The sequence below is a fragment of the Enterobacter quasihormaechei genome, from assembly GCF_004331385.1.
In the GTDB taxonomy this organism is placed as follows: domain Bacteria; phylum Pseudomonadota; class Gammaproteobacteria; order Enterobacterales; family Enterobacteriaceae; genus Enterobacter; species Enterobacter quasihormaechei.
Map to the genome: position 1 here is coordinate 57423 of NZ_SJON01000015.1, position 45012 is coordinate 102434.

Here is a 45012-nt window from a genome sequence, read left to right on the forward strand (position 1 = left end):
GTCGCAAGATTATAGAGAAGTTGAGGTCAAAGATCGACCCTTAAATGTGATTTGGAATGGGTTTTTCGAGACGGTGGAAAATGCCGGGTGGCGGCTGCGCCTAACCCGGCTTACATGGTTCCCGTCTCAAGGAGAGGGTAGCATTTATAGCATATGCTCACGCTTGAGGTACTCTTCGCTCTGCATCTCTTGCAGGCGCGACAGGCAGCGCTGGAACTCAAACTTCAGGCGCTCGCCCTGATAAATCTCATATAAAGGTACTTCGGCGCTGACCACCAGCTTAACGTGGCGCTCGTAAAACTCATCTACCAGCGCAATGAAGCGGCGCGCTTCGCTCTCCATGAGCGGGGTCATGACGGGCACATCCCACAACATAACGGTATGGAACAAACGCGACAGCGCAATGTAGTCATGCTGGCTGCGGGCATCCACGCAGAGCGTTGCAAACGAGACGGCCAGCGTCTGGTTCTCAACGCCCAGCGTCGGCAACGGACGATGGTTAATCTCCAGCGCTGGGGCGTTATCTCGCGGCGCCCCTGCCAGCGCCAGCCACAGTTTATCCATCTCGCGGGAGGTGTCGGCGTTCAGCGGCGAAAGCCACAGGTGCGCCTGCGTCAGCGTGCGCAGACGATAATCAACACCGGCATCGACATTCATGATGTCGCAATGCTGTTTGATAGCATCAATGGCCGGCAGGAAACGCGCCCGCTGGAGACCATTGCGATAAAGCTCATCCGGTGGGATATTTGAGGTTGCCACCAGGGTGATCCCACGCGCAAACAGCGCTTTCATCAGCCCCCCCAGCAGCATGGCGTCCGTAATATCGGAAACAAAGAATTCGTCGAAGCAGAGCACGTCCGTTTCCGCCTTGAAGCGATCGGCCACGATCTCCAGCGGGTCGGTTTCGCCCTGGAGCGCCGTCAGCTCTTCATGAACCCGCAGCATGAAACGGTGAAAGTGCAGACGCTGCTTACGTGTGCCGGGCAGGCTCTGGTAAAACATATCCATCAGCCAGGTTTTACCCCGTCCAACGCCGCCCCACATATATAAGCCGCGAACCGGTGCGTTTACCGGCGGCTCTTTTTTACCCAGCAAACGGCCAAATGCCGCCTTCAGCCCGCTGCTCTGCGCCGCATCGGCGGGTTTCGCCAGAAGTTCCTGATAAATCGTGTTCAGGCGGTTAACCGCTTCACGCTGGACATCATCCGGCTGGTGGGTGCCCTCACTCAGGGCCAGTTGGTAACGCGATGAAGGGGACAGGTTTTGCATGATGTTGTTGTTATTCCTTTAGTTAAACCTCACCAGCGCGCGCGGCTGATGAAAAAAAGGCCGTTCTACACTACGCGATGATACGTCAGGATTCCACTTCTGCGGAAATAGCGGTTATAGTGGCATAATCAGGCACAGGCAGGAGCCGAGCCAACACCCTACGGAACAACAAGACAACGGGAGAAGTTCATGACCTGGGAATATGCGCTAATCGGTTTAGTCGTCGGCATCATCATCGGTGCTGTGGCCATGCGTTTCGGTAACCGCAAATTGCGTCAGCAGCAGTCACTGCAATACGAACTGGAAAAGAACAAAGCCGAGCTGGAAGAATATCGTGAAGAGCTGGTCAGCCACTTTGCCCGTAGCGCCGAGCTGCTGGACAACATGGCGACAGATTATCGCCAGCTCTATCAGCACATGGCGAAAAGCTCCAGCAGCCTGCTGCCGGAAATGACCGCAGAGACCAACCCCTTCCGCAATCGTCTGGCGGACTCTGAAGCCGGTAACGATCAGGCACCGGTTCAGATGCCACGCGACTATTCAGACGGCGCGTCCGGCCTGCTGCGCGGTGGTGTAAAACGCGATTAATCGCAAAACCTGAATAAATTTTACGGGCGCACCTCATGCGCCCGTCCTTTCTTCCCGTCCCCAGCTATTATTTACTCAATCACCTCATTGTTCAGCGGTTGAAAATTCAATAACATCAAGATGTTTTTGGGGCCGTTCTTTTTCATTCCAGGATACGAGAGTCAGCATCGATGAAGAAAAAAAACCAGCTGTTGAGCGCCTTAGCGTTAAGTGTCGGGTTATCTCTCTCGGCCTCCTTCCCTGCCAGTGCGGCTCTGCCTTCGCAGGTGCCCGGACAAGAAGCCATTCCCAGCCTCGCGCCGATGCTTGAAAAAGTCCTGCCGGCGGTGGTCAGCGTGCAGGTGGAAGGGACCGCACGACAAAGCCAGCGCATCCCCGAAGAGCTGAAGAAATATTTTGGCGAAGAGGCGCCGGATCAGCAGGCTCAGCCGTTTGAAGGCCTGGGTTCGGGCGTGATTATCGACGCGGCTATGGGCTATATCCTGACCAATAACCACGTGATCAGCCAGGCCGATAAGATCAGCGTTCAGCTGAACGATGGCCGTGAGTTCGACGCAAAACTGATCGGCGGTGACGATCAAAGTGATATCGCCCTGCTTCAGGTGCAAAACCCCAGCAACCTGACCCAGATCGCCATCGCCGATTCCGATAAGCTGCGCGTCGGTGATTTTGCCGTCGCGGTCGGTAACCCGTTCGGCTTAGGCCAGACCGCCACCTCCGGGATTGTCTCCGCCCTGGGGCGCAGCGGCCTGAATCTCGAAGGACTGGAAAACTTTATCCAGACCGACGCCTCCATCAACCGGGGCAACTCCGGCGGTGCGCTGCTTAACCTGAACGGTGAGTTGATCGGCATCAACACCGCGATACTCGCGCCAGGCGGCGGCAGCATCGGGATTGGTTTTGCCATTCCGAGTAACATGGCCAAAACCCTGTCTCAACAGCTGATTCAGTTTGGCGAGGTTAAGCGCGGGCTGCTGGGCATTAAAGGCATGGAGATGAGCGCCGATATCGCCAAAGCCTTTAAGCTCAACGTCCAGCGCGGGGCGTTTGTCAGCGAAGTGCTGCCCAACTCCGGCTCTGCAAAGGCGGGCGTGAAATCCGGCGACGTTATTGTCAGCCTGAACGATAAACCGCTGAGCAGCTTCGCTGAATTACGTTCACGTATTGCCACCACGGAGCCTGGCGCTAAAGTGAAGCTGGGCCTGATCCGCGAGGGCAAACCGCTGACCGTGGAAGTGACGCTGGACAAGAGCACCTCCTCTTCCGCCAGCGCAGAACAGATCTCCCCGGCGCTCCAGGGCGCTACGCTGAGCGACGGTCAGCTTAAAAACGGCACGAAAGGCATTTCTGTCACTAACGTTGAGAAGAGTAGCCCGGCCGCACAGGCAGGTTTACATCAGGACGACGTGATTATTGGCGTGAACCGCACTCGCGTGCAGTCTATTGCGGAAATGCGTAAGGTGCTGGAGAGTAAACCGGCGGTCATTGCCCTGCAAATTATCCGTGGCAACGACACTCTGTACATTTTACTGCGTTAACCATTTGCGACTCCGGGCATCGCCGCTGCGTGTGATGTCCGGATAACTCATGTTATGCTGCAAACCGTCCCTTTTTTAACGACACACGCATCATGCTTTTAAAGCTCTTTCGTTCAATTGTCATTGGTTTGATCGTTGCCGGTCTGCTGCTGGTGGCTATGCCATCTTTACGCCAGTTCAACAAACTGTCGGCTCCCCAGTTCGACAGCACGGATGAAACGCCTGCGACGTACAATCAGGCGGTACGCCGTGCCGCCCCCGCCGTGGTTAACGTTTATAACCGCGGGCTTAACAGCTCCGCGCATAACCAGCTGGAGATCCGCACGCTCGGTTCCGGCGTGATCATGGATGACCGGGGTTATATCATCACCAATAAACACGTCATTAACGATGCCGACCAGATTATCGTCGCCTTGCAGGATGGCCGCGTGTTTGAAGCCCTGCTGGTGGGGTCGGACAGCCTGACCGATCTGGCGGTCCTGAAGATCAACGCCACGGGCGGTCTGCCGACTATCCCGATAAACCGCAAACGAACGCCGCACATCGGCGATGTGGTGCTGGCGATCGGTAATCCGTACAACCTGGGCCAGACCATCACGCAGGGGATCATCAGCGCGACCGGTCGAATTGGCCTGAACCCGTCAGGACGACAGAACTTCCTGCAAACCGATGCCTCGATCAACCACGGTAACTCCGGCGGCGCGCTGGTGAACTCCCTGGGTGAACTGATGGGCATTAACACCCTCTCCTTCGACAAGAGCAATGACGGCGAAACACCGGAAGGAATTGGCTTTGCCATTCCGTTCCAGCTGGCGACCAAAATCATGGACAAGCTGATCCGCGATGGCCGCGTGATCCGCGGTTACATTGGTATCGGCGGGCGTGAAATCGCGCCGATGCATACGCAGGGTGGGGGTATCGATCAGATCCAGGGGATTGTGGTCAACGAAGTGGCGCCCGGCGGCCCGGCGGCCAATGCGGGCATCCAGGTGAACGACGTTATCCTCTCCGTCAACGGCACGCCGGCGGTCTCTGCGCTTGAAACCATGGACCAGGTGGCCGAGATTCGACCGGGCTCCATTATTCCTGTTGAAGTCATGCGAAACGATAAGAAGCTGACGATTCAGGTCACCATTCAGGAATATCCGGCCACTAACTGACGTCCACAAAAAACCGAAGCCTGTGCTTCGGTTTTTTTTGCCGGGTGGCGCTTACGCTTACCCGGCCTGCTATGGGAGAGGACGTTTTACTTGTTAACGAACTCTTCGCCCAGCGTGATATCTTTCTTCAGCGTATCCAGCATGCCTTCCATCGCGTTTTGCTCAAACGCGCTCAGCGTGCCGATAGACTTACGCTCTTCAACACCGTTTTTACCCAGCAGCAGCGGCTGAGAGAAGAAACGCGCGTGTTCACCGTCGCCTTCAACATAGGCGCATTCAACAACGTCTTTTTCGCCCTGCAACGCGCGCACCAGAGACAGGCCGAAACGTGCCGCCGCCTGGCCCATAGACAGGGTTGCAGACCCGCCACCCGCCTTCGCTTCCACCACTTCGGTGCCCGCGTTCTGAATACGTTTAGTCAGGTCAGCCACTTCCTGCTCGGTGAAGCTCACGCCCGGGATCTGCGACAGCAGAGGCAGGATGGTCACGCCAGAGTGACCGCCGATAACCGGCACTTCCACTTCCGTTGGCTGCTTGCCTTTCAGCTCAGCCACGAAGGTATTGGAGCGGATGATATCCAGCGTCGTCACGCCGAACAGTTTGTTCTTGTCGTATACGCCCGCTTTCTTCAGCACTTCTGCTGCGATAGCAACGGTGGTGTTCACCGGGTTAGTGATGATACCGATGCACGCTTTCGGGCAGGTTTCAGCGATCTGCTGAACCAGGTTTTTCACGATGCCCGCGTTGACGTTGAACAGGTCTGAACGATCCATACCCGGCTTACGTGCAACACCCGCGGAGATCAGCACCACGTCGGCACCCTGCAACGCAGGACGCGCATCTTCACCGGAGAAGCCTTTAATTTTCACAGCTGTCGGGATGTGGCTCAGGTCAACCGCCACGCCTGGGGTTACCGGAGCAATATCGTACAGGGAGAGTTCTGAGCCTGAAGGCAGTTGGGTTTTCAGTAGTAGGGCAAGCGCCTGGCCGATACCACCAGCAGCGCCGAGGACTGCGACTTTCATCCTAAACTCCTTATTATGGTTAACTTAAGTATCTGTAAATCCGTTGCGGCGACCATAATTCAGCACGTCATTAATTACAATTTTCATCGCTAAAGAATTTGAGGTCGCACGTCTTTCGCCTTCACCTGAATGCTATCAGGCTGTGGGCAACAACGTATTAAGAGGGGGTTACAATACACCCTGCCACGCCACCAAAACAACATCATTTTGATAACATTTAATTTACTTTTAAGCTTATTTGCGCGGCGTGACCCAGGCATGTTTTCCGATAACGAAATCTGATAAAATCACTCCCTTTCATAACATTATTTCAGCCTGGCGCCAGGTAGATAATTTGCATAAAAATTCATCCACATGCATAATAATGTTGTTTCTTTCGTCATATTCCGGGTGACTTATGCGAAGCTCGTCTAAGCAAGAAGAATTAGTAAAGGCGTTTAAAGCGCTACTCAAAGAAGAGAAATTCAGTTCTCAGGGAGAAATTGTTCAGGCGTTGCAGGAACAAGGCTTCGATAACATCAACCAGTCGAAGGTCTCCCGCATGTTAACCAAGTTTGGTGCGGTGCGTACGCGCAACGCCAAAATGGAAATGGTTTATTGCCTGCCTGCTGAACTTGGCGTCCCGACAACCTCCAGCCCGCTGAAGAACCTGGTTCTGGACATCGACTATAACGATGCCGTGGTTGTGATCCACACCAGCCCAGGTGCCGCACAGCTGATTGCTCGCCTGCTGGACTCGCTGGGTAAAGCTGAGGGGATCCTCGGCACTATCGCCGGTGATGACACCATCTTTACCACCCCGGCAAATGGTTTCTCGGTGAAAGACCTCTACGAAGCGATTCTGGTCCTGTTCGAACAGGAGCTGTAATTGCCTGCCCCGTAGCGCACGGCTACGGGGATCATTCTGCTGTTGCCTCGTTTTTCCCTGCTTTCCACTGCCTGCTGCTTTTGCAAATAGTGCTTTTTACCGCCTGTTAACATTCAGCCAGTGGATGATTTGCTGCAAAATCGCACTAAAAATCAAATTCATCTATCAATATGATTTTAAATACAAAAATGGACAAATATCGCCTTGCCATACCCTTTTTTATGCACTCACGTTATAAAAATCGATTTTTTTAATACGTGATAACAAGTGAAACCATTAGTCTGGTATTAATTTTTTGAGTGATTAGTGTATACTTGATTTTGTGATGAGGGTCACAGAACAAAGACCCCAGTAGAATAATTGACGAGGTAACCGATCATGAAAATTAAAAACACTGTTGCTGCCCTGAGCGTACTCTCTGTCCTGTCATTCGGTGCGTTTGCGGCCGACGCCATCAATGCCGAACAGGCACAATCCCGTCAGGCTATCGGGACGGTTTCTGTTGGTGCCATCGGCGCATCTCCGATGGACATGCACGACATGCTGAACAAAAAAGCGGAAGAACAGGGTGCATCATCCTATCGCGTAATTGAAGCACGCAGCGGCGACCACTGGCACGCTACGGCTGAACTGTACAAATAAACCCTCGTCGTATCTCATCATACGACTTGCCCCTGACCTCCCGGTCAGGGGCTTTTTTATGACTGACGCACATTGAAACGCAGTTGCCCTTCCAGCTCCTCCTCCGCTTCATCAAACAATAAAATCAGTGCGCCAAAGCGTCTGCGCAGCTTTTCAGGCAGATGGGTAAACTCGATTTCCAGCGGTAACGGCAGCCTGTCGCCGGTCACCACATCCCACAGCATATCAAGGTTGCTTACGCTGTCCCGCTCCAGGTCGAACGCCCGAATAAACTCGCGGTAGAAGTCTTCCTGACTATCAATTTCGTCAAAATCAAAGGTATAAATTTTCATTGCCAGCCACCCGGTACAGGCGGGCGGCAGATGCCGCCCTGTCTATTATAATCCCCCGATATGCAGGGTTTTAACTTCCAGAAACTCCTCAAGCCCCAGCACGGACCCCTCGCGTCCCAGCCCGGACTCTTTTACTCCCCCAAACGGGCCCAGTTCGGTCGATACCGCACATTCATTAATCCCGATCATGCCGCTCTCAATGGCCTGTGAGACGCGGAACACCCGCGACAGATTCTGGGTATAGAAGTAGGCTGCCAGCCCGTAAGGCGTATTGTTCGCACGCATCACGACTTCGTCTTCCGACGTGAAGCGGAAGCAGGCGGCAACGGGTCCGAAGGTCTCCTCTTCCGCCAGCTTCATGCCTTCATGGCAGTCACCGAGGACGGTGGGCATCCAGTAGTTACCGCCAAGCTCATGCGGTTTACCGCCGGCCAGCACCGTGGCGCCCTTCGCTACCGCATCTTCGACGTGCTCACGGACTTTATCAACAGCCGAAGGCTCAATCAGCGGGCCGACAACGACGCCCTCGTCCAGGCCATTACCCACCTTCAGCGCCTTCACCGCATCAGCAAGTTGATTAACAAACTTGTCGTAGACCGTCTCCTGAATATAGAAACGGTTTACGCTGACGCAGACCTGCCCGGCGTTACGGAACTTATTGGCGATGGCGCCTTTAACGGCGGCCTCAATGTCCGCGTCCTCAAAAACGATATACGGCGCATTACCGCCCAGCTCCATCGACACCTTTTTCATGGTGTCTGCGGAATTGCGGACCAGCGTTTTCCCGACGGCAGTTGAACCGGTAAACGAGATTTTGCGCACGTCATGGCTGGCCATAATGGCGTCGCTAATTTCAGAGGTGCTCCCCGCGACCGCATTCAGCACACCATCCGGCACGCCGGCCTGCTTCGCCAGCGTCAGCAGCGCAAAGGCGCTCAGCGGCGTGTTGTTTGCAGGTTTGATCACGCCGGTACACCCCGCTGCCAGCGCCGGGCCGAGCTTACGGGTGAGCATGGCCATCGGGAAGTTCCATGGTGTGATAGCGGCAACCACCCCGACAGGCTCCCGGGTGGCCAGGATACGGGAGCCGGGTTTAACCGGAGGGATAATTTCGCCGTTGGCACGCTTGGCCTGCTCGGCAAACCACTGAATGAAGCTGGCGGCATACTCTACTTCGCCCTCAGCTTCTTTCAGCGGCTTGCCCTGCTCGGTGGTCATCAGCCTTCCGAGCCAGCTTTTATTCTCAATAATTAGTTCGTACCAGCGATAGAGGATCGCAGAACGCTCTTTTGCCGTTTTTGCGCGCCATGCGGGAAAGGCTTTCGTCGCGGCCGCAATAGCCTCTTCGGTTTCGGCTTTACCTGCTTTCGCTACTTTTGCAATGACCTCGCCCGTGGCCGGGTTTAGCACATCAAACGTGGTGTCGAGTGTTTTCCAGATACCGTTAACCAGATACCCGGTCTGAAAAAGCGTACTGTCCTGAAGAGCCTGGGTTGTCATGTGTCCTCCCTTCCTGAATGTTTGAACCTACAGGAATAAGTATAGCCACAAAAAAACCGACGCTTTTGGCGTCGGTTTTCTCTTCGTTAGCTGTCCGTCAGCGCGTTCTGGTAGCGGTGCAGCATAAATACCAGCCGCTCAACCGGCTCGGTAACCTGCGGCGGCGCTTCCCAGATCCGCAGTTTTTCCTGGTAGATATCCAGCTCTTCCAGCAGTTGCTTAAAGTAGCGGCGACGTTTGTCATCGCTGGATGCCGATATCACGTGGTCCGCCGTGCGCCGTAGCTGGCGGTGGAAGGCGGACAAATCGTCGTTAATCGGCACCGGCGCGTTCCGCAGACGCTGGTGCGCGATAATCATGGTCAATGCCAGGCGGAAACGGGCGACATCGCCCGGGAATTTGTTCAGCAACAGGAACAGCTGCTGGTAAAGAGCCGGCAGGTGGTTCTCCTTGCGTCGTGCGGTATTGGTAGTCAGGGACGAAACGGCGGCCGACACAAACTGATTCAGCAGCACACGCCCTGTTCGCGCCCGGGAGTTATCCCGCACCAGCAGGATGACCATCATCGCCAGGAAACAGCCCACCAGCTGGCCTAATGCGCTGTCCAGGAACTGGCTGAAATGGAAGGTCATCGGGTTATCCAGCACAATGATGTTAATCGTACTCGCCAGAGCGCCTAACGATCCCAGTCGGCGTTTTTGTACCTCTATCCCGATAAAGAACGCCATTACCGCCAGGCTGATGCAGAGCAGAAGCATGCTTTGCTGTGTCGAGGGGATAATCACCAGGAAATAGAGCGCGCCAATCGGTAACGCCGCAATGGTACCGTACAGGAAATCGATAGCGACCATGCGCGGGTTGGGCAGACGCATTGCCAGCGCGGTCACGACGGCAATCATCACCATCGCGCCGCTACCGGACGTCCAGCCGGTCCACAGCCAGAACAGCGTGCCGAGTATACAGGCCAGCGTGGTACGCCAGAAGTTGACCATCGCATGATGACGCTCGGCGGATTCCGGTTTAATGACCACTTCGCCCTGTAACACCTCTTCTTCCGCCGCACTGATTTTGGTGTTGCCAATCACGCCGCGTTTCAGAAGCAGGTAGCGCGTTGCGGCGCCAACCCAGGTATAAATGGTGACTGGCGTGTCACGCTCTCCCGTCCAGGCAATCACGCGGCGCATGCGTTTAAGCTGTCGATGCACGTCCTGCACTGTCTCCACAGGCTCATCAAACAGTTCGCGGAAGGTATCCGTTACCGCTTCGGGGCGAGTGTTCTGAATCAGGTAGGTTTCACACGCCTGGGTGATCAGCGTTAACGAGACGGTATTGATCGCTTTCAGGCGCCGATTGGCGCGCTCCCAGCGGGAAGACTCCATGTTGAGGTTACTGCGCATCCCTTCCAGCGCCTGCGTGCGGCGCACCAGCCCGCTCCAGGCCTTGTCGACCTCTTCGCTGTCACCGTGCTTAATGCACAGCTGCATGAGCTGGTACTGGGCAACGATCAGCGCGTCCAGCTCACGATCCACTTCCTGCTTAATAGAACGCGGAGAGAAAAGCAGATCGGCGACAATCGCGCAGACGATACCAATCACAATCTCGCTGCAACGTTCCACGGCGAACTGCGGGGCGAGCAGCGGATCGGTCTGGATGGTGATGATAATAATCAGCGCGGTATATCCCGCCAGGCCCCAGGCGTACGAGTTCTCAACCTTCACAAGGGAGGAGACCCAGGTACAAAAACCCGCCCAGATACAGCACACGATCAGCATCAGCAGCGGCGTGCGGATCATCAGAATGATAATGGTCAGGGCGGCGATACAGCCGATAAAGGTCCCGATAATACGCAGCATCCCGCGATAGCGGATGGCCCCGGAATAGGGTTCGCCACCCGCCGCGAAGGCGGGACCGGCGGCAACAATCGCGGCGGTCAGAACGGCCCAGCGCGGCGTTTCAAGCTGGAAATGGAAGCCAATAAACAGCGCCAGCACAATGGCGCATGCCAGCTTCACGGCGAAGCGGATGTGCTGGCTGGCGATGGAAAAAATGCCCATAGCGATCAACCAAACTCGCGCAGGCGATGGGCGATTTGACGGAAGATGGAGTCCTGGCTGGCATCACGGTCTTTTTCACCGGTGATCACCACCGTCGCCGTGGTGCCTGCGGGCCAGAGGTTGCTCTGCTGCTCGTCCAGACGAATGCGCACCGGTACGCGCTGCGCCAGGCGAACCCACTCAAGGTTGGAATCGACGGTCGCCATCCCTTTGTTATCTACCGTACTGCTGGAGTTGGTCACCCCCGCGGCAACGCTGTCCACGGTCCCTTTCAGGACACGGTTGCTGCCGAGCGGCGTGATTTCAGCGCGATAGCCCGGACGCACGCCTTCCAGCTTGGTCTCTTCCATATAGGCGAGGACGTAGAAGGAGTTTTGTTTCACCAGCGCCACGGCGGTTGAGCCGCGCGTGATAAACTCACCGGCATAGACGTTAAGGTTAGTCACCCAGCCATCGGACGGGGCGCGGATCACGGTACGTTCCAGATCGAGCTTCGCCAGATCGCGCGTCGCCTGAGCTTTTGCCAGCTGGTGCAGCACGGTTTGCAGCACGTTATTGGACTGGTCAATCTCTTCCCTGGACATGGCCTGGATGCCCAGCTTGTTACGGCGTCCTGCTTCACGGCGTTTTTCAGAGGCCAGCGCGTTGTAATACGCTACGTCGGCTTCTGCTTCTTCAAGGGCTTTTTGATAGCGCGGCTGGTCGATGGTGAACAGCACCTGATCTTTCTTCACCAGCTGGTTATCGTGAACGTTGACCGCCGTAATAAGACCGGCAACATCGGGCGCTATTGCAACCACCTCCGCGCTGAAACGCGCATCGCGCGTCCACGGCGATTCGGTGTAATAGACCCAGGCGCGAAAAATAGCGATGAACGCCAGGATGACCAGCGCCATAGTGATGGCAGTGCGGGAGATTTTTCTTGTTAGCGTTTTCACATCAACCTCAGACAAACATGCGCGATATTAAATAGAACAGGCAGCAATACAGCGCGGTATTAAACAATGCAGGATGCCAGACGAAATCATAAATCCCGGTAGGGACCAGCACCTTGCGCACCAGCCAGAAGATCGCCAGTGATAAAAGAAGCTCGAAAAATATCGGTGGGAACGACAGACCGAACACCACGATAACGGGAAACAGACTCATGTTGACCTTGATTATAGAGAGTGCAGGCTACTGGATTGTTAAGCTCGCGCCGCCGCAGGAGGGCAAGAAATGCCGGGCGAGAGTGGCGCAGCCGTTATGTAATTAATAGTATATTAACGTAACTGTTATGCTGTTATCTATCATATGTGATCTAAATCACTTTTAAGCCAGAGTGAATAATGGAACGACTAAAACGCATGTCGGTGTTTGCCAAAGTTGTCGAACAAGGCTCTTTTACCGCCGCAGCACGTCAGCTACAAATGAGCGTCTCATCCATTAGCCAGACGGTGTCAAAACTGGAAGACGAGCTTCAGGTGAAGCTGCTCAACCGCAGTACCCGCAGCATCGGGCTGACGGAAGCGGGTAAAATTTACTATCAGGGCTGCCGTCGAATGCTGCATGAGGTGCAGGATGTTCACGAGCAGCTTTATGCCTTTAATAACACCCCTATCGGCACGCTGCGCATCGGGTGTTCTTCAACTATGGCACAAAATGTTCTCGCTGCCATGACGGCGGAAATGCTGAAAGAGTATCCTGGCTTAACCGTCAATCTGGTGACGGGTATTCCCGCACCGGACCTGATTGCCGATGGGTTAGACGTGGTGATCCGCGTTGGCGCCTTGCAGGACTCGAGCCTGTTCTCGCGTCGGCTGGGCAGCATGCCGATGGTGGTCTGCGCCTCAAAGAGCTACCTGGCACAGTATGGCGTGCCGGAAAAACCCGCCGACCTGAGCAACCACTCGTGGCTGGAATACAGCGTGCGCCCGGATAACGAATTTGAGCTGATCGCGCCGGAAGGGCTTTCCACCCGGCTGCTGCCTGAAGGCCGCTTCGTGACCAACGATCCGATGACCATCTCGCGCTGGCTGGTGGCCGGGGCCGGTATCGCCTACGTGCCGCTGATGTGGGTGATCAACGAGATCAACAGCGGCGAGCTGGAGATCCTGTTCCCGCGCTACCAGTCGGATCCGCGCCCGGTTTACGCGCTGTATACCGAAAAGGACAAGCTGCCGCTGAAGGTGCAGGTCTGTATTAACTATCTGACGGACTATTTTGTGGAAGTGGCGGAGCTGTTTCAGGGCATGCGGGGAAGAAGGAAAGAGTAGGCCTTCCCCCTCACCCCGGCCCTCTCCCCGTTGGGAAGAGGGTTAGGGTGAGGGGAAAATGAAAAATTACGCCGTACCGCCCACGGTCAGGTTATCAACCTTCAGCGTCGGCTGGCCGACGCCTACCGGCAGGCTCTGGCCCTCTTTGCCGCAAACGCCCACGCCGTTATCCAGCTTCAGGTCGTTACCGACCATGGAAATCTGCTGCATGGCCTCAATGCCGGAACCAATCAGGGTTGCGCCCTTCACTGCTTTAGTCACTTTGCCCTTCTCAATCAGATACGCCTCTGAAGTCGAGAAGACAAATTTGCCGGAGGTGATATCCACCTGGCCGCCACCAAAGTTCGGCGCGAAGATACCGTAATCAACGGATTCGATAATCTCCTGCGGCGTGGATTTACCCGGCAGCATGTAGGTGTTGGTCATGCGCGGCATCGGCAGGTGCGCGTAAGATTCGCGACGACCGTTGCCCGTTGGCGCAACGCCCATCAGACGCGCGTTGAGCTTGTCCTGCATGTAGCCTTTCAGGACGCCGTTTTCGATCAGCACGTTGTACTGACCCGGCGTGCCTTCATCGTCGATAGAAATCGAGCCGCGACGGTCAGGCATGGTGCCATCATCGACCACGGTACACAGCTCAGAGGAGACAAGCTGCCCCATCTGACCGCTGAATACAGACGTACCACGGCGGTTGAAATCGCCTTCCAGCCCGTGACCGACCGCTTCGTGCAGCAGCACGCCGGGCCAGCCTGCGCCCAGCACAACCGGCAGCGTACCGGCGGGTGCCGCCACGGCAGACAGATTAACCAGCGCCATGCGCACGGCTTCTTTTGCCCACGCATCCGCGCGCGCTTCGCCGTCAACGTCGCCGAGGAACCAGTCATAGCCAAAACGACCGCCGCCGCCGCTTGAGCCGCGCTCGCGCTTGCCGTCGTCTTCCACCTGCACGCTGATGGAGAGACGCACCAGCGGACGCACGTCGGCGGCCAGCGTACCGTCCGTTGCTGCCACCAGGATCAGCTCATAGACGCCGCTCAGGCTGGCGGACACTTCCTGCACGCGTTTGTCGGCGGCGCGGGCCACTTTGTCCACGCGACGCAGGATGTCCAGCTTCTCTTCGCGGCTCATGCTTTGCAGCGGGTCGATGCTGGTATAGAGCGCCGAATGCTGCACTTCGCCCAGGGTTTTTACGCGGCCGTCGCCCGCGTCGCGCACGATGGTGCGTGCGGCCTGCGCGCTCTGCTCCAGCGCGGCCAGGCTTATCTGGTCGGCATAGGCAAAACCGGTTTTCTCGCCGCTCACGGCGCGCACGCCGACGCCCTGGTCGATGTTATAGGAGCCATCTTTAATGATGCTGTCTTCTAAAACCCAGGATTCGTGATAGCTCGACTGGAAATAGAGATCGCCGTAGTCGAGACGGCGTTCGGTCAGTTGACCAAGAATGGAGAACAGGTCCTGATGGCTCAGGCCGTTCGCTGCGAGCAAATGTTCACTTACCAGGTTCAGACTCATCGTATTGCTACTCGTTCGTTGCCGCCCGTGGCGGTGTAAAAATCGTATTTATTGAGAGTGAGGCAATTACCTGCCCACGTCAAATCATTGCTGTGCTTCTTTGCGCGGCTGGCGCAGCACCTCATTAATCTGCGGTTTATCGATTGGGCCCGTAATGCGGTAGCGCAGAATCGAGACCTTACTCCAGAGCGGCCCCAGCACTTTGCTGGCGGCAAATACCGCCGCACCGACAATCGGGTTAACCACAAACGCCGTCGCCACGCCCACGGTAGCGGAAATCTCCGGGGCAACGACCGCTTCCATATCCAGTTCACGACGCACCAGATCCACCGAGCCTTTCATGGCGATATCCGCCTCCAGGCCGTCCAGCAGCGTATCGTCAGTATGCATCACGCCGTCCTTGATCCAGGCCGTTCCGCGAATGGAGTCATAATAGAAACCGTCGTTGAAGGTATCGCTGAAATCGAAGCGCAGCTTGCGCAGCAGCGCGTCAAAGCTCAGCAGGCGCAGTATTTGCCCCGCATGGCCGGTGCTGACATCGGCAATTTGTCCCTTACCAAAACGGGTTCTGAGAATGCCGTTCAGCGTGGCGACGTCCGGCTGCCACGGCGCCGCACGCCAGTGCAGATCGTAATTCACATCGAATGACGATCCCCGAAGCGGCGTACTGATGCCGAAGAAGTTAGCCGCCGCATCCAGCTTGCTGCCTTTGATATCGCCTTTCAGGGAGGTGCGCTGCGCGCCCGGCTTATTCACCCATTCCCCGGCGGCGGTCAAACGGCCAAAACCGGTATCCACCAGACCACCGGTAAGGCTCAGCGTCGTGCCCTTGATGGCGACATCTCCGTCGATACGGCCATATTTTTGCCCCCACAGCCAGCACTCCGCACAGCGCAGCTGGAGATCGGGCCAGCCGCTGAAATCAACGCGCGATGTCTTGCTGAGGGGCGAAGCGGCCGTCGGCTGTTTTTCAGCCACGGCAAAGGTCGGGTTGTAATAGAGGTAGCGGATCGCCGCCTGCCACGGCGCGTTATCGCGCATCGTCAACGTGCCGTTAATTTCACGGCCCTGAGCCTCAACCTTTGAGCCGTTAGCCGTCGGCCGGGAAACGATGCTCAGGTTGTTCCACCGCTGCCCACCCAGCGTCAGCGCAGGCGTACGTAAGGTAATGGCCTGCGGGAACTGCGCCGTTTGATCGACGTTTTGCCCGACACCTTTCTGGAACAGCGCCAGCCACTCTGCGCCATCCATCGCCGGCAGATTCAGCTCGATGCCCGCCTGCTCCGGCAGCGGTGGCGTGGTACGGCTGTCCGTCGTCCAGATCGCCCTGTCCAGCGTCAGCTTGCGGTTAAGCAGCCAGCGGCTGTTAAAGTGGTTTGTTCCGCCAGCGTTACCGGTTACGTCAAAGCCGTTGAGGTTACCGTCTACGTTAACGTTGACAGGCAGCGGCTCGCCGCTTTTCTTATTCAGAGGGGCGGGCAGCTGGCTGCTGAGATTTTTAAGATCGCCCGTGATGTCGACCTTATACCGCGCGCCGGAGTGATAAGGCAGGTCGATGGCCACCTTGCCATTCCACGACACCGCGCCATCCACCGCGTTCTCAACCGGCTTCGGCAGGACATTCATGCGTGACGGCTGCCAGTTCGCGTCCATATTTACCGCCACCTGGTAGGCTTTATCACCCTCTGTGGTGGAGAAATCGATATTGACGGGTTGATTGAACCAGGTCGCTTTCAGCGGCTCACTTTTCAGATTGCCGTTAACAAAGCTGAACTGACCGCTGAGGTTTTTCAGCGTACTGTCCAGCGGCTTGATATAGAGGCTGTTGTTATTAAGGCGAACGTCGCCTTTGGCGGTGGTCATTTCCCCGTCGAGCGGGATATCCAGATGTAAGCGAGCATTCACATCGCCATCTAGCTGCAACTGCTGAAGGGTGGCCGCCAGAGAGTCATTCAGCGGCGTATCTTCAAAATACGGACCAACCGCATTACCCGGCCCCTTAATATCCGCATCAATCAGCAATTTCTCTTTCGAGTAATCCGGGATGTTTGCGGTCAGGTTGCTCGCCGTCACGCCGCCCAGCGCCACGCTGTCCGTCTTCATCCACAAGCCGTCATTGAGGAAGTTGAGTTCGATATCGAGATTTTTCAGCGCGGGCCAGTCCGGCTGGAAGGCATAGGTGGCGTTGCGCAGCGGCACCAGAACCTGGAACTGACCTTCGTTATGCTTATACGGGAACAGGTGCGGGTTGCCGCCGTAGACCAGCGTGGCGTTATCCGCCTGACCGCCCTGAATGGCGCCGCTGAGATAGTCCACCAGCGCTTTCCCCATCAGGTTCTCCGGGAAGTAGCGCCACGCCTGCGAGCCGTCATCCGTGCTGATGCCTGCCAGGATACCCAGCCACGGCTCATCGCCTTCAGGCTGTAGGTAACGGAAATTGCCGCGGGCATGCACCGCCCTGGCTTTTACATCGATATCGCGGCCATCAAGCTGAAAACCTTTGTCGTTCTTCAGCCAGTTGAGGGTGACATTACCCTGCGCGATCTCCAGCGGCGCACGAAAGACCGTTTCGTACGGCATTTTGGCATCCTGCATTTCTGCCGTCAGCCTGCCGTTTTCCACGCTTCCTTCCAGCTTGCCGCTGAAGTGCTCAGCGCCCGGCAGCAGTTTCCACTGTTTCCAGGCGAGATTTTTCCATGCCGCCTGGAAGCGCGTTTTTTCCGTGGCCTGAAGCGGAATATCCAGCGCCAGACGGTTTATCTGCCCGCTCGGCTGCGTCGCCAGCCAGATGTCACCCAGCTCCGGGGAGAGTTTTGCGGCCATTGAACGCAGGCCCTCGATCGCCGTCAGGTCCAGGTTACTGGCGCGGATACGCAACTCGTCGCTGCGTTTACCGTTTACCCCGCCGACGTCCTGCTCCGGCATCCACGCCAGCGTCAGCGCGCCGCTTGGCCAGGGTTTGTTGTCCATAGAGATGCGCGTATCCGGAATAGCGAACTGCCAGCCGCCTTTTTCCTGGGTTACATGGGCGGTGAGGTTATCGACCGAAAGCTGATGCTGATGGTTTTCGCCCTTCCAGCTCGCGCCCCCCTGCTTGAGCCAGATATCACCGCTGGCGAACGCCCCGTTCGTCAGGGTCATCCAGCCTTCGAGACTGAAACGCGCGGTTTCCAGCTGCATGTTCTGCTGGATCCACTCGCCAAGCCACGGCTTCACGTCCACATCGTCCGCCTGCAACCACACGCGGCCATTGTTCAGCAGGCCATTGTCGTCGCGCAGATCCATCCGCACCTGCATCACGCCGTGCTGCCCGTTCAGGCTGGAGAGATTTACCTGCCCCTCGGCGCGGTGGCGATCTTTTCCGTTTAGCCAGGTCAGCTGTGGGATCGCCAGCTCGGCGCGCTGCCCGGAAAGGGTAATAAAGCTGATTTCGCTGTCGCGCAGATCGAAATGATCGAACTGACGCAGGAAGAGATCGCTGATACGGCTGGTTTCCAGCCCCCGATCGCCTTCGCCGCTTTGCAGCGGCGTATTGGTCTTTAGCTGAAGTTGCCAGAAGGTGAGATCGCGAAACTGCCAGCGCAGATGCAGCAGGCTTTGCCAGACATCCAGCGCCAGGGTAACGCGTTTGATTTTAAGGTGACCGCCATCTTTCAGGCTGGCGCTGATATCCCGCGCATCAAGCGTCGGGCCAAAGGTCTGCCAGCTTGCCTCGATATGGCTCACGTCTAACGGCAGGCCGGTGGTGGACTCGATTTTCGCCAGGATCTGCGGACGCCAGCTGTCAAGATGCGGCAAGACGAGACGCAGCCCGCTCACGAGCAACGCGACAATCACGACCAGCGTTGCCCCTGTAAGCAGTAAAATCCCCGGCAATCGCCTCACGCGTCTCTCCTTGTCAGCCTTTAATCTCGCAGCGAACTGCGTTTACATCATTACGACGTCAAACTGCTCCTGGTTATAGAGCGGCTCAATCTGCACTTTTACCTGTTTGCCGACAAAGATTTCCACTTCCGCCAGCGCGTGCGACTCTTCCCCTTTCAGGGCCTCCGCCACCGCAGGGGAAGCATAGACCAGAAAACGGTCGGAGTCGTAGGCATGATGGACGCGGACAATCTCACGCATGATCTCGTAGCAGACCGTCTCCACCGTCTTTACCGTTCCGCGTCCATGGCAGGTTGGACACTCGTTGCAGAGCACGTGTTCCACGCTTTCGCGGGTCCGTTTCCGGGTCATTTCCACCAGCCCCAGCTGGGAGAAGCCGTTGATGCTGGTTTTCACGCGATCTTTACTCAGCGCCTGCTCCAGCGAGTGCAGCACGCGACGGCGGTGATCTTCATTATTCATATCGATAAAGTCGATGATGATAATGCCGCCCAGATTGCGCAGGCGAAGCTGGCGCGCGATGGCCTGCGTCGCTTCGATGTTGGTGTTGAAGATGGTGTCATCGAGGTTGCGATGGCCGACAAACGCGCCGGTGTTGATATCCACGGTGGTCATCGCTTCGGTCTGGTCGATAATCAGATAACCGCCCGATTTCAGCTCAACCTTACGCTCCAGCGCGCGCTGGATTTCGTTTTCAACGTCATAGAGGTCAAATATCGGCTGGCGTCCGGTGTAATGCTCCAGCAGCCCCGGCATTTCCGGAATGTACTCGGCGGTAAACTCCAGCAGGGCTTCATACGTCAGGCGGGAGTCCACACGGATGCGGTCAAGCTGCGCATCGGCGAAATCACGCAGTACGCGCTGAGCAAGCGCCAGCTCGCCGTACAGACGGTAGCGGGTCTGGTTGCGTTTTTTCCGCTCCATCACCTTGGTCCAGACGCGCTTCAGGTAGGCCGCATCCGAGGCCAGATCGTCTTCGCTGATCCCTTCCGCCGCGGTACGAATAATAAAGCCGCCCTGCTCGTCGCAGTAGGCGCTCACGACTTTTTTCAGGCGCTCGCGCTCGCTTTCGCTTTCAATACGCTGTGAAACGCCAACGTGCGACGCGCCCGGCATAAACACCAGATAGCGTGAAGGCAGGGTGATGTCGGTGGTCAGACGCGCGCCTTTGGTGCCCAGCGGATCTTTCACCACCTGCACCATCAGATCCTGGCCCTGACGCACCAGCTCAGAGATGTCGCGCACGGCAAACTGCTTTTGCTCTTCGCCAGCCACGCATTCGGTGTGCGGCATGATATCGGAGGCATGTAAAAACGCCGCCTTATCGAGCCCAATATCTACAAAAGCCGCCTGCATACCCGGTAGTACACGACTGACACGACCTTTGTAGATATTGCCTACGATTCCGCGTCGCGCTTCACGCTCAATATGAATTTCCTGAAGAATGCCACCATCAATGTAGGCCACACGGGTTTCCGAGGGCGTTACGTTTACCAACAATTCAGCCGTCATAATTATCCCTTCCCTCACGCAGTGAGTTAAAATTACTCAGCAACTCATACGTTTCCACCAGCGGTAAGCCGACTACGGCGTGATAGCTGCCATTTATCTTCCTGACAAAACAGCCACCCAACCCTTGAATACCGTATGCACCTGCTTTATCCATCGGTTCACCGCTGGCGATATAGCCGGCGATCTCCTCGTCGGTGAGGACTCTGAACGTCACTTCCGTTACCACCAGGCAATCCAGAACGTACTGGCTGTCCGCCAGCGCCACCGCCGTCATCACCTGATGCGTTTGTCCGGACAGGTTGCGCAGCATCTGCGCCGCATGGTCTGCGTCACGGGGTTTCTCAAGCACTTCACCCTTGAGAATGACGATGGTGTCCGCACCCAGCACCGGTAAGTCACGCGGCACGCATGCGACGCCCGCCTGCGCTTTTTCACGCGCCAGACGAGAGACGTACTGCTGAGCGCTTTCGCCCTCAGCACGTTTTTCTTCAATGCCGGTAACGATGCGTTCGAAGGAGACACCCAGCTGCGCGAGCAGTTCCTGGCGACGCGGAGAACCGGAGGCAAGATACAGAGACGTCATAGAAACCTTTTATTGCACGGCAAACTGCTGGCGAATTTTACGCATCAGCAGGAACAGCCACGGCCAGAGCACACCGTTTACTACACTACTCCAGAACACTTCCGGTCGGAAAGAGACGTTGATCACTAAAAACTCTGCCCAGAAAACAACGATATCCGCAGCGAGCGACAACAACATCACCACCAGCGCCTGTTGCCAGAGCGCAAGGTTACGAAAGAGCTGGAATTTGAGTGCGACGAGGTACGCAATAATGCTCATGGATAAGGCGCGTACGCCAAGCGTAGAGCCGCTGATGAGATCCAGTATGGCACCCATCACAAAACCCGTGCCGACATTTACGCGGTGCGGCAGGGCAAGGATCCAGTAGAGCAAAATGAGCAAAACCCAGTTTGGCCGGAAAACAAGAATGTCGTCCGGCCAGGGCATAATTTGCAGCAACAGTGCAACGAGGAATGAGAGCCAGATTACCCAGCGTCCCTGGCTACGATAACTGGCCACTACTGCCCTCCACCCGAGACTTGCGGCGGCGGTGGCGCATCCGGTAGCGGCTGCGTTAACCCTGTCGCCGGAGCCGGTACGGGCGCAGGTGGCCCCATCGCATCCGGCGCAGGCAGCACCTGCGGCATCATCTGCATCAGGCGTTCGTTCGCGACGCGATGCACATCTTCCGGCGTCATCGGGTTCGCACCGTTACGATCGGCTCCCCACAGCAGCAGCAGGTAACGTAAACGCTGCAAGCCCGCCGTTGGACGCGCCTGGATTACGGTGTAAGCACGCTGAGTGTCGAGCTTCACGGATGAGACCACCGCAACCGGGTAGCCTTCAGGGAAACGACCGCCCAGACCGGACGTCACCAGCACGTCGCCCACGCGGATGTCCGTGTTGGCTGGCAGATGTTCAAGCTGAAGATCGTCCGTACAGCCATTGCCGGCAGCAATCACGCGAATGTCGTTACGCAGCACCTGAATCGGCAGCGCATGGGTAGCATCGCAAATCAGCAGCACGCGGCTGGTCAGTTTGGCAACCGCAACGACCTGGCCCACAACGCCTTTATCGCTGATCACAGGTTGACCTTCGTATACGCCGTTCACGCTGCCTTTATCAATCACCACCTGATCGCTGTAGGGATCGTTTACGGTGGAAATCACCTGGGTGACCATTTTCTGTTCATCCTGGCGCAGCGGCGAGCCAAGCAGTTCACGCAGGCGTGCGTTTTCCTGCTTATATTGCCCCAGCATCAGCAGCTCGCTGTTTTTCAGCAGCAGTTCCTGGCGTAACGCACGATTTTCAAGTTCGAGCTGGTCACGCGATGAAAGCGTTTGCGACACGGAGTCGAGCAGTTCACGGGGACCATTTGAAATAAAGTAGAAAGGACTGACGGCGGTATCCATGTACGTTCGGATCTGGCTGAACGTACCGAGGCGGCTATCGGCAATAATGACCCCGAGCGCCACCAGAACCGCCAGGATCAGGCGAAACTGTAGCGACGGGCCACGGCTAAAAATTGGCTTCATAGGCTATGCGTATTCTCGCGTCAGAGAGAAAGGGTAGCAAATTGCTACCCTCTCACACCCGACTACTCTTCGCTAAACAAGTCGCCGCCGTGCATGTCGATCATTTCCAGCGCCTTGCCACCACCACGGGCGACGCAAGTCAGTGGATCTTCTGCAACTACGACAGGAATACCTGTCTCTTCCATTAACAGGCGGTCGAGGTTACGCAGCAGCGCACCACCACCGGTCAGCACCATACCGCGCTCGGAGATATCGGAAGCCAGCTCAGGCGGGCACTGTTCCAGCGCAACCATCACCGCGCTCACGATGCCGGTCAACGGCTCCTGCAACGCTTCCAGGATTTCGTTAGAGTTCAGGGTGAATCCGCGCGGCACGCCTTCAGCCAGGTTACGGCCGCGAACTTCGATCTCGCGTACTTCGTCACCCGGATAAGCAGAACCGATTTCGTGCTTGATACGCTCTGCGGTTGCTTCACCGATCAGAGAACCGTAGTTACGGCGAACGTAGTTGATGATGGCTTCGTCGAAGCGGTCACCGCCGATACGTACGGAGGAGGAGTACACCACGCCGTTCAGGGAGATGACGGCCACTTCGGTAGTACCGCCACCAATATCCACCACCATAGAACCGGTTGCTTCAGAAACCGGCAGACCCGCACCAATTGCCGCAGCCATCGGCTCTTCAATCAGGAACACTTCACGCGCGCCGGCACCCTGAGCGGATTCACGGATCGCGCGGCGTTCAACCTGGGTTGCGCCAACCGGCACACACACCAGCACGCGCGGGCTTGGGCGCATGAAGCTGTTGCTGTGAACCTGCTTGATGAAGTGCTGAAGCATTTTTTCGGTCACGAAGAAGTCAGCAATAACGCCGTCTTTCATTGGGCGGATCGCGGCGATGTTGCCCGGCGTACGGCCCAGCATCTGCTTCGCATCATGACCTACTGCGGCCACGCTTTTTGGCGAGCCGGCACGATCCTGACGAATGGCCACAACGGAAGGCTCATTCAATACGATGCCTTGTCCTTTTACATAAATAAGGGTATTCGCGGTACCCAAGTCAATGGACAGGTCATTGGAAAACATGCCACGAAATTTTTTCAACATACTAAGGGATAATCCTGAAAGCTGGGGCGGAAAACAAAATCCGCTTACTTTACCAACCACACGCAGCAGCGACAAGGCGCAAAAATCGTCTGCTACGGTGAAAATTAGTGCAGCACGTTTCCTTTGTTACAAATTCATCCCCTGAATCCGTCAGGGCTGAGTAAACAGCAGCGTCCCTCACTTTCACTTGTAACCCATTAAAGGTCGTTCACTGGCTTTTATGCTCGTCTTACTCAAAGCTACAGGCGCGATATTCTACGTGAAAACAAAGTAAACGGCAGGTCAAACAGAGTATCTTTGCAAATATTTTTTCACATTGGTGTCAAGGGGCTGTGAGGCCGCAAAAAAATCCCCCTGACCGCCCGCTACACCGCGCTCTTTCAACATCTGCCATTCACTGCGTGAACGTACGCCTGTGGCAAATACCTGCGTTTGCGTTCCTTTGCACGCTTCCACCAGGCTCTGTACCAGCAGCTGGTTTTCCGTGCGTTTTTCAATCGTTCTGACCAGACCAGGATGCAGCTTCAATAATTCTACATCCAGCTCTTTGATCCAGCTGGTGCTCACCAGCGTCAGACCCGCCTGGGTGACGGCCACACGAGCCCCAAGCGCATTGATTAAACGTACCACCGGACGTAACCGGCTGATGTGTTGACCTACATCTGCCTCTGCAAGTTCAAAAATAATGCGTTTGCGTTGCGATTTTTCGCACTGCATTAACGTGTCGCGTAACCAGCGCTGGAAGCGCGGACGAATCAGCGACTCGACGGTCACCTGTAAAGCCAGATTTTCCTCAGGCCAGTACGATAAAAACGGGATGAGGCGGGTGATTTGCTGGCGGTCATACTCTTCGGATAAGCCAAATTGCAGCACCATCGGCAGATATTCCGCCGAGATAACCTCTTCGGTGCCATCAAAAATACGGCACATCAGCTCACGGTGATGAACATGGCCATTCTTCATGACCGCCGGTTTTTGATAGATACGCGGTCCACCGCGGCTCAGCATCTGTTCAATCAGGGTTCGCCAGCGCACGTTGCCGCGCCCTTTCTCCGGCAGCGTATCATCATAGACCGCCCAGCCGTTCGCGCCCTGTAATACGGCGTTACGCGTAGCCGCTTCCGCATGTTCCATCACCTGCTCCGTCGACTGGCCGCCGCGCCAGGCACAGATGCCCATATGCACCATGTCGTCTCTGTCGAGCATTTTGCTCTGCGGCAGCGCATCAACGGCTTTCAGCAGCTGGCTGGCGATACTCTCGGACTCCTTTAAGGTGCGATGCGGCAGCAAGACGGCAAAGTCACTGCGGTGGTAGCGCGCCAGCAGCGCGCCGGGGTAGCGCATAATAAAGGTGGACAGCAGGTTAATCAGGGTGAAGAGATTCTCTTCCGCCACGCGCTGTCCCCAGGTATCACGAAGCAGATCGAAGTCCGGCAGGCGAATCATCATCACCACGCCGTGCGTGCCTACCTTTTCGGGGTCATCAAGCAGCGTAGCCAGCTGATTATCAAAGAAGAGACGGTTGTTAAGGCCCGTTTTGTTATCCTGCGCGGCGTAGGAGCGGATCAGCGTGTCCATACGGCTACGCTGGTCGCTGGCAAACTGGATTTCGGAGAGCAGCACGTCCAGGGCGCTACTGGTGCGCGACGGCCATTCATACACCGATCCCCGCACCTGCGGCCCCCGCTCGCCATTGAGTATCCGCACGGAGCGTGTTTCCAGCAGTTCCTGGCCGGAAAGCTGACGACGCTGCCAGCGAACGGCGAGGAAAATGAGCAGTACGATAAAGGCAACGGCGATGGTTAAAGGTGCGGTGGTCATGAGCGAGCGTAAATAGTTGCTCATCGGATCCTGGTACATCATATGGATCGTCATACCAGGGTGTTTAAGCGAATGGACCGTTACGTCCCGATACTGTTCTACCGTGCCGGCAGGACGATAGCTGCCCTGGCGGGTATGGCTGAAAACGGTCTGCTTCCCCTGTTTAATCTCGATCCGCACAATATCCACAGGCACCATTAACTCATCCAGCTCACGCGAAAGCGCCGGGAAGGGTGTGGTGATCAGGCGGGTGTCGATAACCGATGCAACCGATTCAACACGGTTAACCAGCTTATCCTGGATGGCATTATAAAAGCTCAGCGAGCAGCCGATCAGCGTGACAATGATGGTCAGCCCCGTCAGCAAAGTGATAAAAGCTGAGAACTTCGTCGTTAATCGCATCCTTGAGATTACTCCGTGGGTTGAAGGGGTCGCAAGTGAGCGCTAACTTGCATTTCAAATGCGGCATACTACCAAACCTGGTGTATCTGGCAATTTATTGCGTTACATCGGCACGGTGTTTCACTGAGCGAGTATAGTCTTCAGAACATATTTTCCCATTACTAAACCTGGTGAGGACCCCCTATGCAGGCTTTGATTTTAGAACAGCAGGACGGCAAAACCGTTGCCTCGGTGCAAACCATTGAGGAGAGCCGCCTGCCGGAAGGCGACGTGACCGTGGATATCGACTGGTCCAGCCTGAACTATAAAGACGCACTGGCCATTACGGGGAAAGGTAAAATCATCCGAAATTTCCCGATGGTGCCCGGAATCGACTTTGCAGGCCGCGTGCATACCAGTGAAGATCCGCGCTTCCACGCCGGACAGCAGGTCCTGCTCACCGGCTGGGGGGTGGGTGAAAACCACTGGGGCGGGCTGGCAGCACAGGCGCGCGTAAAAGGTGACTGGCTGGTCCCGATGCCGAAAGGCATGGACGGCCGCAAAGCGATGATCGTCGGCACGGCGGGCTTCACCGCCATGCTGTGCGTCATGGCGCTGGAAGAGGCCGGGATCCGTCCTGACTCCGGCGAAATCGTCGTCACCGGCGCAAGCGGCGGCGTGGGCAGCACGGCCGTCACGCTGCTGCACAAGCTGGGATATCAGGTCGCCGCCGTCTCTGGCCGCGAAAGTACGCATGATTATCTGCGTCAGCTGGGCGCAAACCGTATTCTGAGCCGCGACGAGTTCGCCGAAACCCGCCCGCTGGAAAAACAGGTCTGGGCTGGCGCGGTCGATACCGTCGGCGACAAAGTGCTGGCGAAAGTGCTGGCGCAAATGAACTACGGCGGCTGCGTGGCGGCCTGTGGGCTGGCGGGTGGTTTTGCCCTGCCGACGACGGTGATGCCGTTTATTCTGCGCAACGTGCGCCTTCAGGGCGTCGATTCGGTTATGGCTCCAGCCGAGCGGCGTGCCGAGGCCTGGGAACGTCTGGTCCGCGATCTGCCGGCCTCGTTCTATGAGCAGAGCGCCACGGAGATTACCCTGAGCCAGGCGCCAGAGTTCGCGAATAAAATCATGGACAACCAGTTCCACGGTCGTGCGCTGGTCAAAATTGCCTAATCTTCAAATTTTCGTGACATATTCGCGCTAACCCGCCTCCTCCGTCATGCTTAGAAAAACGCCTGACGGAGGATGCCATGAAAACCCGAAAACTGACGGAAGCCGACGTAACGTCTGAATCTGTCTTTATGCTACAGCGCCGCCAGATCCTGAAGATGCTTGGCATCAGCGCCACCGCCTTGACGCTCACGCCTGCGGCCCACGCCGACCTGCTCGACTGGTTTAAGGGTAACGATCGTCCGAAAGCCCCCTCCGGTGCCCCCCTTAACTTCACCAAACCGGCGCAATGGCAAAATAAGCTGGCGTTGACCCCGGAAGAAAAAGTCACCGGCTATAACAACTTTTACGAGTTTGGTCTTGATAAGGCCGATCCTGCCGCCAACGCGGGCAGCATGAAAACCGATCCCTGGACCCTGAAGATTGACGGCGAAGTGGCAAAACCGCTGACGCTGGATCATCACGACCTCACCACCCGCTTCCCCCTTGAAGAACGCATTTACCGCATGCGCTGCGTGGAAGCCTGGTCGATGGTCGTGCCGTGGGTGGGCTTCCCTTTGCACAAGCTCCTGGCCCTGGCTGAGCCCACCAGCAACGCGAAGTATGTCTCTTTCCAGACGCGCTATGCGCCGGACGAGATGCCGGGCCAGAAGGATCGGTTCATCGGCGGCGGGCTGGAATATCCGTACGTTGAAGGGTTACGCCTCGACGAAGCCATGCATCCCCTTACGCTGCTGACCGTGGGCGTTTACGGCAAAGCGCTGCCGCCGCAAAACGGGGCCCCCATTCGCTTAACCGTACCGTGGAAATACGGCTTCAAAAACATTAAATCCATCGTCAGCATCAAGCTCACCCGCGAGCGCCCGCCGACCTCCTGGAACCTGGCGGCGCCCGACGAGTACGGGTTTTACGCCAACGTTAACCCACACGTTGACCATCCTCGCTGGTCCCAGGCGACGGAACGTTTTATCGGTTCCGGCGGCGCGCTGGACGTTAAACGCCAGCCAACGCTGTTGTTTAACGGCTATGCGGATGAAGTGGCATCCCTGTACCGTGGGCTGAATTTACGGGAGAACTTCTGAGTGCGTTTAACGGCAAAGCAGATAACCGGGCTGAAGGTACTCCTGCACTTAGCCGGATTACTCCCCTTTATCTGGCTCTTTTGGGCAGCCAGTCAGGGGCAGTTTAGTGCCGATCCGGCTAAAGATATTCAGCATTTTACGGGTCGGATGGCTCTGAAATTTTTGCTGGCGACCTTGCTCGTCTCACCGCTGGCGCGCTACGCTAAACAGCCCTTATTGATACGCACGCGACGGCTTTTGGGGCTATGGTGTTTTGCCTGGGCGACGCTGCATCTCACCAGCTACGCCCTGCTGGAGCTGGGCATTAACAACCTGGCACTCCTTGGCAGCGAACTGGTGACGCGCCCTTATCTGACGCTGGGTATCGTAAGCTGGCTGGTTTTACTGGCGCTGACGCTGACATCCACGCAGTACGCGCAGCGAAAACTGGGCCGACGCTGGCAACGGCTGCACAACTTCGTCTATCTTGTCGCGATCCTCGCCCCCCTTCATTACCTGTGGTCGGTGAAGATTTTATCCCCTCAGCCGGTCATCTACGCCCTGCTGGCATTGGCCCTTTTAGCATGGCGTTACAAGAAGTTCCGCCAGTGGTGGCGATAGTTAACGAAACTGTGCGTTTTCCCGCAGAATATTTATCAACCGCGAATCTTTTTCGGATAGCGGTTGATAATCTTCCCTGATAAGACCAGTATTTAGCTGCCAAATGCTACGAAATCGTTATAATGTGCGACTTCGGTTTTCCGGACAGGGGTTTTAGGCCTCTGAAAGGGTGACAATTGCGCGTTGAGGGTATATGTTGTTTTTTACCCGAAAATCGCAGGAGATAGCGGCACAATGGCTGACAAATTCCAAATTTTAGTTTTGAACGGACCGAACCTGAACATGCTCGGCACCCGTGAGCCAGAGAAGTACGGCACGCTGACATTGAGCGAAATTGTTAACCGTCTGGGTACGGAAGCAGCCTCGCTGAATGTGGATTTGGACCATTTTCAGTCAAATGCGGAGTACGCAATCATCGACCGTATTCATCAGGCTAAAGACACTGTGGACTATATCCTGATCAATCCGGCCGCGTTTACGCACACCAGTGTTGCTATACGCGACGCACTGCTCGCGGTGAGTATCCCGTTTATCGAGATCCACCTGAGTAACGTGCACGCCCGAGAGCCGTTCCGCCACCATTCCTACCTGTCGGATATCGCCGCTGGCGTGATTTGTGGGCTGGGTGCAGACGGCTATTCATACGCTTTACAGACAGCGGTAAAACGCTTGTCACAATCACACTAAACAAGAGTACGGAACCCACTCATGGATATTCGTAAGATTAAAAAACTGATCGAGCTGGTTGAAGAATCAGGCATCTCCGAACTGGAAATTTCTGAAGGCGAAGAGTCTGTACGCATCAGCCGTGCAGCCCCAGCAGCTAGCTTCCCGGTAATGCAGCAAGCTTACGCTGCGCCAGTGCAACAGCCTGCGCTCGCCGCAGCCGTTGCGCCAGCGGCAGCAGAAGCAGCACCTGCGGCTGCAACAGAAATCAGTGGTCACATCGTACGTTCCCCAATGGTTGGTACTTTCTACCGCACCCCGAGCCCGGATGCGAAAGCGTTCATCGAAGTGGGTCAGAAAGTCAACGTAGGCGATACCCTGTGCATCGTTGAAGCCATGAAAATGATGAACCAGATCGAAGCAGACAAATCAGGTACTGTGAAAGCGATTCTGGTCGAAAGTGGTCAGCCGGTAGAATTTGACGAGCCGCTGGTCGTCATCGAGTAACGAGGCGAACATGCTGGATAAAATTGTTATCGCCAACCGTGGCGAGATTGCACTGCGTATTCTTCGTGCCTGTAAAGAACTGGGCATCAAGACCGTGGCCGTGCACTCAAGCGCGGATCGCGATTTAAAACACGTATTGCTGGCGGATGAGACGGTCTGTATCGGTCCGGCTCCGTCCGTAAAAAGCTATCTGAACATTCCGGCGATCATCAGCGCCGCCGAAATCACCGGCGCGGTCGCGATCCACCCGGGCTACGGCTTCCTCTCTGAGAACGCCAACTTTGCTGAGCAGGTTGAACGCTCTGGCTTTATCTTCATCGGCCCGAAAGCCGACACCATTCGCCTGATGGGCGACAAAGTGTCTGCCATCACCGCGATGAAAAAAGCCGGTGTTCCAACCGTACCAGGCTCTGACGGCCCGTTGACCGACGACATGGATGCTAACCGTGCTCATGCTAAACGCATTGGCTACCCGGTTATCATCAAGGCGTCCGGCGGCGGCGGCGGTCGCGGTATGCGCGTTGTGCGCAGCGATGCCGAACTGGCGCAGTCCATCTCCATGACCAAAGCGGAAGCGAAAGCGGCTTTCAGCAATGACATGGTGTACATGGAAAAATACCTGGAAAACCCACGCCACATCGAAATTCAGGTGCTGGCCGACGGTCAGGGTAACGCGATCTATCTGGCAGAACGTGACTGCTCCATGCAGCGTCGTCACCAGAAAGTCGTCGAAGAAGCGCCAGCGCCGGGCATTACTCCGGAACTGCGTCGCTACATCGGCGAGCGTTGCGCTAAAGCCTGTGTTGATATCGGCTATCGCGGGGCGGGTACCTTTGAGTTCCTGTTCGAAAACGGCGAGTTCTACTTCATTGAAATGAACACCCGTATTCAGGTTGAACACCCGGTTACCGAAATGATCACCGGCGTTGACCTGATCAAAGAGCAGCTGCGTATTGCAGCCGGTCAGCCGCTGTCCATCAAGCAGGAAGAAGTTGTGGTGAAAGGCCATGCGGTAGAGTGCCGTATCAACGCCGAAGACCCGAACACCTTCCTGCCAAGCCCGGGTAAAATCACGCGTTTCCACGCGCCGGGTGGCTTTGGTGTGCGCTGGGAGTCCCATATCTACGCCGGTTACACCGTACCGCCGTACTATGACTCAATGATCGGTAAGCTGATCTGCTACGGCGAAAACCGTGACGTGGCAATTGCCCGCATGAAGAACGCCCTACAGGAGCTGATCATCGATGGGATCAAAACCAACGTTGATCTCCAGATGCGCATCATGAGCGACGAGCACTTCCAGAATGGTGGAACTAACATCCACTACCTGGAGAAAAAACTCGGTCTGAACGAGAAGTAACAGACCAGCGTTGCTAAAAGGCCGGATAATCCGGCCTTTTTTATTTCTGGGGATTGCAAAGCCCCATCATGTACAATCCCCGCTTTCTTCATCCACAAGGGACAAAAAATGGACAAGCGTTTTGTTCAGGCCCATAAAGAAGCGCGCTGGGCGCTGTGGCTGACCCTTCTCTATCTCGCTGCTTGGTTAGTAACTGCTTACTTACCTGATTCAGCTATCGGCATAACCGGCCTTCCGCACTGGTTTGAAATGGCCTGCCTGCTGCTGCCGCTGGTGTTTATTGTACTGTGCTGGGCGATGGTGAAATTCATCTATCGCGATATTTCTCTGGAGGACGATGATGCAGCTTGAAGTCATTCTGCCCCTTATCGCTTACCTGTTCCTGGTGTTTGGCCTGTCGGTTTATGCGATGCGTAAACGTTCGACCGGCACCTTTCTGAACGAGTATTTCCTCGGGAGCCGCTCAATGGGTGGCGTCGTGCTGGCGATGACGCTGACCGCCACCTACATCAGCGCCAGCTCGTTTATCGGTGGCCCCGGCGCGGCCTATAAGTACGGACTGGGCTGGGTACTGCTGGCCATGATCCAGCTTCCTGCCATCTGGCTCTCGCTTGGCATACTGGGTAAAAAATTTGCCATCCTGGCTCGCCGCTACAATGCCGTGACGCTGAACGATATGCTGTTTGCCCGCTATCAGAGCCGCCTGCTGGTATGGCTGGCAAGCCTGAGCCTGCTGGTGGCGTTCATCGGGGCGATGACCGTGCAGTTCATCGGCGGCGCGCGCCTGCTGGAAACGGCGGCCGGGATCCCCTACGAGACGGGTCTGGTCATCTTCGGCGTCAGTATTGCGCTGTATACCGCGTTTGGCGGGTTCCGCGCCAGCGTGCTGAACGACACGATGCAGGGGCTGGTCATGCTCGTAGGCACCCTCGTTCTTCTGGTCGGCATCGTGCATGCCGCGGGTGGCCTGGGCCATGCGGTTGAAACTCTGGAAGCGATCGATCCGAAGCTGGTCTCGCCGCAGGGGGCGGATGATATTCTCTCTCCAACCTTCATGACTTCGTTCTGGGTGCTGGTGTGCTTTGGGGTCATTGGCCTGCCGCATACCGCCGTGCGCTGCATCTCATATAAAGACAGCAAAGCCGTGCACCGGGGGATCATCATCGGGACGATTGTGGTGGCGATCCTGATGTTTGGCATGCACCTGGCGGGCGCGCTGGGACGCGCGGTGATCCCTGACCTTACCGTGCCGGATCTGGTCATCCCGACCCTGATGGTAAAAGTGCTGCCGCCGTTTGCCGCCGGGATTTTCCTCGCCGCGCCCATGGCGGCCATTATGTCGACCATCAACGCCCAGTTACTGCAAAGTTCCGCTACGATCATTAAAGATCTCTACCTGAACCTGCGCCCTGAACAGGTTGAAAATGAGCGTCGCCTGAAGCGTATGTCGGCCGCGATCACCCTGGTACTGGGTGCGCTGCTGCTGCTGGCCGCGTGGCGTCCACCGGAGATGATCATCTGGTTGAACCTGCTCGCCTTTGGCGGGCTTGAGGCCGTATTCCTGTGGCCGCTGGTGCTGGGCCTGTACTGGGAACGCGCTAATGCCGCGGGTGCGTTAAGCGGCATGATTGTCGGGGGCGTTCTGTATGCCGTTCTCGCAACGTTTAAAATTCAGTATCTGGGCTTTCATCCGATTGTGCCCTCGCTGCTGTTAAGTTTACTGGCGTTTGTGGTGGGTAACCGTTTCGGCCGCCCCGTACCACCCGCCACCCTGATGTCTACTGATAAATAAAGAGTTTTGCCATGCCGTGGATCCAATTAAAACTGAATACAACCGGCGCGAACGCCGAAGAACTGAGTGATGCGCTGATGGAAGCCGGTTCGGTCTCTATCACTTTCCAGGATACCCATGACACGCCGGTCTTTGAGCCGCTGCCGGGCGAAACGCGCCTGTGGGGCGATACCGACGTTATCGGCCTGTTTGATGCAGAAACCGACATGAAAGAGGTGGTGGCGATTCTGGAAAACCATCCGCTGCTGGGCGCAGGCTTCGCGCATAAAATCGAACAGCTGGAAGACAAAGACTGGGAACGCGAGTGGATGGATAACTTCCATCCGATGCAGTTTGGTCAGCGTCTGTGGATCTGCCCAAGCTGGCGCGAGGTTCCCGATGAAAACGCGGTGAACGTGATGCTCGATCCGGGTCTTGCGTTTGGAACCGGTACTCACCCGACAACTTCCCTGTGCCTGCAATGGCTGGATGGTCTGGATCTGGAAGGCAAAACCGTGATCGACTTCGGCTGCGGATCCGGAATCCTCGCTATCGCGGCGCTGAAGCTGGGCGCGGCCAAAGCCATGGGGATCGACATCGATCCGCAGGCGATTCAGGCCAGCCGTGATAACGCCGAGCGTAACGGCGTTTCCGATCGCCTTGAACTGTATCTGCCCGATGCACAGCCAGAGGCCATGAAAGCCGATGTGGTGGTCGCGAATATCCTGGCTGGCCCGTTACGCGAGCTGGCGCCGTTAATCAGCGTCCTGCCGGTTGAGGGCGGCCTGCTGGGTCTGTCCGGCATTCTGGCAAGCCAGGCAGACAGCGTCTGCGAAGCCTACGCCGATCTCTTTGCGCTTGACCCGGTCGTCGAGAAAGAAGAGTGGTGCCGCATCACCGGTCGTAAAAAATAAGCATTTGGCGTGGTCCTCTGACCACGCCTTTTCCCTTCGGTTTTCCCTCCCGCCTTCATCTTTTCTCCGATAAAATAGCCCTGCAAATCATAATGTTATTTATTGATTTGGATAATAAAATTCACAGGAAGAATACGATGAAACATATTGCAGGCAAGGCAGCGCTGCTGGCGCTGAGCATGATGTCGGCTTCGGCTTACGCATCACACTGGAGCTATCAGGGAGAAGGCGCACCGGAGCACTGGGGCGAACTGGACGAGGCGTATAAAACGTGTAAAAGCGGGATGTATCAGTCGCCGATTAACATTGATAGCACGGTCAAAGCCCATATCTCTCCGCTGGAAACGCACTACATCGACGGCCCGGTCACCCTGACAAACAACGGCCATACTATCCAGGCGAGTGAAAACGCCGATACACGCGACAGCATCACGCTTGATAAACAGACCTGGACGTTACAACAATTCCATTTCCACGCGCCATCCGAAAACACGGTGCACGGTAAAAAATACGCGATGGAAATGCATCTGGTGCACAAAAATGCTGACGGCGAACTGACGGTCGTTGCCGTTATGTTCGACCAGGGTGCGGCAAACGCTGAGCTGGATAAACTCTGGAGCGTGATGCCGGGACAGGTTGACCAGAACGTCACGATCAAGCCAACCCTCGATATCAATAAACTCCTGCCCGCGGATAAAACCTACTGGCGCTTCAGCGGCTCTCTGACCACGCCGCCGTGCTCAGAAGGGGTAACGTGGCTGGTGCTTAAGCAGCCGCTGACCGTCTCTGCTGAACAGCTGCAAAAATTCACCCACACCCTGCATCACGATAACAACCGCCCGGTCCAGCCGCTTCATGGCCGCCTGGTGGTTGAATAAGTCGATTTTTTGCGCTGATATCCTGTGCTGAAAGGCGACACAGATCGCAAGAAGCACCCTAATCTGCTGCATATCGCAGCAGATTATCCCGGACAATTGATTCATTTATTCAGAAATGATGAGAAGTTACGGGAAATTGTAAGAGCCCACAAAACGTTCATTTATTCATAACCCAATGATTTAAATAGCGAATAATCTTATCCCAAAAGTATGACTGGCGATTCATTGATCTACAGCAGTGGATTGTTCAAAGTTTGGCCTTTCATCTCGTGCAAAAAATGCGTAATATACGCCGCCTTGCAGTCACAGTATGGTCATTTCTTAACTCATGCGCATCGGACACCACCAGCTCAGAAATCGCCTGATCGCAGCACCCATGGCAGGTATTACCGACCGGCCGTTCAGGACGCTGTGCTACGAGATGGGAGCAGGACTGACCGTTTCCGAGATGATGTCGTCTAACCCGCAGGTTTGGGAAAGCGATAAGTCCCGCCTACGGATGGTGCACGTTGATGAGCCAGGTATTCGCACCGTGCAAATTGCCGGAAGCGTGCCTGAAGAAATGGCAGATGCCGCGCGTATTAACGTGGAAAGTGGCGCCCAGATTATTGATATCAATATGGGTTGCCCGGCCAAAAAGGTGAATCGCAAGCTTGCAGGTTCAGCCCTTCTGCAATACCCCGACCAGGTGAAGTCAATCCTGACGGCGGTTGTCAGCGCAGTGGACGTTCCTGTTACGTTAAAGATTCGCACGGGTTGGTCGCCGGAACACCGTAACTGCGTAGAGATTGCCCAACTGGCCGAAGACTGTGGCATTCAGGCCCTGACCATTCATGGACGCACTCGCGCCTGTTTGTTCAACGGTGAAGCTGAATACGACAGCATTCGGGCAGTTAAGCAGAAAGTTTCCATTCCGATTATCGCGAATGGCGACATTACTGACCCGCTTAAAGCCAGAGCTGTGCTCGACTATACGGGAGCTGATGCTCTGATGATAGGACGTGCCGCTCAGGGAAGACCCTGGATCTTTCGGGAAATCCAGCATTATCTGGACACTGGGGAGCTGCTTGCCCCGCTGCCTCTGGCAGAGGTTAAGCGCTTGCTTTGTTCGCATGTTCGGGAACTGCATGACCACTACGGCCAGGCAAAAGGGTACCGAATTGCGCGTAAACACGTCTCCTGGTATCTCCAGGAGCACGCTCCAAATGACCAGTTTCGGCGCACATTCAACGCCATTGAGGATGCCAGCGAACAGCTGGAGGCGTTGGAGGCATACTTCGAAAATCTTGCGTAATGAAATAAAGAGCTGACAGAACTATGTTCGAACAACGCGTAAATTCTGACGTACTGACCGTATCTACCGTTAACTCTCAGGATCAGGTGACTCAAAAGCCCCTGCGTGACTCGGTTAAACAGGCACTGAAGAACTATTTTGCTCAACTGAACGGTCAGGATGTTAATGACCTGTATGAGCTGGTACTGGCTGAAGTTGAACAGCCACTGTTGGACATGGTGATGCAATACACCCGTGGTAATCAAACCCGCGCTGCCCTGATGATGGGCATCAACCGTGGTACCCTGCGTAAGAAATTGAAAAAATACGGCATGAACTAATTTCGATTAGCTAACTGCTTGTTTAAAAAGGCGCTCTTCGGCATGGGGAAGCGCCTTTTTTATCGCCCAAATGGGCGACCGTCAACCTTTGTAAACCTTCTCGTTCCCCACTTTTCAACGCCCGCTTTTCGTGTATATTTCCAGCACCTTACAGGCTCTCTTTTCGCGGAATGACACATGATTCGTAAATACTGGTGGCTGGTCGTTTTTGCTGTCTCTGTTTTCCTTTTCGATGCGCTGCTGATGCAGTGGATTGAACTGATGAGCACTGAAACCGATAAATGTCGCAATATGAATTCCGTAAATCCGCTAAAACTGGTGAACTGTTCAGAGCTGGACTAACCGCTACCCCCTGCGCCATCCCTGCTATCACCTAATAAAAACAGGGATTTAAATCACTTTTCGTCATTTCCTGACGATGATAATGTCTGTGCCCTTTCCAACCGCTCTTGCTTAACATCCCCCAACGAGTGAACAGACCATGCTGGTTAGCCAATACAACCAAATCCTCGTCGTCATCTCCTTTGTTGTCGCCATTCTTGCCGCCTATACCGCACTGAATATGGCTGCGCGCGTTGCCGGTAGCCAGGGCGTCGCTGCGCGCGTCTGGTTGGCAGGCGGCGGGGTGTCGATGGGAATTGGCGTGTGGGCGATGCATTTCATCGGTATGCTGGCGATGGATCTTTCCATGAGCATGAGCTACAACGCGGCCCTGACCGTGCTTTCGATGGTTATCGCCATCAGCTCGTCGATGTTCGCCCTGTGGCTCGTTAGCGGTGAGCAGTTGCGTCTGCACCGGCTGCTCCCCGGCGCAGCCGTGATGGGAGCGGGCATTGTTGCCATGCACTACACCGGAATGGCTGCACTGGAAGTCACACCGGGTATTGTCTGGGATAACACGTGGGTGGCCATCTCTGTGGTCATTGCCCTGGCCGCGTCACTGGCCGCTCTTTGGCTGACGTTCCGTTTACGACAGGAAGCCGCACAAATGGCGCTGATGCGGCTGGGGGCGGCGATCACCATGGGCATCGCTATCGCTGGTATGCACTACGCCGGCATGGAAGCCGCCCAGTTTCCGGTGTCGACGATGGTCCACCATCATGGCATTAACGGTAGCTGGCTGGCGGTACTGGTAAGCGTGGTCGCGCTTGCTATTTTGGGGATCACATTACTGGTGTCGATGTTCGATGCCCGCCTTCAGGCTCGTACCTCGCTGCTGGCCTCATCGCTGGCAGAAGCTAACCGCGAGCTCGCACAGCTGGCGTTACATGACACGCTGACGCGTTTGCCCAATCGCATTCTGCTGGAGGATCGTCTCGATCAGGCTATCAGCAAGGCCGATCGCGAGGGGAACGCCTTCGCGCTGATGTTTATGGATCTCGATGGTTTTAAAACCATAAATGATGCCTACGGTCATGACGTCGGTGACAAGCTTCTGGTTGCCGTGACTCAGCGCCTGCTGTTGCAGTTGAAAGGTCAGTACACGCTGGCGCGTATCGGTGGGGATGAATTCGTCCTGCTGGCCGAAACTGACAGCCCGGATGATGCAGCCTCACTGGCCAATTCACTGGTGCGCGTTATTGATAGCCCGTTCCATCTCGATCCTTACGAGCTGATGGTCACCCTGAGCATTGGCATCGCGCTCTATCCGCACGACGGCAACACCGATCGTGAACTGATGTTTAACGCTGATGCGGCGATGTATCACACAAAACATATGGGTCGCAACGGTTATCACTTCTTCCAGCCGTCAATGAATTCGCTGGCGCAGACGCATCTTCAGTTGATGAACGATCTGTGGCAGGCCATCGACCGTAATGAGCTACGCCTGCTATATCAACCTAAATTCCACGCCCCTGCCGGGCCAGTACTCGGGTTTGAAGCGCTGTTACGCTGGCAGCATCCAAAACAGGGATTATTGTCTCCCGAGCTGTTTCTCCCGCTGGCAGAGAAAACCGGGCTGATTATTCCCATTGGAAACTGGGTCATCGACGAGGCCTGCCGTCAGCTGCGTGAATGGCATCTTCAGGGTCACACGGACTGGTCAATGGCGGTGAATCTTTCTACGTTGCAGTTCGAACAGCCGACGCTGGTTAAAACGGTTCTTGATTGTCTGACGCGCCATAGCGTACCGCCCGGTATGTTGATCCTGGAGGTGACTGAAACTACGGCGATGAGCAATCCAGACGAAAGCGTTCGCGTCCTGACAGCGCTGACGGATGCGGGCGTAAAAGCCTCGATAGACGATTTTGGTACAGGTTACTCAAGCCTGCTCTATCTTAAGCGGCTCCCCGCCTGTGAGTTAAAAATCGATCGCGCTTTCGTGAAAGAGTTAAGTGGAGAGAGCGAAGATGCAACGATTGTCTCGGCGATTGTCGCTCTGGCAAAAACGCTGAATCTGAAGGTTGTGGCGGAAGGGGTGGAAACCGCAGCGCAGCAGGCGTTTTTGACAGAACTGGGATGTAATACGCTACAGGGTTATCTGCTGGGCAAACCGATTACCGCGAAAGCGATTACGGAACAGTGCCAGCACGGGGAGATGTCGCCACCCCGGACGCCGTCATGAGGCCGTATCGTAAACCACTGGCGTCACTCGGGTGATATGCAGCGTCGCCAGAATATTATCCACCAGCGCCGGCGCCTGTTGGTACAGGTTGAAACTGTTGCTGTTCATGAGCCAGTTTTTGATGACTCCGCTAAAAAAGGCGTGGAAAACTATTACCGCAAGTTCAATATTCGTTTGTGACGAGATGACGTTACGAGCAATGCATTGCCTCAGCGTCCTGCGAAGATAATCATTGTTTAAACCGATCCGCTTTCGTATTTCACATTCTGAAATTACATCGTCATGAAATTCACACTTATGATACAAAATTTGTAGAAGAGCATACTGTCGGGGATTGCTTGCAATATATTGCAACCCGACGATAAATTGTTCACGAAGCATTAACAGTGGGTCATCTTTTTCGGAAAGCACTAACCTGTCACGAATCATCTCACGCAGCGGTAATTGCTGTTCCCAGATGGCATTAAATATTTCCGCTTTACTCGAAAAATGCCAGTAAACTGCCCCGCGAGTGAGTTGCGCAGCATCGGCGATGTCGGTGAGCGTGGTGTTAGCCACGCCCCGCGTCGCGAATAGCCCGATAGCGGCTTCAATCAACTGCTGACGGGTCTTTTGAGCCTCTTCTTTCTTTTTACGCGCCATAGCCTGCTACTCATTGCTCATACGATTAATACACTACCAAACGTAATGATGGGGTCAGATAAATAAAAGTATTCATCATAACCGATTTTCATTTTGCACAAAAAAAGTCAATTTGCTTAATTTATAATTCAGTCAAATAAATTCAATGCATTGCATTCACAAAATATATGAATAAAGCGAATCCAAAGCATTTGCGCTGGTTATCCTGACAGAAATTGCATATTGAAAGCACTGAGCCAGATTCTGATTTTTACTTTTTAATGCCTCTCCAGCACGTATAAATTAAAAAACATTACATACCCTCATTATTATACGCAGCTACATTTTTATTTTTGCCTCATACCCTCTCACCGATTCACGGCAATTATCGGTTTAGGGGTAGTTTAAGGAACAGTAATGACGACTCATTTCAGACGCTTACCCTTATCCGGTTTCATTGTCTGTGCCGCACTGCTCGCCGGGTGCGATGGGCAGGAAAATTCACAGCAGCATGCGCAAGCCCCTCAGGTGAATGTTCATATTGTCAAAAGCGCGCCGCTGGCCGTAACGACGGAATTACCAGGCAGAACAGATGCGTATCGTGTTGCGGAGGTTCGTCCCCAGGTCAGTGGTATCATTCTGCACCGCAATTTTACCGAAGGCAGCGATGTCAAAGCGGGTGAATCCCTTTATCAGATCGATCCTGCCACCTATCAGGCAGCCTACGACAATGCGAAAGGTGAACTGGTAAAAGCGCAGGCGGCGGCAAACATTGCCCATCTGACGGTGAAACGTTACGTTCCGCTGGTCGGTACGCAATATGTGAGCAAGCAGGAGTACGATCAGGCGGTGGCAACCGCTCAGCAGGCGGATGCGAGCGTCGTTGCCGCGAAGGCTGGCGTTGAAAGCGCGCGGATCAACCTCGCCTACACGAAAGTCACATCGCCAATCAGCGGGCGCATTGGTAAATCCAGCGTTACTGAAGGGGCGCTCGTCACGAATGGTCAGTCAACTGCGCTGGCAACGGTTCAGCAGCTCGATCCAATTTATGTCGACGTGACCCAGTCCAGCAGCGACTTTATGCGACTGAAGCAGACAAGCCTGCAAAAGGGCGACACCAGCAGCGTCGAGCTGCTGATGGAAAACGGCCAGCCTTATCCACTGAAAGGAACGCTACAGTTCTCTGACGTCACGGTAGATGAAAGTACCGGCTCAATCACCCTACGCGCCCTCTTCCCTAACCCTCAGCATATGCTGTTACCGGGTATGTTTGTCCGTGCACGCATCGATGAAGGTACGCAGCCGGATGCCATTCTTGTTCCCCAGCAGGGGGTAACCCGTACACCGCGCGGGGATGCCACCGTGCTTGTGGTAAACGATAAAAATCAGGTGGAATCTCGCACTGTCGTTGCACCGCAGGCGATTGGCGATCGGTGGCTGGTCACGGACGGCCTTAAAAACGGTGACCGCGTCATCACCAGCGGCCTGCAAAAAGTTCGCCCTGGTGCCACCGTCGTGGCTATTCCTGATACCGCCGCTACTCCAGCCAGTTAAGGGATATCGACATGGCTAATTTCTTTATTCAACGGCCTGTTTTCGCCTGGGTACTCGCCATCATTCTGATGATTGCGGGCGGGCTGGCCATTTTAAAACTGCCGGTCGCGCAATATCCGACCATTGCGCCACCCGCGGTTGCGGTGACAGCAACCTACCCTGGCGCGGATGCCCAGACGGTACAGGACACGGTGACGCAGGTTATCGAACAGAACATGAACGGAATCGACAATCTGATGTACATGTCGTCCACCAGTGATTCTGCCGGTAACGTCACCATCACCCTGACGTTCGAGTCGGGTACGGATCCTGATATCGCGCAGGTTCAGGTTCAGAACAAGCTTCAGCTCGCCATGCCGCTGCTGCCGCAGGAAGTGCAGCAACAGGGGATCGGCGTGGAAAAATCCAGCAGCAGCTTCCTGCTGGTTGCGGGCTTCGTGTCGGATAATAAAAACCTTACCCAGGATGATATCTCCGACTATGTTGCTTCTAACGTAAAAGATGCGATCAGCCGTACTTCCGGGGTCGGTGACGTGCAGCTGTTCGGTGCGCAGTATGCCATGCGCATCTGGCTGGACAGCAACGCAATGAATAAGTACCAGCTCACGCCGCTGGACGTCATTAACCAGCTGAAAACCCAGAACGACCAGATTGCGGCGGGCCAGTTGGGGGGGACGCCGTCTGTACCGGGTCAGCAGCTGAACGCCTCTATTATTGCTCAAACGCGCCTGAAATCGCCGGAGGAGTTTGGCCGTGTGACGCTGAAGGTGAACCAGGACGGTTCAATGGTCCACCTGAAGGACGTGGCCCGCATTGAGCTGGGTGGCGAAAACTACAACATGGTCACCAAAATCAACGGGCAGGCTGCTACGGGGCTCGGGATCAAGCTGGCGACTGGCGCAAACGCTCTGGATACCGCTGCCGCCATCAAGAGCAAACTGGCGCAGTTGCAGCCCTTCTTCCCGCAGGGCCTGAGAGTTGTCTATCCATACGACACCACACCTTTCGTGAAGATCTCAATACATGAAGTGGTGAAGACGCTGTTTGAAGCGATCGTTCTCGTGTTCCTGGTGATGTACCTGTTCCTGCAAAACCTGCGGGCAACCCTTATACCGACTATCGCGGTGCCCGTGGTGTTGCTGGGTACTTTTGCGGTACTGGCTGCGTTCGGTTTCTCCATTAACACTCTGACGATGTTCGGGATGGTATTGGCGATAGGCTTGCTCGTCGATGATGCCATCGTGGTGGTCGAGAACGTAGAACGCGTGATGGTGGAGGACAAGCTGCCGCCAAAAGAGGCGACGCAGAAGTCAATGGAACAAATCCAGGGCGCTCTGGTGGGCATTGCCATGGTGCTTTCGGCGGTGTTTATACCGATGGCATTTTTTGGAGGCTCTACCGGGGCTATCTATCGTCAGTTCTCGCTAACCATCGTCTCCGCGATGGCCCTGTCGGTGCTGGTCGCGCTGATATTAACGCCAGCGCTTTGTGCAACCCTGCTCAAACCCGTTGCCAGCGAGCATCATGAAAAGAAAGGTGGCTTCTTTGGCTGGTTTAACGCGCTTTTTGATAAGAGCGTGGAGCACTACAGCAACAGCGTGAGCGGTATTTTACGTAAGACCGGGCGCTATCTGCTGGTATACGTCATCATCGTCGGCGGCATGGCAGTCTTGTTCCTGCGCCTGCCTTCCTCCTTCCTGCCGGAAGAGGATCAGGGGGTGTTTATGACGATGGTTCAGCTGCCGGCAGGGGCGACGCAGATGCGCACCCAGCAGGTGCTCGATCAGGTTCAGGATTATTATCTGACGAAAGAGAAAGCGAACGTTGAATCGGTCTTCACCGTAAACGGCTTTAGCTTTAGCGGCCAGGGCCAAAACGCCGGTATCGCGTTCGTCAGCCTGAAGCCCTGGGAAGAACGTCCGGGCGATGAAAACGGCGTTAGCGCCATTGTCAGCCGTGCGACGAAAGCGTTCAGCCAGATCAAAGATGGCCTTGTATTTCCGTTTAACCTGCCCGCGATTATTGAGCTGGGCACGGCGACAGGCTTCGACTTCGAACTGATTGACCAGGCAAACCTGGGGCATACGCAGCTAACGCAGGCACGTAACCAGCTGCTTGGCATGGTGAGAGAACATCCACATTTACTGGTCCGCGTGCGTCCTAACGGCCTGGAGGATACGCCTCAGTTCAAGCTGGATGTCGATCAGGAGAAAGCACAGGCGTTAGGTGTGAGCGTATCTGATGTTAATCAGACCATCTCAACAGCACTGGGTGGCACCTATGTGAATGACTTTATCGATCATGGACGCGTGAAAAAAGTTTACGTACAGGCTGATGCTCGCTTCCGTATGCTGCCAGGAGACATTAACGGCCTGTATGTGCGTAGCGCTAACGGCGAAATGGTGCCTTTCTCTGCCTTTAGCAGCTCTCACTGGGTATACGGTTCACCCCGTCTGGAACGTTACAATGGGATGCCGTCAATGGAGATCCTCGGTGAGTCTGCGCCAGGCAAAAGTACCGGTGAGGCAATGGCGTTGATGGAAAGCCTTGCGTCGAAACTGCCTTCCGGCATCGGCTACGACTGGACGGGGATGTCTTACCAGGAACGTCTTTCCGGTAATCAGGCTCCAGCGCTGTACGCCATTTCGCTGATAGTGGTGTTCCTGTGTCTGGCTGCCCTCTATGAAAGCTGGTCAATTCCATTCTCGGTCATGCTGGTTGTGCCCCTGGGGGTGATCGGCGCGCTTCTGGCTGCATCGGTGCGCGGGCTGAACAATGACGTTTACTTCCAGGTGGGACTGCTTACGACAATTGGTTTATCCGCCAAGAACGCCATACTGATCGTTGAGTTCGCCAAGGATCTCATGGATAAAGAAGGCAAAGGGATTATCGAAGCCACGCTGGAAGCCTCACGTATGCGTCTGCGTCCTATCCTGATGACTTCCCTGGCATTCATCCTTGGCGTTATGCCTCTGGTAATCAGTAGTGGTGCAGGAAGTGGGGCACAAAACGCTGTTGGTACGGGCGTGATGGGCGGGATGCTGTCAGCTACGCTGCTGGCCATTTTCTTCGTTCCTGTTTTCTTTGTGGTTGTCCGAAGACGGTTTACAAAGCACAAGGATTAATGAATAATTAAAAGGCACCTCGGGTGCCTTTTTTATTTACGGAAAACAACAGAATAAATATATCGGTCCTTCACATTTTCTCCATTAATTATCTCCACCCGCTCCTTTTCTCCATGATTTTTACAATCCACACAAATTGAGATTATTCACCGTTCTGCATGGTATTAGCACGGTGGTAAAATAATCATCAATTCGTTAATTGCCGCATCGGCTCTGTAGCGAATAAGCGATTATTTTGAGGTAACATCATGAAAAGATTCCTTTCCGTTGCACTCCTCGCTGCGCTGCTTGCTGGCTGTGCGCACGACTCTCCATGTGTACCGGTATACGACGATCAGGGCCGACTGGTTCACACCAATACCTGCATGAAGGGCACCACCCAGGATAACTGGGAAACAGCAGGTGCGATAGCCGGTGGCGCCGCGGCAATAGCGGGCCTGACGCTGGGTATTGTTGCCCTGACTAAATAAGGCTTTCAAAAGCGCGGCGATGTCCGCGCTTTTATTTTGTTGTGATGTAAGCGCTTATATTTTCCATCCTGGCTTTACCCGCTATTAACTCTATTTAATACCCTACTATGCTTCCTGCTTTACACAGTTAACCCTGCCAGTAACCTCACTCCTGCTGCGTTTCGATTACTTTATGTATACGCACTATTTTGCCAGTTAAACGCATAGGTATACGCCGATATGTACGAATTTCGCGAGAGGGATTAACGACGTGAGGGATTTAACAGTACGCATAACGCAAAAAGGCCATCCTTTCGGATGGCCTTTCTACTTGTTTGATGTCTGGCAGTTCCCTACTCTCACATGGGGAGACCCCACACTACCATCGGCGCTACGGCGTTTCACTTCTGAGTTCGGCATGGGGTCAGGTGGGACCACCGCGCTAAAGCCGCCAGACAAATTCTTTTACTTCTTGCCGAACTTTAACCTAAGTATAAAGTGGTGCTGATACCCAGAGTCGAACTGGGGACCTCACCCTTACCAAGGGTGCGCTCTACCAACTGAGCCATATCAGCACGCTAAAT

Annotated in this window: 39 protein-coding genes, 1 tRNA gene and 1 rRNA gene; 23 read left to right on the plus strand and 18 right to left on the minus strand. The window is 55.3% G+C overall.

Going from position 1 to position 45012, the window contains the following annotated elements:
- Positions 1 to 144 precede the first annotated feature (144 nt).
- Positions 145 to 1269, minus strand: coding sequence for a cell division protein ZapE (gene zapE / locus E0L16_RS17290; RefSeq protein WP_131637532.1), 1125 nt, complete (start codon positions 1267 to 1269; stop codon positions 145 to 147).
- A gap of 189 nt (positions 1270 to 1458) precedes the next feature.
- Here zapE and zapG point away from each other — a divergent pair, with 189 nt between their 5' ends.
- From zapG to degS, 3 genes are all read left to right on the plus strand, one after another.
- A complete protein-coding gene (gene zapG, locus E0L16_RS17295; RefSeq protein ID WP_003860432.1) occupies positions 1459 to 1857 on the plus strand; it encodes a Z-ring associated protein ZapG in 399 nt (132 codons plus the stop codon).
- Positions 1858 to 2027: 170 nt separating this feature from the next.
- Entirely contained in the window at positions 2028 to 3395 is a 1368-nt protein-coding gene (gene degQ, locus E0L16_RS17300; RefSeq protein WP_131637534.1) for a serine endoprotease DegQ, read from the plus strand.
- A gap of 92 nt (positions 3396 to 3487) precedes the next feature.
- The gene (gene degS / locus E0L16_RS17305) at positions 3488 to 4555 is read left to right on the plus strand and encodes an outer membrane-stress sensor serine endopeptidase DegS (protein ID WP_003860430.1); all 1068 of its coding nucleotides are present in this window, start codon (positions 3488 to 3490) and stop codon (positions 4553 to 4555) included.
- Between the two features lie 86 nt (positions 4556 to 4641).
- Here degS and mdh read toward each other — a convergent pair whose 3' ends face one another.
- Complete coding sequence (gene mdh / locus E0L16_RS17310; RefSeq protein WP_006812159.1) at positions 4642 to 5580, minus strand: malate dehydrogenase; 939 nt, start codon at positions 5578 to 5580, stop codon at positions 4642 to 4644.
- 397 nt (positions 5581 to 5977) lie between these two features.
- Between mdh and argR the strand changes: the two genes are divergently transcribed.
- Positions 5978 to 6448, plus strand: coding sequence for a transcriptional regulator ArgR (argR, locus tag E0L16_RS17315; RefSeq protein ID WP_003860428.1), 471 nt, complete (start codon positions 5978 to 5980; stop codon positions 6446 to 6448).
- A gap of 378 nt (positions 6449 to 6826) precedes the next feature.
- The gene (yhcN, locus tag E0L16_RS17320) at positions 6827 to 7090 is read left to right on the plus strand and encodes a peroxide/acid stress response protein YhcN (RefSeq protein ID WP_063451005.1); all 264 of its coding nucleotides are present in this window, start codon (positions 6827 to 6829) and stop codon (positions 7088 to 7090) included.
- 56 nt (positions 7091 to 7146) lie between these two features.
- Here the strand turns inward: yhcN and E0L16_RS17325 are convergent, their stop codons facing one another.
- The 5 genes from E0L16_RS17325 to aaeX form a co-directional block, all read right to left on the minus strand.
- Positions 7147 to 7422 carry a barstar family protein gene (locus E0L16_RS17325; RefSeq protein WP_063451004.1) on the minus strand — a complete coding sequence of 92 codons (276 nt, stop codon included), beginning with the start codon at positions 7420 to 7422 and terminating at the stop codon, positions 7147 to 7149.
- A 45-nt stretch (positions 7423 to 7467) separates the two neighbouring features.
- Positions 7468 to 8922: an NAD-dependent succinate-semialdehyde dehydrogenase gene (locus E0L16_RS17330; protein WP_131637536.1), complete on the minus strand. Its 1455-nt coding sequence runs from the start codon at positions 8920 to 8922 to the stop codon at positions 7468 to 7470.
- Between the two features lie 86 nt (positions 8923 to 9008).
- Positions 9009 to 10976, minus strand: coding sequence for a p-hydroxybenzoic acid efflux pump subunit AaeB (gene aaeB, locus E0L16_RS17335; RefSeq protein WP_102751339.1), 1968 nt, complete (start codon positions 10974 to 10976; stop codon positions 9009 to 9011).
- A gap of 5 nt (positions 10977 to 10981) precedes the next feature.
- Positions 10982 to 11914 (minus strand): p-hydroxybenzoic acid efflux pump subunit AaeA, encoded by a 933-nt coding sequence (gene aaeA / locus E0L16_RS17340; protein WP_063451239.1) that lies wholly within the window; start codon positions 11912 to 11914, stop codon positions 10982 to 10984.
- A gap of 7 nt (positions 11915 to 11921) precedes the next feature.
- Positions 11922 to 12125 carry a p-hydroxybenzoic acid efflux pump operon protein AaeX gene (gene aaeX, locus E0L16_RS17345; RefSeq protein WP_003860416.1) on the minus strand — a complete coding sequence of 68 codons (204 nt, stop codon included), beginning with the start codon at positions 12123 to 12125 and terminating at the stop codon, positions 11922 to 11924.
- Positions 12126 to 12304: 179 nt separating this feature from the next.
- Here aaeX and aaeR point away from each other — a divergent pair, with 179 nt between their 5' ends.
- A complete protein-coding gene (gene aaeR / locus E0L16_RS17350) occupies positions 12305 to 13231 on the plus strand; it encodes an HTH-type transcriptional activator AaeR (protein ID WP_063451001.1) in 927 nt (308 codons plus the stop codon).
- Positions 13232 to 13297: 66 nt separating this feature from the next.
- Here aaeR and tldD read toward each other — a convergent pair whose 3' ends face one another.
- From tldD to csrD, 8 genes are all read right to left on the minus strand, one after another.
- Positions 13298 to 14743, minus strand: a complete 1446-nt coding sequence (tldD, locus tag E0L16_RS17355) for a metalloprotease TldD (protein ID WP_063867539.1) — start codon at positions 14741 to 14743, stop codon at positions 13298 to 13300.
- Between the two features lie 84 nt (positions 14744 to 14827).
- A complete protein-coding gene (yhdP, locus tag E0L16_RS17360) occupies positions 14828 to 18628 on the minus strand; it encodes an AsmA2 domain-containing protein YhdP (protein WP_112791871.1) in 3801 nt (1266 codons plus the stop codon).
- Between the two features lie 42 nt (positions 18629 to 18670).
- Positions 18671 to 20140 carry a ribonuclease G gene (gene rng, locus E0L16_RS17365; RefSeq protein ID WP_063450998.1) on the minus strand — a complete coding sequence of 490 codons (1470 nt, stop codon included), beginning with the start codon at positions 20138 to 20140 and terminating at the stop codon, positions 18671 to 18673.
- Complete coding sequence (locus E0L16_RS17370; RefSeq protein ID WP_063450997.1) at positions 20130 to 20723, minus strand: Maf family protein; 594 nt, start codon at positions 20721 to 20723, stop codon at positions 20130 to 20132. Before E0L16_RS17370 ends, rng begins: the two co-directional genes overlap by 11 nt.
- 9 nt (positions 20724 to 20732) lie before the next feature.
- Positions 20733 to 21221: a rod shape-determining protein MreD gene (mreD, locus tag E0L16_RS17375; protein ID WP_003860402.1), complete on the minus strand. Its 489-nt coding sequence runs from the start codon at positions 21219 to 21221 to the stop codon at positions 20733 to 20735.
- The gene (gene mreC / locus E0L16_RS17380) at positions 21221 to 22237 is read right to left on the minus strand and encodes a rod shape-determining protein MreC (RefSeq protein WP_003860400.1); all 1017 of its coding nucleotides are present in this window, start codon (positions 22235 to 22237) and stop codon (positions 21221 to 21223) included. Before mreC ends, mreD begins: the two co-directional genes overlap by 1 nt.
- Positions 22238 to 22299: 62 nt before the next feature.
- Positions 22300 to 23343, minus strand: coding sequence for a rod shape-determining protein MreB (gene mreB / locus E0L16_RS17385; protein WP_000913396.1), 1044 nt, complete (start codon positions 23341 to 23343; stop codon positions 22300 to 22302).
- 282 nt (positions 23344 to 23625) lie between these two features.
- Positions 23626 to 25566, minus strand: coding sequence for an RNase E specificity factor CsrD (gene csrD, locus E0L16_RS17390; RefSeq protein ID WP_131637538.1), 1941 nt, complete (start codon positions 25564 to 25566; stop codon positions 23626 to 23628).
- 183 nt (positions 25567 to 25749) lie between these two features.
- On the opposite strand from csrD, the gene acuI reads away from it, so the two are divergent.
- From acuI to E0L16_RS17465, 14 genes are all read left to right on the plus strand, one after another.
- Positions 25750 to 26724 carry an acrylyl-CoA reductase (NADPH) gene (gene acuI, locus E0L16_RS17395; protein ID WP_063450994.1) on the plus strand — a complete coding sequence of 325 codons (975 nt, stop codon included), beginning with the start codon at positions 25750 to 25752 and terminating at the stop codon, positions 26722 to 26724.
- A 77-nt stretch (positions 26725 to 26801) separates the two neighbouring features.
- Positions 26802 to 27803: a protein-methionine-sulfoxide reductase catalytic subunit MsrP gene (msrP, locus tag E0L16_RS17400; RefSeq protein ID WP_131637540.1), complete on the plus strand. Its 1002-nt coding sequence runs from the start codon at positions 26802 to 26804 to the stop codon at positions 27801 to 27803.
- Entirely contained in the window at positions 27804 to 28403 is a 600-nt protein-coding gene (gene msrQ, locus E0L16_RS17405) for a protein-methionine-sulfoxide reductase heme-binding subunit MsrQ (protein WP_063867534.1), read from the plus strand.
- A 234-nt stretch (positions 28404 to 28637) separates the two neighbouring features.
- Positions 28638 to 29090, plus strand: a complete 453-nt coding sequence (aroQ, locus tag E0L16_RS17415; RefSeq protein WP_022649568.1) for a type II 3-dehydroquinate dehydratase — start codon at positions 28638 to 28640, stop codon at positions 29088 to 29090.
- 21 nt (positions 29091 to 29111) lie between these two features.
- Positions 29112 to 29576: an acetyl-CoA carboxylase biotin carboxyl carrier protein gene (gene accB, locus E0L16_RS17420; RefSeq protein WP_063450991.1), complete on the plus strand. Its 465-nt coding sequence runs from the start codon at positions 29112 to 29114 to the stop codon at positions 29574 to 29576.
- A gap of 10 nt (positions 29577 to 29586) precedes the next feature.
- Positions 29587 to 30936, plus strand: a complete 1350-nt coding sequence (accC, locus tag E0L16_RS17425; RefSeq protein WP_003860388.1) for an acetyl-CoA carboxylase biotin carboxylase subunit — start codon at positions 29587 to 29589, stop codon at positions 30934 to 30936.
- Positions 30937 to 31044: 108 nt separating this feature from the next.
- Complete coding sequence (locus E0L16_RS17430) at positions 31045 to 31287, plus strand: YhdT family protein (RefSeq protein WP_022649569.1); 243 nt, start codon at positions 31045 to 31047, stop codon at positions 31285 to 31287.
- Entirely contained in the window at positions 31277 to 32728 is a 1452-nt protein-coding gene (gene panF, locus E0L16_RS17435; protein WP_063867532.1) for a sodium/pantothenate symporter, read from the plus strand. Before E0L16_RS17430 ends, panF begins: the two co-directional genes overlap by 11 nt.
- Before the next feature lie 11 nt (positions 32729 to 32739).
- Positions 32740 to 33621, plus strand: coding sequence for a 50S ribosomal protein L11 methyltransferase (gene prmA / locus E0L16_RS17440; protein ID WP_131637542.1), 882 nt, complete (start codon positions 32740 to 32742; stop codon positions 33619 to 33621).
- A gap of 137 nt (positions 33622 to 33758) precedes the next feature.
- Positions 33759 to 34499 (plus strand): carbonic anhydrase, encoded by a 741-nt coding sequence (locus tag E0L16_RS17445; RefSeq protein WP_131637544.1) that lies wholly within the window; start codon positions 33759 to 33761, stop codon positions 34497 to 34499.
- Positions 34500 to 34827: 328 nt separating this feature from the next.
- Complete coding sequence (gene dusB, locus E0L16_RS17450) at positions 34828 to 35793, plus strand: tRNA dihydrouridine synthase DusB (protein WP_006812176.1); 966 nt, start codon at positions 34828 to 34830, stop codon at positions 35791 to 35793.
- Between the two features lie 23 nt (positions 35794 to 35816).
- The gene (fis, locus tag E0L16_RS17455) at positions 35817 to 36113 is read left to right on the plus strand and encodes a DNA-binding transcriptional regulator Fis (RefSeq protein ID WP_000462905.1); all 297 of its coding nucleotides are present in this window, start codon (positions 35817 to 35819) and stop codon (positions 36111 to 36113) included.
- A gap of 177 nt (positions 36114 to 36290) precedes the next feature.
- Positions 36291 to 36455 (plus strand): DUF2556 family protein, encoded by a 165-nt coding sequence (locus E0L16_RS17460; protein ID WP_063450987.1) that lies wholly within the window; start codon positions 36291 to 36293, stop codon positions 36453 to 36455.
- Positions 36456 to 36594: 139 nt separating this feature from the next.
- Positions 36595 to 38679 (plus strand): putative bifunctional diguanylate cyclase/phosphodiesterase, encoded by a 2085-nt coding sequence (locus tag E0L16_RS17465; protein WP_131637546.1) that lies wholly within the window; start codon positions 36595 to 36597, stop codon positions 38677 to 38679.
- On the opposite strand, the gene envR is transcribed toward E0L16_RS17465, so the two are convergent.
- Positions 38674 to 39321 carry an acrEF/envCD operon transcriptional regulator gene (gene envR, locus E0L16_RS17470; RefSeq protein ID WP_131637548.1) on the minus strand — a complete coding sequence of 216 codons (648 nt, stop codon included), beginning with the start codon at positions 39319 to 39321 and terminating at the stop codon, positions 38674 to 38676. The two genes, E0L16_RS17465 and envR, sit on opposite strands and share 6 nt — an antisense overlap.
- Before the next feature lie 396 nt (positions 39322 to 39717).
- Between envR and E0L16_RS17475 the strand changes: the two genes are divergently transcribed.
- The 3 genes from E0L16_RS17475 (at position 39718) to E0L16_RS17485 (ending at position 44449) form a co-directional block, all read left to right on the plus strand.
- Positions 39718 to 40854, plus strand: a complete 1137-nt coding sequence (locus tag E0L16_RS17475; RefSeq protein WP_131637550.1) for an efflux RND transporter periplasmic adaptor subunit — start codon at positions 39718 to 39720, stop codon at positions 40852 to 40854.
- An 11-nt stretch (positions 40855 to 40865) separates the two neighbouring features.
- The gene (locus tag E0L16_RS17480) at positions 40866 to 43979 is read left to right on the plus strand and encodes an efflux RND transporter permease subunit (RefSeq protein ID WP_131637552.1); all 3114 of its coding nucleotides are present in this window, start codon (positions 40866 to 40868) and stop codon (positions 43977 to 43979) included.
- 248 nt (positions 43980 to 44227) lie between these two features.
- Entirely contained in the window at positions 44228 to 44449 is a 222-nt protein-coding gene (locus E0L16_RS17485) for a lipoprotein (RefSeq protein WP_003860364.1), read from the plus strand.
- A 319-nt stretch (positions 44450 to 44768) separates the two neighbouring features.
- Here the strand turns inward: E0L16_RS17485 and rrf are convergent.
- Both rrf and E0L16_RS17495 read right to left on the minus strand, forming a co-directional pair.
- A 5S ribosomal RNA gene (gene rrf, locus E0L16_RS17490) occupies positions 44769 to 44884 on the minus strand.
- Between the two features lie 43 nt (positions 44885 to 44927).
- Positions 44928 to 45003, minus strand: a tRNA-Thr gene (locus E0L16_RS17495).
- Between the last annotated feature and the right edge of the window lie 9 nt (positions 45004 to 45012).

Bases quoted from the DNA above. Each gene is read 5' to 3' on its own strand.
- zapE (WP_131637532.1), bottom strand. From the start codon at position 1,269: ATGCAAAACCTGTCCCCTTCATCGCGTTACCAACTGGCCCTGAGTGAG.
- zapG (WP_003860432.1), top strand. From the start codon at position 1,459: ATGACCTGGGAATATGCGCTAATCGGTTTAGTCGTCGGCATCATCATC.
- degQ (WP_131637534.1), top strand. From the start codon at position 2,028: ATGAAGAAAAAAAACCAGCTGTTGAGCGCCTTAGCGTTAAGTGTCGGG.
- degS (WP_003860430.1), top strand. From the start codon at position 3,488: ATGCTTTTAAAGCTCTTTCGTTCAATTGTCATTGGTTTGATCGTTGCC.
- mdh (WP_006812159.1), bottom strand. From the start codon at position 5,580: ATGAAAGTCGCAGTCCTCGGCGCTGCTGGTGGTATCGGCCAGGCGCTT.
- argR (WP_003860428.1), top strand. From the start codon at position 5,978: ATGCGAAGCTCGTCTAAGCAAGAAGAATTAGTAAAGGCGTTTAAAGCG.
- yhcN (WP_063451005.1), top strand. From the start codon at position 6,827: ATGAAAATTAAAAACACTGTTGCTGCCCTGAGCGTACTCTCTGTCCTG.
- E0L16_RS17325 (WP_063451004.1), bottom strand. From the start codon at position 7,422: ATGAAAATTTATACCTTTGATTTTGACGAAATTGATAGTCAGGAAGAC.
- E0L16_RS17330 (WP_131637536.1), bottom strand. From the start codon at position 8,922: ATGACAACCCAGGCTCTTCAGGACAGTACGCTTTTTCAGACCGGGTAT.
- aaeB (WP_102751339.1), bottom strand. From the start codon at position 10,976: ATGGGCATTTTTTCCATCGCCAGCCAGCACATCCGCTTCGCCGTGAAG.
- aaeX (WP_003860416.1), bottom strand. From the start codon at position 12,125: ATGAGTCTGTTTCCCGTTATCGTGGTGTTCGGTCTGTCGTTCCCACCG.
- aaeR (WP_063451001.1), top strand. From the start codon at position 12,305: ATGGAACGACTAAAACGCATGTCGGTGTTTGCCAAAGTTGTCGAACAA.
- tldD (WP_063867539.1), bottom strand. From the start codon at position 14,743: ATGAGTCTGAACCTGGTAAGTGAACATTTGCTCGCAGCGAACGGCCTG.
- rng (WP_063450998.1), bottom strand. From the start codon at position 20,140: ATGACGGCTGAATTGTTGGTAAACGTAACGCCCTCGGAAACCCGTGTG.
- E0L16_RS17370 (WP_063450997.1), bottom strand. From the start codon at position 20,723: ATGACGTCTCTGTATCTTGCCTCCGGTTCTCCGCGTCGCCAGGAACTG.
- mreC (WP_003860400.1), bottom strand. From the start codon at position 22,237: ATGAAGCCAATTTTTAGCCGTGGCCCGTCGCTACAGTTTCGCCTGATC.
- mreB (WP_000913396.1), bottom strand. From the start codon at position 23,343: ATGTTGAAAAAATTTCGTGGCATGTTTTCCAATGACCTGTCCATTGAC.
- csrD (WP_131637538.1), bottom strand. From the start codon at position 25,566: ATGCGATTAACGACGAAGTTCTCAGCTTTTATCACTTTGCTGACGGGG.
- acuI (WP_063450994.1), top strand. From the start codon at position 25,750: ATGCAGGCTTTGATTTTAGAACAGCAGGACGGCAAAACCGTTGCCTCG.
- msrP (WP_131637540.1), top strand. From the start codon at position 26,802: ATGAAAACCCGAAAACTGACGGAAGCCGACGTAACGTCTGAATCTGTC.
- aroQ (WP_022649568.1), top strand. From the start codon at position 28,638: ATGGCTGACAAATTCCAAATTTTAGTTTTGAACGGACCGAACCTGAAC.
- accB (WP_063450991.1), top strand. From the start codon at position 29,112: ATGGATATTCGTAAGATTAAAAAACTGATCGAGCTGGTTGAAGAATCA.
- accC (WP_003860388.1), top strand. From the start codon at position 29,587: ATGCTGGATAAAATTGTTATCGCCAACCGTGGCGAGATTGCACTGCGT.
- E0L16_RS17430 (WP_022649569.1), top strand. From the start codon at position 31,045: ATGGACAAGCGTTTTGTTCAGGCCCATAAAGAAGCGCGCTGGGCGCTG.
- panF (WP_063867532.1), top strand. From the start codon at position 31,277: ATGCAGCTTGAAGTCATTCTGCCCCTTATCGCTTACCTGTTCCTGGTG.
- prmA (WP_131637542.1), top strand. From the start codon at position 32,740: ATGCCGTGGATCCAATTAAAACTGAATACAACCGGCGCGAACGCCGAA.
- E0L16_RS17445 (WP_131637544.1), top strand. From the start codon at position 33,759: ATGAAACATATTGCAGGCAAGGCAGCGCTGCTGGCGCTGAGCATGATG.
- dusB (WP_006812176.1), top strand. From the start codon at position 34,828: ATGCGCATCGGACACCACCAGCTCAGAAATCGCCTGATCGCAGCACCC.
- fis (WP_000462905.1), top strand. From the start codon at position 35,817: ATGTTCGAACAACGCGTAAATTCTGACGTACTGACCGTATCTACCGTT.
- E0L16_RS17460 (WP_063450987.1), top strand. From the start codon at position 36,291: ATGATTCGTAAATACTGGTGGCTGGTCGTTTTTGCTGTCTCTGTTTTC.
- E0L16_RS17465 (WP_131637546.1), top strand. From the start codon at position 36,595: ATGCTGGTTAGCCAATACAACCAAATCCTCGTCGTCATCTCCTTTGTT.
- envR (WP_131637548.1), bottom strand. From the start codon at position 39,321: ATGGCGCGTAAAAAGAAAGAAGAGGCTCAAAAGACCCGTCAGCAGTTG.
- E0L16_RS17475 (WP_131637550.1), top strand. From the start codon at position 39,718: ATGACGACTCATTTCAGACGCTTACCCTTATCCGGTTTCATTGTCTGT.
- E0L16_RS17480 (WP_131637552.1), top strand. From the start codon at position 40,866: ATGGCTAATTTCTTTATTCAACGGCCTGTTTTCGCCTGGGTACTCGCC.
- E0L16_RS17485 (WP_003860364.1), top strand. From the start codon at position 44,228: ATGAAAAGATTCCTTTCCGTTGCACTCCTCGCTGCGCTGCTTGCTGGC.